Origin of the sequence: Martelella mediterranea (assembly GCF_004342225.1) — a bacterium.
In the GTDB taxonomy this organism is placed as follows: domain Bacteria; phylum Pseudomonadota; class Alphaproteobacteria; order Rhizobiales; family Rhizobiaceae; genus Martelella; species Martelella mediterranea_B.
The window spans coordinates 1-56950 of record NZ_SMAR01000006.1; the positions used below are offsets into that span (position 1 = coordinate 1).

General features: G+C 55.5%; 55 protein-coding genes and 1 pseudogene (1 of these 56 cut by a window edge). 23 read left to right on the forward strand and 33 right to left on the reverse strand.

What is annotated here, in order from left to right; genetic code table 11:
• The first annotated feature begins 406 nt into the window (after window positions 1-406).
• Complete coding sequence (locus EDC90_RS05620) at window positions 407-1399, forward strand: P1 family peptidase (protein WP_132309467.1); 993 nt, start codon at window positions 407-409, stop codon at window positions 1397-1399.
• A 97-nt stretch (window positions 1400-1496) separates the two neighbouring features.
• Here the strand turns inward: EDC90_RS05620 and EDC90_RS05625 are convergent, their stop codons facing one another.
• The 5 genes from EDC90_RS05625 to EDC90_RS05645 all read right to left on the reverse strand — a co-directional run bounded on the left by EDC90_RS05625 (window position 1497) and on the right by EDC90_RS05645 (window position 9119).
• On the reverse strand, window positions 1497-2894 hold the full coding sequence (locus tag EDC90_RS05625; protein ID WP_132309653.1) for an efflux transporter outer membrane subunit: 1398 nt from the start codon (window positions 2892-2894) through the stop codon (window positions 1497-1499).
• Between the two features lie 96 nt (window positions 2895-2990).
• Complete coding sequence (locus EDC90_RS05630) at window positions 2991-6125, reverse strand: efflux RND transporter permease subunit (protein ID WP_132309469.1); 3135 nt, start codon at window positions 6123-6125, stop codon at window positions 2991-2993.
• 47 nt (window positions 6126-6172) lie between these two features.
• Window positions 6173-7402 carry an efflux RND transporter periplasmic adaptor subunit gene (locus tag EDC90_RS05635; RefSeq protein WP_132309471.1) on the reverse strand — a complete coding sequence of 410 codons (1230 nt, stop codon included), beginning with the start codon at window positions 7400-7402 and terminating at the stop codon, window positions 6173-6175.
• A 149-nt stretch (window positions 7403-7551) separates the two neighbouring features.
• Window positions 7552-8154: a TetR/AcrR family transcriptional regulator gene (locus tag EDC90_RS21415; protein WP_132309473.1), complete on the reverse strand. Its 603-nt coding sequence runs from the start codon at window positions 8152-8154 to the stop codon at window positions 7552-7554.
• A complete protein-coding gene (locus tag EDC90_RS05645) occupies window positions 8154-9119 on the reverse strand; it encodes a phosphoribosylaminoimidazolesuccinocarboxamide synthase (protein WP_132309475.1) in 966 nt (321 codons plus the stop codon). The genes EDC90_RS21415 and EDC90_RS05645 overlap by 1 nt, the downstream gene beginning before the upstream one ends.
• A 166-nt stretch (window positions 9120-9285) precedes the next feature.
• Between EDC90_RS05645 and EDC90_RS05650 the strand changes: the two genes are divergently transcribed.
• Complete coding sequence (locus EDC90_RS05650) at window positions 9286-9936, forward strand: LysE family translocator (protein WP_132309477.1); 651 nt, start codon at window positions 9286-9288, stop codon at window positions 9934-9936.
• Window positions 9937-9939: 3 nt separating this feature from the next.
• Here the strand turns inward: EDC90_RS05650 and rlmN are convergent, their stop codons facing one another.
• From rlmN to EDC90_RS05670, 4 genes are all read right to left on the reverse strand, one after another.
• On the reverse strand, window positions 9940-11169 hold the full coding sequence (rlmN, locus tag EDC90_RS05655; RefSeq protein ID WP_132309479.1) for a 23S rRNA (adenine(2503)-C(2))-methyltransferase RlmN: 1230 nt from the start codon (window positions 11167-11169) through the stop codon (window positions 9940-9942).
• Between the two features lie 309 nt (window positions 11170-11478).
• Window positions 11479-11982, reverse strand: coding sequence for an invasion associated locus B family protein (locus EDC90_RS05660; RefSeq protein WP_132309481.1), 504 nt, complete (start codon window positions 11980-11982; stop codon window positions 11479-11481).
• Between the two features lie 249 nt (window positions 11983-12231).
• Window positions 12232-12609 (reverse strand): YkvA family protein, encoded by a 378-nt coding sequence (locus EDC90_RS05665; RefSeq protein WP_132309483.1) that lies wholly within the window; start codon window positions 12607-12609, stop codon window positions 12232-12234.
• Between the two features lie 44 nt (window positions 12610-12653).
• The gene (locus EDC90_RS05670) at window positions 12654-12959 is read right to left on the reverse strand and encodes a 4a-hydroxytetrahydrobiopterin dehydratase (protein WP_132309485.1); all 306 of its coding nucleotides are present in this window, start codon (window positions 12957-12959) and stop codon (window positions 12654-12656) included.
• A 162-nt stretch (window positions 12960-13121) separates the two neighbouring features.
• On the opposite strand from EDC90_RS05670, the gene EDC90_RS05675 reads away from it, so the two are divergent.
• Window positions 13122-13592 carry a low molecular weight protein-tyrosine-phosphatase gene (locus EDC90_RS05675; protein ID WP_132309487.1) on the forward strand — a complete coding sequence of 157 codons (471 nt, stop codon included), beginning with the start codon at window positions 13122-13124 and terminating at the stop codon, window positions 13590-13592.
• Here the strand turns inward: EDC90_RS05675 and thpR are convergent.
• The gene (gene thpR, locus EDC90_RS05680) at window positions 13544-14137 is read right to left on the reverse strand and encodes an RNA 2',3'-cyclic phosphodiesterase (protein WP_132309489.1); all 594 of its coding nucleotides are present in this window, start codon (window positions 14135-14137) and stop codon (window positions 13544-13546) included. The genes EDC90_RS05675 and thpR overlap by 49 nt on opposite strands.
• Before the next feature lie 74 nt (window positions 14138-14211).
• Window positions 14212-14850 (reverse strand): arylesterase, encoded by a 639-nt coding sequence (locus tag EDC90_RS05685; protein WP_132309491.1) that lies wholly within the window; start codon window positions 14848-14850, stop codon window positions 14212-14214.
• 95 nt (window positions 14851-14945) lie between these two features.
• On the opposite strand from EDC90_RS05685, the gene EDC90_RS05690 reads away from it, so the two are divergent.
• Window positions 14946-15650, forward strand: a complete 705-nt coding sequence (locus EDC90_RS05690; protein WP_132309493.1) for an ABC transporter ATP-binding protein — start codon at window positions 14946-14948, stop codon at window positions 15648-15650.
• The gene (locus EDC90_RS05695) at window positions 15647-18196 is read left to right on the forward strand and encodes an ABC transporter permease (protein ID WP_132309495.1); all 2550 of its coding nucleotides are present in this window, start codon (window positions 15647-15649) and stop codon (window positions 18194-18196) included. The genes EDC90_RS05690 and EDC90_RS05695 overlap by 4 nt, the downstream gene beginning before the upstream one ends.
• 28 nt (window positions 18197-18224) lie before the next feature.
• Here EDC90_RS05695 and EDC90_RS05700 read toward each other — a convergent pair whose 3' ends face one another.
• On the reverse strand, window positions 18225-18428 hold the full coding sequence (locus EDC90_RS05700) for a YqaE/Pmp3 family membrane protein (RefSeq protein ID WP_132309497.1): 204 nt from the start codon (window positions 18426-18428) through the stop codon (window positions 18225-18227).
• Window positions 18429-18711: 283 nt separating this feature from the next.
• Between EDC90_RS05700 and EDC90_RS05705 the strand changes: the two genes are divergently transcribed.
• Window positions 18712-19470 (forward strand): Bax inhibitor-1/YccA family protein, encoded by a 759-nt coding sequence (locus EDC90_RS05705; RefSeq protein ID WP_132309499.1) that lies wholly within the window; start codon window positions 18712-18714, stop codon window positions 19468-19470.
• Between the two features lie 85 nt (window positions 19471-19555).
• Window positions 19556-20095: a GNAT family N-acetyltransferase gene (locus EDC90_RS05710; protein ID WP_132309655.1), complete on the forward strand. Its 540-nt coding sequence runs from the start codon at window positions 19556-19558 to the stop codon at window positions 20093-20095.
• Between the two features lie 11 nt (window positions 20096-20106).
• On the opposite strand, the gene EDC90_RS05715 is transcribed toward EDC90_RS05710, so the two are convergent.
• A complete protein-coding gene (locus EDC90_RS05715; protein WP_132309501.1) occupies window positions 20107-20502 on the reverse strand; it encodes a DUF2794 domain-containing protein in 396 nt (131 codons plus the stop codon).
• Window positions 20503-20817: 315 nt separating this feature from the next.
• On the opposite strand from EDC90_RS05715, the gene EDC90_RS05720 reads away from it, so the two are divergent.
• Entirely contained in the window at window positions 20818-21978 is a 1161-nt protein-coding gene (locus EDC90_RS05720; protein ID WP_132309503.1) for a GNAT family N-acetyltransferase, read from the forward strand.
• Between the two features lie 95 nt (window positions 21979-22073).
• Here the strand turns inward: EDC90_RS05720 and EDC90_RS05725 are convergent, their stop codons facing one another.
• Window positions 22074-22655 (reverse strand): hypothetical protein, encoded by a 582-nt coding sequence (locus EDC90_RS05725; protein WP_132309505.1) that lies wholly within the window; start codon window positions 22653-22655, stop codon window positions 22074-22076.
• Between the two features lie 300 nt (window positions 22656-22955).
• Between EDC90_RS05725 and EDC90_RS05730 the strand changes: the two genes are divergently transcribed.
• A complete protein-coding gene (locus EDC90_RS05730; RefSeq protein ID WP_132309507.1) occupies window positions 22956-23507 on the forward strand; it encodes a DUF2975 domain-containing protein in 552 nt (183 codons plus the stop codon).
• A 37-nt stretch (window positions 23508-23544) separates the two neighbouring features.
• Here the strand turns inward: EDC90_RS05730 and EDC90_RS05735 are convergent, their stop codons facing one another.
• The 10 genes and pseudogenes from EDC90_RS05735 to EDC90_RS05780 all read right to left on the reverse strand — a co-directional run bounded on the left by EDC90_RS05735 (window position 23545) and on the right by EDC90_RS05780 (window position 34519).
• A complete protein-coding gene (locus EDC90_RS05735) occupies window positions 23545-24471 on the reverse strand; it encodes a carbohydrate kinase family protein (protein ID WP_132309509.1) in 927 nt (308 codons plus the stop codon).
• Between the two features lie 51 nt (window positions 24472-24522).
• Window positions 24523-25227, reverse strand: a complete 705-nt coding sequence (locus EDC90_RS05740) for an orotate phosphoribosyltransferase (protein WP_132309511.1) — start codon at window positions 25225-25227, stop codon at window positions 24523-24525.
• Window positions 25228-25439: 212 nt separating this feature from the next.
• The gene (phoB, locus tag EDC90_RS05745; RefSeq protein WP_132309513.1) at window positions 25440-26123 is read right to left on the reverse strand and encodes a phosphate regulon transcriptional regulator PhoB; all 684 of its coding nucleotides are present in this window, start codon (window positions 26121-26123) and stop codon (window positions 25440-25442) included.
• 33 nt (window positions 26124-26156) lie between these two features.
• Window positions 26157-26870, reverse strand: a complete 714-nt coding sequence (gene phoU, locus EDC90_RS05750) for a phosphate signaling complex protein PhoU (RefSeq protein WP_132309515.1) — start codon at window positions 26868-26870, stop codon at window positions 26157-26159.
• 30 nt (window positions 26871-26900) lie between these two features.
• Window positions 26901-27710 carry a phosphate ABC transporter ATP-binding protein PstB gene (pstB, locus tag EDC90_RS05755; protein ID WP_432419989.1) on the reverse strand — a complete coding sequence of 270 codons (810 nt, stop codon included), beginning with the start codon at window positions 27708-27710 and terminating at the stop codon, window positions 26901-26903.
• Between the two features lie 16 nt (window positions 27711-27726).
• Complete coding sequence (gene pstA / locus EDC90_RS05760) at window positions 27727-29058, reverse strand: phosphate ABC transporter permease PstA (RefSeq protein ID WP_132309519.1); 1332 nt, start codon at window positions 29056-29058, stop codon at window positions 27727-27729.
• Window positions 29055-30538, reverse strand: a pseudogene (gene pstC / locus EDC90_RS05765) (phosphate ABC transporter permease subunit PstC). The gene pstA and the pseudogene pstC overlap by 4 nt, the downstream one beginning before the upstream one ends.
• A gap of 55 nt (window positions 30539-30593) precedes the next feature.
• Window positions 30594-31709: a PstS family phosphate ABC transporter substrate-binding protein gene (locus tag EDC90_RS05770; RefSeq protein ID WP_432419990.1), complete on the reverse strand. Its 1116-nt coding sequence runs from the start codon at window positions 31707-31709 to the stop codon at window positions 30594-30596.
• Window positions 31710-31875: 166 nt separating this feature from the next.
• The gene (gene phoR / locus EDC90_RS05775) at window positions 31876-33123 is read right to left on the reverse strand and encodes a phosphate regulon sensor histidine kinase PhoR (RefSeq protein ID WP_432419991.1); all 1248 of its coding nucleotides are present in this window, start codon (window positions 33121-33123) and stop codon (window positions 31876-31878) included.
• Window positions 33124-33229: 106 nt separating this feature from the next.
• On the reverse strand, window positions 33230-34519 hold the full coding sequence (locus EDC90_RS05780; protein WP_132309523.1) for a hypothetical protein: 1290 nt from the start codon (window positions 34517-34519) through the stop codon (window positions 33230-33232).
• Window positions 34520-34731: 212 nt separating this feature from the next.
• Between EDC90_RS05780 and EDC90_RS05785 the strand changes: the two genes are divergently transcribed.
• Window positions 34732-35511 (forward strand): DeoR/GlpR family DNA-binding transcription regulator, encoded by a 780-nt coding sequence (locus EDC90_RS05785; RefSeq protein WP_245510954.1) that lies wholly within the window; start codon window positions 34732-34734, stop codon window positions 35509-35511.
• A 37-nt stretch (window positions 35512-35548) separates the two neighbouring features.
• Here the strand turns inward: EDC90_RS05785 and EDC90_RS05790 are convergent, their stop codons facing one another.
• The 7 genes from EDC90_RS05790 to EDC90_RS05820 all read right to left on the reverse strand — a co-directional run bounded on the left by EDC90_RS05790 (window position 35549) and on the right by EDC90_RS05820 (window position 42767).
• Window positions 35549-36400, reverse strand: coding sequence for a fumarylacetoacetate hydrolase family protein (locus EDC90_RS05790; protein ID WP_132309527.1), 852 nt, complete (start codon window positions 36398-36400; stop codon window positions 35549-35551).
• A 25-nt stretch (window positions 36401-36425) separates the two neighbouring features.
• On the reverse strand, window positions 36426-37703 hold the full coding sequence (locus tag EDC90_RS05795) for an L-fuconate dehydratase (RefSeq protein WP_132309529.1): 1278 nt from the start codon (window positions 37701-37703) through the stop codon (window positions 36426-36428).
• Window positions 37704-37720: 17 nt separating this feature from the next.
• Complete coding sequence (locus tag EDC90_RS05800) at window positions 37721-38452, reverse strand: SDR family oxidoreductase (protein ID WP_132309531.1); 732 nt, start codon at window positions 38450-38452, stop codon at window positions 37721-37723.
• A gap of 14 nt (window positions 38453-38466) precedes the next feature.
• Entirely contained in the window at window positions 38467-39570 is a 1104-nt protein-coding gene (locus EDC90_RS05805; RefSeq protein ID WP_132309533.1) for an ABC transporter ATP-binding protein, read from the reverse strand.
• Window positions 39571-39574: 4 nt separating this feature from the next.
• On the reverse strand, window positions 39575-40438 hold the full coding sequence (locus tag EDC90_RS05810; protein ID WP_132309535.1) for a carbohydrate ABC transporter permease: 864 nt from the start codon (window positions 40436-40438) through the stop codon (window positions 39575-39577).
• Window positions 40435-41337 (reverse strand): carbohydrate ABC transporter permease, encoded by a 903-nt coding sequence (locus tag EDC90_RS05815; protein WP_132309537.1) that lies wholly within the window; start codon window positions 41335-41337, stop codon window positions 40435-40437. Before EDC90_RS05815 ends, EDC90_RS05810 begins: the two co-directional genes overlap by 4 nt.
• A 101-nt stretch (window positions 41338-41438) precedes the next feature.
• On the reverse strand, window positions 41439-42767 hold the full coding sequence (locus tag EDC90_RS05820; protein WP_245510955.1) for an ABC transporter substrate-binding protein: 1329 nt from the start codon (window positions 42765-42767) through the stop codon (window positions 41439-41441).
• A gap of 206 nt (window positions 42768-42973) precedes the next feature.
• On the opposite strand from EDC90_RS05820, the gene EDC90_RS05825 reads away from it, so the two are divergent.
• The 3 genes from EDC90_RS05825 to EDC90_RS05835 all read left to right on the forward strand — a co-directional run bounded on the left by EDC90_RS05825 (window position 42974) and on the right by EDC90_RS05835 (window position 45048).
• Window positions 42974-43738: an IclR family transcriptional regulator gene (locus tag EDC90_RS05825; protein ID WP_132309539.1), complete on the forward strand. Its 765-nt coding sequence runs from the start codon at window positions 42974-42976 to the stop codon at window positions 43736-43738.
• A gap of 139 nt (window positions 43739-43877) precedes the next feature.
• Window positions 43878-44702: an amidohydrolase family protein gene (locus EDC90_RS05830; RefSeq protein ID WP_132309541.1), complete on the forward strand. Its 825-nt coding sequence runs from the start codon at window positions 43878-43880 to the stop codon at window positions 44700-44702.
• Window positions 44703-44718: 16 nt separating this feature from the next.
• Window positions 44719-45048 carry an L-rhamnose mutarotase gene (locus tag EDC90_RS05835; RefSeq protein WP_132309543.1) on the forward strand — a complete coding sequence of 110 codons (330 nt, stop codon included), beginning with the start codon at window positions 44719-44721 and terminating at the stop codon, window positions 45046-45048.
• A gap of 43 nt (window positions 45049-45091) precedes the next feature.
• On the opposite strand, the gene EDC90_RS05840 is transcribed toward EDC90_RS05835, so the two are convergent.
• Window positions 45092-46117, reverse strand: coding sequence for an NAD-dependent epimerase/dehydratase family protein (locus tag EDC90_RS05840; protein WP_132309545.1), 1026 nt, complete (start codon window positions 46115-46117; stop codon window positions 45092-45094).
• 75 nt (window positions 46118-46192) lie between these two features.
• Here EDC90_RS05840 and EDC90_RS05845 point away from each other — a divergent pair, with 75 nt between their 5' ends.
• The 8 genes from EDC90_RS05845 to xylA all read left to right on the forward strand — a co-directional run bounded on the left by EDC90_RS05845 (window position 46193) and on the right by xylA (window position 54732).
• Window positions 46193-46762 (forward strand): TetR/AcrR family transcriptional regulator, encoded by a 570-nt coding sequence (locus tag EDC90_RS05845; protein ID WP_132309547.1) that lies wholly within the window; start codon window positions 46193-46195, stop codon window positions 46760-46762.
• Window positions 46763-46914: 152 nt separating this feature from the next.
• Window positions 46915-47979 carry a Gfo/Idh/MocA family protein gene (locus EDC90_RS05850; protein ID WP_245510956.1) on the forward strand — a complete coding sequence of 355 codons (1065 nt, stop codon included), beginning with the start codon at window positions 46915-46917 and terminating at the stop codon, window positions 47977-47979.
• On the forward strand, window positions 47976-49139 hold the full coding sequence (locus EDC90_RS05855) for a CaiB/BaiF CoA transferase family protein (protein ID WP_132309549.1): 1164 nt from the start codon (window positions 47976-47978) through the stop codon (window positions 49137-49139). Before EDC90_RS05850 ends, EDC90_RS05855 begins: the two co-directional genes overlap by 4 nt.
• Window positions 49139-50266, forward strand: a complete 1128-nt coding sequence (locus tag EDC90_RS05860) for an ABC transporter substrate-binding protein (protein WP_245510957.1) — start codon at window positions 49139-49141, stop codon at window positions 50264-50266. Before EDC90_RS05855 ends, EDC90_RS05860 begins: the two co-directional genes overlap by 1 nt.
• Complete coding sequence (locus EDC90_RS05865) at window positions 50266-50712, forward strand: MaoC/PaaZ C-terminal domain-containing protein (RefSeq protein ID WP_132309551.1); 447 nt, start codon at window positions 50266-50268, stop codon at window positions 50710-50712. The genes EDC90_RS05860 and EDC90_RS05865 overlap by 1 nt, the downstream gene beginning before the upstream one ends.
• 148 nt (window positions 50713-50860) lie before the next feature.
• Window positions 50861-51889 carry a LacI family DNA-binding transcriptional regulator gene (locus tag EDC90_RS05870; RefSeq protein WP_132309665.1) on the forward strand — a complete coding sequence of 343 codons (1029 nt, stop codon included), beginning with the start codon at window positions 50861-50863 and terminating at the stop codon, window positions 51887-51889.
• A gap of 34 nt (window positions 51890-51923) precedes the next feature.
• The gene (gene xylB, locus EDC90_RS05875; protein ID WP_132309553.1) at window positions 51924-53381 is read left to right on the forward strand and encodes a xylulokinase; all 1458 of its coding nucleotides are present in this window, start codon (window positions 51924-51926) and stop codon (window positions 53379-53381) included.
• Window positions 53382-53421: 40 nt separating this feature from the next.
• The gene (gene xylA, locus EDC90_RS05880; RefSeq protein WP_132309555.1) at window positions 53422-54732 is read left to right on the forward strand and encodes a xylose isomerase; all 1311 of its coding nucleotides are present in this window, start codon (window positions 53422-53424) and stop codon (window positions 54730-54732) included.
• Here the strand turns inward: xylA and EDC90_RS05885 are convergent, their stop codons facing one another.
• Entirely contained in the window at window positions 54733-55038 is a 306-nt protein-coding gene (locus tag EDC90_RS05885; protein ID WP_132309557.1) for a hypothetical protein, read from the reverse strand.
• A gap of 268 nt (window positions 55039-55306) precedes the next feature.
• Between EDC90_RS05885 and EDC90_RS05890 the strand changes: the two genes are divergently transcribed.
• Complete coding sequence (locus EDC90_RS05890; protein ID WP_132309559.1) at window positions 55307-56845, forward strand: sugar ABC transporter ATP-binding protein; 1539 nt, start codon at window positions 55307-55309, stop codon at window positions 56843-56845.
• Window positions 56842-56950, forward strand: partial view of an ABC transporter permease gene (locus EDC90_RS05895; RefSeq protein WP_132309561.1) — the beginning only. It continues 893 nt past the right edge of the window; 109 of the gene's 1002 nt are visible here — the first part of the coding sequence; its start codon is at window positions 56842-56844; its stop codon lies beyond the right edge, outside the window. The genes EDC90_RS05890 and EDC90_RS05895 overlap by 4 nt, the downstream gene beginning before the upstream one ends.

Below are 56950 nucleotides of genomic sequence, written 5' to 3' on the forward strand. Positions count from 1 at the left end.
TCTCTTTTCCAGCGAACCCGAAAGTCCACCAAAAGACAAAGCCGCTCGCCACGTTTCTCTTTCTTCAATATGCAATTGTCCAAATAACCGACACTGAAGAAATCAGTGTCAAAAACCTATCCGCGTGCCAAACCTTTCAGTTAAACACGTCAATCAGCAGAGCTAACTGGCGGAAGCGGGTCAACATCTCTTCGTCGCGGAAGCGACCGTCGACCCCGTCGGTGATGCGCATATAGGGTTATCCGCCCTTCAGAGTCAACAAGGAAAATGCAAAAAATGTAGAAAATATGTAAGAGGCCTGCCGAAGCGCTTAAATCCCCGTGTTAATTCTGGCAAAAAAGCCAGAGCGTTCGCATTCCCGGCAACGCGCCTGAGAACCATATAACAATCATCCTCCAGGGCTTTTATGAAAAACCTCATCACCGATATTCATGGCATCGCCGTTGGCAACGCAACTGATTTGAAGCTGGGCTCCGGCGTTACAGCCATTGTCTTCGACAAACCGGCAATCGCTTCCGGCACAGCACTTGGTGGTGCGCCAGGTAGTCGAGAGCTTGCGCTTCTCGACCCGGCGAACACTGTCGAAACAGTCGACGCCTTTGTCCTGTCCGGTGGCTCGGCCTACGGTCTCGATGCGGCAGGTGGCGTTCAAGCCGGGCTCCGCGAAGACGGCCGCGGCCTTCCAGTCGGCGGGTTCCATGTTCCAATTGTTCCTCAAGCCATTTTGATGGACCTGACCAACGGCGCTGACAAGGACTGGCCCCAGCACAGCCCCTACCGTGACCTTGGCTATGAAGCCTATCGCAATGCATCTGCCTCAGAACTGCAACTTGGCACCAAGGGTGCGGGCACTGGCGCAACAACCGTCAACCTGAAAGGCGGGCTCGGCTCAGCCTCTGCCAGAACTGAAAGCGGCTTCCAGCTGGCAGCTCTTGTCGCCGTCAACGCCATGGGCAGTGTTACCATCGGACAAGGCCCTCATTTCTGGTCGGCGCCATTCGAAGAACAGGACGAATTCGGCGGGCGTGGCTGGCCACCTGCATTTCAACGCGAGGATCTGGCTCTTCGCATGAAAGGTGGCCCGACCACTGCGACCACGATCGGCATCATCGTCACCGACGCCACACTAACGAAAGCAAGAGCGCACCGGCTTTCGATTGCCGCGCATGACGGTTTCGCGCGTGCAATCTATCCGGCACACCTTCCCTTCGATGGTGATACCGTGTTTTCAGCAGCGACCTGCGAAAAAGCAGTGCCAGATGACTGGGCATTCGCCGAACTTTGCCTTCTGGCGACAACAACAATGGCGCGGGCCATTGCCCGGGGGGTCTATGAAGCCGATGCCCTCCCACATGAGGGCGCCCTGAAAAGCTGGAAAGATAAATTCGGCAGACCCTGAGCAAAGCCGCGCCCAATAAAACAGGAAAAGCCCGGACAACGACCCGGGCTTCTTCGATTCTGATGATCAGTTCGTCAGGCTTCGGCGACGACTTCAATCACTGAACTGCGTAGCCGCCGCCGATTGCGACGTTCAGGGCAACGAAATCACTCGCCTGATCAGCCACAGCATTGGCCAGGCTGGCTTCAGCATCTGAGACGCTACGCTGTGCATCCAACACATCGAGCAGCGAAATCGCGCCATCCTTGTAGCTGGCCGTGGAAAGCCGCAGTGCCTCCCGGTAGGAGGAGACCGAAGCACGCAGAGCTGCAACAGTCCTCCCATCACGGGTGGCAACGGCAAGCGCATTTTCCACCTCCTGAACGGCATTCAAGACGGTCTGCTTCCAGGTGAGATAAGCTTCACGTGCAACCGATTCGGATTTGGAAAGATTAGCCCGCAGTTCACCACCATCAAAAATCGGCAAATTGAGGCCAGGACCAAACGACCACGAGGTCATACCACCATTGGCAATTGAGGTAGCGGAATAACTGGCCTGAAGCGTACCGCTCAGTGTGATCGACGGATAAAGCTGCGCTTCCGCAACACCAATTCGCGCTGTAGCGGCAGCAAGCTGACGCTCAGCCTGACGGATATCCGGGCGATTGCGAATCAGATCAGCGGGCACGCCGCTCGACAGCTTCGCGTGCGTAACCGGAATGGGCTTCTTCTTGTTCATCTGATCAATCAGCGCCGGAGCCGGAAGCCCCATCAGCGTCGAAAGCGCATAAACCTGCTGACGATATTGCGCTTCCAGCGTCGGAATTGTCGACAGCTGCGCATTCACGAGACCTTCCGACTGAACGACATCAAGCCTCGAAGCCGCACCGGCATCAAGCTGGAACTGCGTCAAACGCAGGGTTTCACGACGGCTCTGCAGGTTCGAACGGGCAATCTGCAACCGCTCCTGATAGAGGCGCGCGCCAATATAAGCATCTGTAAGATTGGAAATCAGCGTGAGACGGGCAACATCGGCACTGGCATAAGCGGCATCGAGCTGCGCTTCCGATGCCTCGCCAGCACGTCGATAAAGGCCGAAGAGATCAAGATACCATGAAACCGGGATAGAACCGCTGACCGTGTTGCTGGTTTTGCGCTGTTGCGCAGATGCGCCATCACCGGCCGCACCAGCGCCAGTATCGGACCCCTGCAAGCTGACCGAAGGGAAAGCGCCAGCCGTATTGATGACAACATCGCTCTCAGCCTGATTGATCCGTTCGAGAGCCTGCAGAATACTCAGGTTCTGAGACAGGCCCTGCTCCACATAGGAGGTGAGAAGCGAGTCATTAAAGCTCTCCCACCACGCAACTTCTGTTACATTTCCGACGCTTTCATCGCTTCCTTCGGAAAACTTGCCCGGAAGATCTGTCTCCGGCGCGGTGTAATCCGGTCCTACGACGCAGCCGGACAACAGCAGCATCAGGAACGGAACGGCGGTAGCGCGGCGCAACAACATAGTAATTCCCTGTTTCATTGACTCACCAAAGAAGTAAGCCAGCCGTTATCCTTTTATGCGCCGGGCGAGGCCCGGCGCAATATCGTTAACATATTTTTAAATAGCCTGTTGCTCTTCTGCCTCGTCTTTCCCCTTCTTACCGATGCCCATCAGCCGGCACACAGCAACGAAGAAAGAAGGAACGAAGAAGATACCGAGCGTTGTGGCAGCAAGCATACCGAAGAACACCGCGATACCAATCGCGTTCTGCGCCGCTGACCCCGCGCCGGTTGCCAGAACCAGCGGCGTAACGCCGAGGATAAAGGCAAGCGAAGTCATAATAATCGGACGCAGACGCATTCTGGCAGCATGCACGGCAGCATCGAAGAGGTTGTCCCCCTTCTCACTCTGCTCCCGGGCAAACTCCACGATCAGAATCGCGTTCTTCGCTGCAAGGCCCATCGTCGTCAACAAGCCAACCTTGAAATAGACGTCATTGTCCTGACCAAGGAAGTGAGCCCCCATGACAGCACCGAGGATACCGACGGGAACAGCCAAAATGACTGAGAACGGAATGCTCCAGCTCTCATAAAGCGCGGCAAGGCACAGGAACACGAAGACGATCGACACAATGTACAGGTAAGTCGCTTCGTTACCGGAAATGACCTGCTGCAGCGACATGTCAGTCCAGGCAACGGAGAACCCACCGCCGGCCTGCGAAACAAGCGATTCCAGCTGGTTCATCGCCTCACCTGAGGCCATGCCGGGTTGCGTCTGCCCCTGAATGTCGACCGCAGGGTTGCCGTTAAAGTGGGCAAGAGAAGGCGCGCCAGACGTCCAGCTCAGATCGGTAAAGGCCGAGAAGGGCACCATATCGCCCTGATTATTCCGGGCATACCACCGATAAATATCCTGAGGCTGCATACGGTATGGCGCATCGCCCTGAACATAAACCTTCTTCACTTTGTCATTCAGCGTGAAGTTGTTGATGTTCGTGCCGGCATAGATCGTTGAGAGCATACCAGTGGCTTCAGCAATGCTGACCCCATAAGACCCGGCCTTCTGCTCATCAATATTGATCTTCATCTGCGTCTCGTTCGGCAGCGTATTGGTGCGAACCTGAGCGGCAATGCCACCGGTATTCATCTGCTGAATGATACGGTTGGTGGTTGCAAGCGTGGCTTCCTGACCCTGCCCGCCCGAATCAACGACATAACCCGTCCAGCCTGTCGACTGACCGAGACCAGGGATTGCAGGCGGTTGAACCACATAAACCTGCGCATCGCGAACATTCATATAGAAATAGCCATTGGCGCGCTGCGCGACGGCTGCCGCGGTTTCAGCCTCATTCGTACGATCTTCAAAAGGCTTAAGCTGAATAAACGCCATAGCATAGTTCTGCCCCTGGCCCGCAAACGAGAAGCCAAGCACAGTGAACACAGCATCGACAGCATCCGATTCCTGATCGCGGAAATACGCGGCAACCTGGTCGGTCACAGCCTGGGTGCGTTCGGTTGTGGCGCCGGTGGGCAGGTTAACGATGGTGAACAGAGATCCCTGATCTTCATCCGGAAGGAAGGAGTCAGGGAGCTGGACAAAGTAGTGGTAGACGGCGAACAGAAGAACGCCGAAGACAGCAAACACCGGCAACGGCCACTTCAGCAGGAAGCTGACAGTGCCTGTATAGGCATTTGTAACCCTCTCAAAACCACGGTTGAACACACCTGAAAGGCCGCGATCCTTCTTGGTCGGGTCGACAGGCTTCAGCATCGTTGCGCACAAAGCGGGCGTGAAGATCATTGCGACCAGTACGGATAGAACCATCGCGGCAACGATCGAAATCGAGAACTGACGATAGATGATACCTGTCGAACCACCGATGAAGGCCATCGGAATGAACACCGCCGTCAGCACCATCACGATACCGATCAGAGCGCCCTGGATTTCGCCCATAGACTTCTGGGTCGCCTCTTTCGGTGGAAGCCCCTCTTCGTGCATTATTCGTTCGACATTTTCGACCACGACGATCGCGTCATCCACAAGAAGGCCGATGGCCAGCACCATCGCGAACATGGTCAGCGTGTTGATCGAGAACCCTGCAAACGAAAGGACACCAAACGCCCCGAGAAGCACAACCGGAACCACGATCGTCGCAATCAGCGTTGCCCGGAGGTTCTGAAGGAAGACCAGAAGAACGACGAACACGAGCACTATGGCCTCGAAGAGCGTATGAACAACCTGCTCAATAGAAAGCTCAACAAACGGCGTCGTATCGTAAGGATAGATCACATCAACGCCCTGCGGCAAAGACGGCTTGATCGAATCCATAAAATCCGTCACGCGCTTCGAGGTATCAATGGCATTGGCACCATTGGCAAGCTCGACAGCAAAACCGGCGGCAGGAACGCCATTGTAATATGTATAAAACTGATAATAACGCTGGCCCAGCTCAACACGACCGACATCCGAAAGGGTCACATTCGCCCCGTTTTCGGTCGTCTTCAGAACGATGCCTTCAAACTCTGAGACGTTCTCCAGCTGAGCTGCAGAAACAGCGGTAATACTGAGCTGCTGCCCCTTCACCGATGGGTTATTACCAATATCACCGACAGCAACCTGCTGGTTCTGCGCCTGAATAGCATTCGCGACATCAGAGACCGTCATGTTGTACTGATTGAGCTTGTAGGGATCGAGCCAGATACGCATCGCATAAGGCGTATAGAACCCCTGCACACTGCCGACACCGTCAAGACGCGCGATACCGTCGTTGATGCTACTGTCGATAATATTGCCGAGGTCGGCAGCAGAATATGTTCCGCTGCTATCCGTCAGCGCCACAACCATAAGGAAGCTCGAGGATGAACGATCAACGGTGATACCAAGATTTCGAACGATATCAGGCAGCTGAGGTTGCACAAGCTGAAGCTTATTCTGCACCTCGACCTGGGCAATTTCAGGATCGATTTCCGGGCCGAAAATCACAGAAATCTGCATCAATCCCGGGCTCGAGGTTGAGGTCAGATAAAGCATGTCATCAAAGCCGGTAAGACCTTCTTCGATCACATTGGTCACTGTTGTTTCGACAGTTCTGGCACTGGCGCCAGGATAAGTGGCCGTCAAGGAAATGGTCGTAGGCGCGATCTGCGGATATTGTGAGATCGGGAGCTGCGAAATTCCAAGCCCGCCGATGAGCATGATCACAATCGCGATCACCCATGCGAACACTGGTCTGTTAATAAAGAAATTAGCCATTAAGAATACCTCGAGCGTGTGGTCTTGCTGCCTGAACTCCCATACGCTCAGCCATTTCCGTCAGAAGAACCAGACGCGCCCGAAGAGCCGCCCCCTGAACCGTTGCCAGACGACTTGTCATCAACGACAACACCATTTTCATTAACCTTAGCAGGCACCGGCGTGACGGTATCGACACCGCCAACAAGCCGCTGGAAACCGTCAACGATCAGACGATCACCATCAGAAATCCCGCTTTGAACAACCCAAGAGTTGTCAGAAACCATCGCATTGTCAAAAACGCGGGTTTCAACCTTGTTGTCGGAAGTAACAAACCGTGCAGTTACCCGACCATCCGGCTCGATATCTGCAGCAAGCTGCGGAATGAGATAACCCTGCTCTTCCGCAACCGTAATCGTTGCACGAACGAACATACCGGGAAGAAGCGTATTGTCGGGATTATCGAAGATAGCACGCAGATTGACCGTACCAGTCGATGCATCGACAGTGCGCGACGACACGTCGATATGACCAGGCACGGAATACTGGGAACCATCATCAAGCTCCAGCGTCACCTTAACCTTGGAAAGGTCTGTCTCACTTTTGAAGTCAGAATACTTACCGGAGGCCGAGAGGACCTGCCCGGCTGACTCATACATGTCGACATAAATCGGGTCGAGCTGGTTCAAAGTCACAAGCGAGTTTGTCGACGTCGGCGATGCGAGGTTACCGATGGAAACGTTGGAAACACCAAGAACACCACCGAAAGGCGCGGTAATCTGTGTGTGGTCAAGATTGATCTGAGCTGTCTTGACAGCCGCTTTGGCCGATTCAACATCGGCAAGGGCCTGCTCATACTGAGTCTGCGCATCGGTCAGCTGGATCTCAGTGGCACCCTTGTTCACGATGCGCTTATAACGCTCATAATTCGCCTCTGCACCCGGAACGGTCGCGTTGGCCTTAGCGAGACTAGCCTTAGCCTGTGCCAGAGATGCTTCGTATGCATCGGCCTCAATCTGATAAAGAAGATCGCCCTTCTCCACTAAGGCGCCATCTTTAAATGCTTTGTCAGTGATAATCCCACTGACCTGCGGGCGGATCTCGGCATAACGATAGGAAACAGCACGCGCAGGAAGAGTGGTCGTGATCGGAACCGTCTGCTCATTCATCGTGACCACCCCGACCTGGGGGGGCGGCGTTTGCGCGCCTGCCTGTTGGTTTTTACCTTCATCGCTGCACGCGCCAAGCGCAAATGCAACTACTGTGAAAGCGGCAATCGGAAGCTTGCGCGACAGCATGGGCACCTATCCAAAATATAAAAAATAAAACTCGGTCGATTCCTTAACACAATCTTACCTCGTCAGGAACACTGTATCTGACGAGGTAAGACATATGCGCGAGAAAGTCCGCGAAGCTGACTTGTTAGAGTGACGTATCGAAGAAAACGTCACTTTGCAACGCGGTATTTCAATCCACCGTCGACAATTTTCAACATAAGTTGCGTTTTATCAGGTACTGTTGCGAGATCGGCACAGCTCAGCATCTTTGGATTCAGCACACTGCCGAGCATATCCAATGCAAGCGCGGCGTCTGCTGCCGGGTCCTCGCTGCGATAGGTGCCAGCCTCCACCGCTTCGCTGATCAGCTTTGCCACATGCGTCTCCAGAAGCCGGCGATAAATACGCCCCTCTTTTCGCGGATCCTCGAAAACAAGTGGTATCATTTCAAACAGATACCGGTTTTCCGTCATGTCCCGAAGGTGCTCATGACTCAGGCGCGAAAGGAACGCCATCAGACGCTCATCCGGCGGACCGCTGACACCATCATCACGGCAGCGGGCAGCGAGATTTCGGGCATGGCGAAACGCTGTCGCCCGTCCGAGTGCAAGTTTGTTTTTAAAATGCTTGAAAATATTAGCCGGCGACATTTCAAGTTCGCTGGCAATATCGGCGATGGATACCCCCGTGAAACCACGTTCGCGAAACAGGCGCTCCGCAACATTGAGGATATCTTCCCGCGTTTCCTCCGCTTTGCGTCTTGGTCTGCGCATTACCTCCTGCCCCAGCTCCCCTCTGGATAATAGGCCACGAGATTATCCCTGACCCGCTCCTTCACCGTTGCGCCGGAAATATCAGGCTCAAAGCGGCGCCCGGTTATCATTTCAAAAGCCTGCGCATAAACATCTGATGCAGCCTCAATCACTTCGGCAGGAATTTCCGGGATCGGGTCCTTATACGGATCGCAGCGCGCACCGACCCAGGAACGGATAAAATCCTTATCGAAGCTCTCAGGCCGTGCACCATCTGCAAATGCCTGATCATAGCTCTCCGCGATCCAGTAACGCGAAGAATCCGGCGTATGGATTTCATCGGCTACAAGAATATTACCGTCGGAATCGGTTCCGAATTCATACTTTGTATCGGCCAGAATCAGTCCCCGGCGCGCTGCCAGAGCCTGCCCGCGTTCGAAAAGCTTTAAAGCTACGGAGGATACAGTCTCCCACTGAGCTTCAGTCAAAAGCCCGCGCTCAAGAATTTCAGCCGGCGTCAGAGGTTCATCGTGTCCACCATCAAAGGCCTTGCTTGTCGGCGTGATAACCGGCTCAGGCAGCTTTTCATTATCGCGCATGCCGTCCGGAAACTTAATGCCGTACATGTCCCGCTCGCCACGTTTATAGCGAGTCAGAATGGATGTGTCGGTCGAGCCGGCCAGATACCCTCGAACGATGATCTCGACCGGCAGAATATCGAGCCTTCGCCCGACAACGACATTCGGATCAGGATATGCGACGACATGATTGGCGCAGATGTCTGCGGTTTCCTCAAACCAGAAGCGAGCGACCTGAGTCAGGATGGCGCCTTTGTGCGGAATTGAAGCCAGAACACGATCAAAGGCACTGATCCGGTCAGTCGTAATGATGAGGCGTCGTCCATCCGGCAGGTCATAATTTTCCCGGACCTTGCCGCGATAATAATTCGGCAGTTCGGGAAAATGGGCTTCATCCAGAATGCGCAAGGTCGATCCCTTTCAAAATTCAGGCCGGACAAACAGAGATTTGAACTCTTCTACCGACTTCATTACAGATTGTTAACGTGATCGGCAATCGCTACAGACAAGTTGTTCTGGTGCCGTTCACAGTGCATTTTCTGTCCGTCGCATATCTTCAGCCTGAGGCTCAATCATGGACTTTATTCCGACACTGCCTGTTCTCCTCACCTTTTCAGCCGCCACACTGCTTCTGGCGCTCACGCCCGGCCCCGATATGACGCTTTCGATCAACAAGGCACTGCGTCACGGCAAAGGCGCAGGCCTGATGGTTCTGGCAGGGACCAATCTCGGGCTGTGCGTCCACACGCTTCTGGTTGCCTTCGGCGTATCTGCGCTGATCATTGCATCGCCAGCAGCCTTCTTTATTCTGAAAACGGGTGGCGCGGCCTATCTGTTCTGGCTGGCGGTGATGGCCATTCGCAAGGGTAATAATTTTGTGCTGGAGGCTGAGGCAACACCACAAAGGCAAAAGGGCCAGCTGCGCGCGGCGATGGCGAGCGGCTTCTGGGTCAATATCCTCAACCCCAAAATCATCATATTTTTCATGACATTTCTGCCGCAATTCGTTGAGGCCAGCGACCCGAATGTCACCGGAAAGCTGATCTTTCTCGGCTTCACCTTCATCGCTGTCGCTTTGCTCCCAACGATTGCGATTGTGCTCGCAGCCCATCAGCTTTCAGGCTGGCTGATGGCCCACAAGAAAACACTCCGGCTGATCGATTATCTGTTTGCCAGCGTCTTCTCGCTGTTCGCCGTCAAAATCCTGCTGACACAGGGACGGTAGGGCCTATTCCGCTCTGCCCCCGATCGACATCGCCTCATAGGCCATGCGTTCAGTTTTGCGCATACGCTCGGATTCGGATTTGAGCTGACCGCAGGCCGCCAGGATATCACGACCGCGTGGCGTGCGGATCGGCGAAGCGTAACCGGCCTGATTGATGAAATCGGCAAAACGCTCAATCGTCTCCCAGTCAGAACACTGGTAGTTCGATCCCGGCCATGGATTGAACGGGATAAGATTGATCTTTGCCGGGATACCCTTGAGAAGTTTCACCAGATCTCGGGCGTCTTCAAGGCTGTCATTCACATCCTTCAGCATCACATATTCAAAGGTAATGCGCCGGGCATTGGAAAGCCCCGGATAATCGCGACAGGCCTGAATCAGTTGTTCAAGGGGATATTTCTTATTGATCGGCACCAGAATGTTACGCAGATCATCCCTTACGGCATGGAGCGAGATTGCCAGCATACAGCCGATCTCCTCGCCGGTGCGATACATTTCCGGTACGACACCTGAAGTCGAAAGCGTGATGCGCCGCTTGGACATGGATAATCCATCCTCAGCCGAGGCAATCAGCAGCGCTTTCTTCACCTGCTCGAAATTATAAAGCGGCTCACCCATGCCCATCATCACGATGTTGGTGACCTTGCGATCAGATTCAGGGATGAAAGCACCGTTTGGCGCATCCCGGTTGGGGAAATCGCCCAGTGCATCGCGGGCCACCAGCAACTGACCAAGGATTTCTTCCGGGCGCAGATTGCGCACCAGACGCTGCGTTCCGGTATGACAGAATGAACATGTCAGCGTGCAGCCAACCTGGCTGGAAATGCACAGCGTGCCGCGATCTTCCTCAGGGATATAAACCGTCTCGATTTCGACCGGCTTTCCCGCGCCATGGGCAGGAAAACGGATCAGCCATTTGCGGGTGCCATCTGATGACATCTGCTCGGTAACGATTTCCGGGCGCTCAACGGAAAATGCCACATCCATTTTGACGCGCAGATCCTTGGCGATATTGGTCATATCGGCGAATTCTGAAACGCCACGCACATAAAGCCAGTTCCATATCTGGTTGACGCGCATTTTCAGCTGCCGCTCAGGCACACCGATATCGTACAGCGCCTCAGCCATTTCCGGCTTGGAAAGCCCGATCAGGGACGGCTTCGGCACCCGGACGGCAGCATTCGCGCCACGGCGGGCTTCAATATCGATAGTTGCGGTTCCCGAAACGGACATCGGTCGGCTCCAAACGAAACAGGCGGCCGCAGTGTCTGGCGTTCTTTACAAGCAAAGAAACCGGCAGAAGCGCGTCCGCAAAACGGAAAAAAGAAGTCTCACAAAGGCAAACCTTCAGATTCGCCACCCATCGCCTGCGACCAGAGACAGTCATACCGGCAGGCATTTTCGAAAGCCAATAGCACGGATTTCAGGTTTCGTCACCCGGATTGAGCGTTTCCGCAGGCGGCCTGCCCAAAAAGGACCATACAAAACAAAAAGACCCGGTCATACGACCGGGCCGTCAAATGAACGATTGACTGAAAGACTTTACTTGCAGGCGCTGATCTTGTTCAGCGCTGCCGTAATCCCGATCAGCGAATAGGTGTGAACGGTATTTGTGCCACGGGCAGACGTCGCCCGGACTTCCATGGTCCGGCCAGCCTTCAATGCATTAACAAGCGTTGGCTCCTGAGCGGCATTTTCAAGCCAGGCGCCTTTGCCCTTGTGGTACATCGGGAAGCTTTTGCCATCCACGACGACGTTGACATTCGATCCGTCACGCAGGCTGTAACCGAACATGGCCTGCGGCTCGAGCGAAACATTCTGGCCCGGATACTTGGTGACAACAAAATAGTTATCGCCATGATCGACGTTTGCCGGCTCTTTTTTGGCCGGTACGGAGAGTACGTAGCAAACCTTACCATCACTCGAATCATAGGAATACGCGACCCAGGCATCGAATTTCTGAATGGGCGTGGGTGTCTGTGCGGAAGCGATCGAAGCGCCCGCGAACAGGAGCGCCAATACGAGAACGATTCTTTTTGCCAACATGTGATCCTGCCGTTTTATCTCTGCCTGCCGCCAGTCCGGTTTCATGTCGAACACACCGGACTGTTAGCTGATGATTTGCCCAAAGTGATACGCATTCGAGGTTACCAAAGAGTCAACGAACAGGGTTTGCCGGCCTTCCTTTTCGAAAGTGGCCCCGCACTTTTTGATAACCGAGTGCTTCCAGCGGTGTTTAGGCGGTCAAAGACGGCAAGAATGGGGCATCCTCACCATCAAATATGACTAATATTATCACTCATTGCTGAACGTTTCGAGTGCATGATCGGCCTTCTGATAGTGCGTATCCTGCATATTCCGGCGAATCATGGTCATCGCTGTCATCAGCACCGCCAGATCATCCGAAAAACCGACAATCGCAAAAAAGTCCGGTATGATGTCAGCAGGCATGATGAAATAAGCCAGTGCGGCAAACAGGATAGCTCTTGCGCCCAGCGGGGTGTCTTTATCAGTGGCACAATAAAAGGCCGCGACCGCATCGCGTGCAAACGGAATATGCGCTGCGGTCTTTTTCAGCTTGCCCCAGAAACCCGCGCGCACGGCCTTCTCATTTTGCTCACGCGTCTTTTCATCGCCTGGTTCAAGGATTTCACCATATCTGATTTCGTCCATAAAAGGCTCCTTCGCCCACTGATATAAGGCGTCATCATGCCTGTTCAAACGTCAAACCGGGCAGCAGCGGCATTCATCATTCGTGCCATCTCAAGATCGAGCCGGGTGATACCGCCCGCGGAATGGGTCGACAGGAGAACGTGGACCTTGTTGTATACATTGCTCCATTCAGGGTGATGGTCAGCCTTTTCCGCAGCCAATGCACACTCACTCATGAAGGCGAATGCCTCCCGGAAATTGCGAAACCTGAAGTCACGGGTGATGGCGGCGTGATCATCGGACAACGCCCAGCCGGTAAGATCACGCACAGCATCTTCAATGGCAGCCTGATCCAGTCGTTCATTCGTCATCTCAACATCTCCCCTTTCTCGGATACGTCCTCTTTTTAAGAAAGCGCACGAATTGCGAAATGGTTTCAAATCGCGTTAAGACTTCAACAAGGCACGATAAAAAGCATTGTTCAGCCCGCCATCATATCCAAACGCATTATTCAGGACAAAATTGCAAAGATCATGACTATCGGCAAAAGCGCATCAATCCTGTTCGTCTGCACCGGAAACATCTGCCGTTCACCTCTGGCTGAAGGCATATTTCGCCATCTTGTCACGGAAGCCGGGCGTGATGCCGATGTCCTGATCGACTCGGCCGGAACCGGCGGCTGGCATGAGGGAGAGCTGCCTGACCCGCGCTCGCGGGCGATTGCGAAAACACACGGCATTGACATTTCAGGTCAGCGCGCGCGGCAGATCAGGCCAGACGACTTTAACCGTTTTTCACTGATCCTGGCTATGGATCGTGGCAATCTGGCATCCCTGAGACGCAGCGCAGGCAGCACAAGCTCAGCCGAGATCGCACTCTTCAATCAGTACACACTTGGCCAGAATAAGGATGTTCCGGACCCCTATTACGGCGGCGAAGACGGTTTTCTCAACGTTTACAACATGCTCTTGGCAGGTTGCCAGTCATTGCTGTCAAAATCATAAGCCTCAGCCGGATCAAAGAGGTCGAACGCCTCCTCAATCTGATAGGGCCCGCCACCGACAGAATCTCGCGAAGACATCAACACAAAGCGAGATGCGGTGAAAGGCAATGTCTGGAAGTTACCGCGCGCAGCGAGATAGTCGACCACATCGGGAACTTTCGAGCCGCGGAGCCTTGCCAGCGTAACATGCGGCGAAAACTTGCGCGGGTCAGCCCCAAGACCGATACGCTGACAGATTCTTTCGATTTCCCCCTGCAAGGCATAGAGCTCCGGCGTGGGCGAAACGCCAGCCCAGATCGCATGCGGCTTCTTGTTGCCGAAGGCGCCGGTTCCTGAAAGGTGGAGCTGAAAAGCAGAGCGATCAATCCGATCAAGCCAGTGAACGACTTCATCTGCTGTGCGGAAGTCAACATCGCCGATGAACCGCAGAGTAATGTGGTAATTCTCCACATCAATCCAGCGGGCCCCGGGAAGGCCGCCGCGCAGAAGCGAGAGGCTCAAAGCCTGTTCGCGCGGAATTTCGAGGGCGGTGAACAATCTCGGCATGGCGAGCTCCCCGAATCTGCATCTGACACCATCAGCGAATCATTTAACTCCATCAGACGCAAGGCCTATTTTTATTATCCCCTGATTGTTTTTATGAACGCTTCAACCGCAGGCAGTGTATTTTCAACCATGACCTCCACGCCGTCGGCGTTAGGATGCATACCGTCGGAAAGCTGAAGATCCGGATGCGTCGTGACGCCGTTCAGAAAAAACGGATAAAGCGGCAGACTGTAGCGACTTGCCAGATCATCATAGACCGGATTGAACTCGGCGGCATAATCCTCGCCCATGTTCGGCGGCGCCATCATGCCCATCAGCATCACCGGAATATCGCGCTCCTGAAGACGGGAGATGATCGCGGCAAGATTATCTTCAACTTTCTGCGGTGCGATGCCACGCAGGGCGTCGTTTGCACCAAGCTCAAGGATGACACCATCGGCGCCATCGGGAACGGACCAGTCGACCCGCGCCAGCCCGCCGCTGGTCGTATCACCGGAAACACCGGCATTGATCACAGAGATTTGATAGCCCTTTGCTTCTAAAGCGGCCTGAAGCCTTGTCGGATAGTCTTCCCCCGAACCCAGTTGATATCCCGCAACAAGACTGTCTCCAAGCACCACGATTTCAAGCGGCTCCGCCTCTTCAGCTAAGACTGCACTGCTAAAAGCAGCCGTTGCAGCAAAAACAATCGGGGCTATCGCTTTCAATCGCATGATCGGGCTCCTAAATCTTTTTGGTCCACTGGTGGCGGGACTGCGTAAACCTTTATGTGTTCATTGAGACAGCATTTTCAAAGCGAGACAACAATTTGGCCGATACTCTCATCAAAATTGAAGACGCGGAACTGACGCTTGGCAACGGTTCAGCTGCAGTGCATGTCCTTAAAGGAATGTCACTGGATATCGCCCGTGGTGCGTCCGTCGGCATTCTCGGACCATCGGGTTCGGGAAAGTCAACGCTTCTGATGGTCATTGCCGGTCTTGAAAGGCTCGACAACGGTGAAATCACAATTGGTCAAACAGCACTTTCTCCGCTTTCCGAAGATGCGCTGGCGGCATTTCGCGGCGAAAACATCGGCATTGTTTTTCAGTCATTTCACTTGATCGCGAACATGACCGCTCTGGAAAATGCTGCCATTCCACTGGAACTTGCAGGCAGGAGCGACGCTTTCGAGCGGGCGCGCGAAGCCCTCAAAAGCGTTGGCCTGGGGCACCGGCTGACGCACTATCCCGGCCAGCTTTCCGGTGGCGAACAACAACGCGTTGCCATTGCCCGCGCCCTTGCGCCTGAACCTTCCGTTCTGATCGCAGACGAGCCGACCGGCAATCTGGATGGTGAGACGGGAAAACAGATCGCCGAACTTTTATTCGAACGGCAGCGCGTGAGCGGCACAACGCTGGTGCTCGTGACGCATGACCCTGCACTTGCGGCGCGTTGCGACCGGCAGGTGCATGTGCGTTCCGGCGAAATTTTATCCCCTGAAGCCAGCAAAGCGGAACTTTCCGGCTCATGAACCCCAACCGTATCCGCCCCTTACTCGCTCTGAGGCTGGCGCTGCGCGAAATGCGCGGTGGCCTTTCCGGTTTCTATATTTTCCTGTCTTGCATCGCCCTCGGTGTTGCCGCAATCGCCGCCGTCAACTCGGTCTCGCAGGCTGTCAATCAGGGTATTGAAGAACGCGGCCGTGAAATTCTGGCCGGCGACATCCGCTTCGAGCGCGACAACGAGCCCATCGACGGGGATGCGCTGTCTTATGTTGAAGATCTCGGAGATGTATCGCAATCGGTGACGTTGCGCTCGATGACACGGTTGCCTGATGGCTCCGATCAGTCGCTTGCCGAAGTGAAGGCCGTCGACGGCCTTTATCCACTTTATGGCGCGGTTGTTGCAGACCCGGCCCAGCCGGTCTCTCAGGCACTTGCAGAAGACGACGGCCGGTTCGGTGTTCTGGTCGCCCCGCTTCTGGCCGACCGTCTCGGCCTTGCCACAGGCGATACACTGCTTCTTGGCAATACGAGCCTCAGGGTATCGGGCACATTGGTGGAAGAGCCGGATGCCCTTTCGGAAGGTTTTGCCTTCGCGCCGCGCATTCTGATCAGCAGGCAGGCACTGGACGCATCCGGGCTGATCCGGCTGGGTAGTCTGATTGATTATTCATACCGCGTTCGTCTTTCAGATACGTCCGCTCCGCCGGAAACAGTCAAGGAACAGGCAGAGGATAAATTTCCCAATATTGGCTGGTCCGTCCGCACCTCGGATCGCGCAGCACCATCCTTAAGCGAAAATGTCGACCGGCTATCGGAATTCCTGACACTGGTCGGTCTGGCAACGCTGATTACAGGCGGAGTCGGCATTGCCAATGCGGTCAGCGCCTATCTGGAAAGCCGGCGCCGTGCGATTGCCGCGTTCAAATGCCTTGGTGCACCCGCCAATATGGTGGTGCTGATCTATCTCATTCAGATCATGCTCGTTGCGCTGATCGGCATAGCCGCCGGCATGGTCTTTGGTGCAGTCATTCCATTGGTCGCCCTGCCCCTTCTGTCTTCACTCCTTGAAATCAGCTTCCCTCTTTCTGTCTATCCGCTGGCACTGGCCCTTGCGGCATTGTTTGGTTTGCTGACAGCCGGGGCCTTTGCCATTCTTCCGCTTTCTGCCGCACGGCATGTTCCGGCAACCGCCCTGCTGCGTGAACATGGCTATGACGAGGGAAACCGGCCAGGCTGGCCTTATCTTCTGGCCGCAGGCCTGATCCTGGCAGCACTTTCAGCACTGGCAATCTTCACGACGGAAGAACGCTTCGTTGCCGCCGTATTCCTTGGCGCAACAGCCGTTGCGTTTCTGGTGCTGCGCATGGTTGCGTTCGCCATAAAGGCGCTGGCCCGCAAGGCGCCTCACACCAAAGCACCATCGCTTCGCCTTGCCATCGGCAACATTCACCGCCCCGGTTCGCTTACCGGATCAGTTGTTCTGTCACTGGGCCTTGGCCTGACACTGCTCGTTGCCTTGGCGCTGATTGACGGCAATCTCAACCGCGAGCTTTCCAGCACGTTGCCCGAGCGCGCCCCCAATTTCTTCTTCGTCGATATTCAGAACAATGAAGCCGACGGCTTCAAAGACCTGATCAGCAAAGAAGCGCCGGACGGCGACCTGACGCTTGTGCCAATGCTGCGCGGGAGGATTGTATCCTTGAACGATACGCCTGCCAGCGAATGGGAGCCACCCACCGAAGAGGCCAACTGGGTGCTGCGCGGTGACCGCGGCGTGACCTATAATGCTGCACTTCCGGAAAACGCCACGCTTTCTGAGGGCAAGTGGTGGCCGGACGACTACAGCGGCAAACCGCTCGTCTCTTTTGCAGCACAAGAGGGGCGCGAACTGGGCCTTGAACTCGGCGACACGGTCACCGTGAACGTGCTTGGCCGTGATATCACCGCGACGATTGCCAATTTCCGGACAGTTGAATGGGAATCGCTCTCGATCAACTTCGTCATGGTGTTTTCGCCGAACACATTTGCCGGCGCACCACATGCGTGGCTGGCAACCCTGACGGATGAGACCGCCGATACTGCGAAGAACGCTGAAATTTTAGGCGCGGTGACCCGTACCTTCCCGACCGTCACCACAATCGAGGTCAAGGCTGCCCTCGAAATTGCCAGCGATCTCGTCGGCCAACTTGCCACGGCTATTCGCGCAGCCGCTGCAATTGCGCTGATCGCCTCTGTCCTTGTTCTTTCAGGCGCACTTGCGGCCGGCAATCGCCGTCGCGGTCATGATGCCGTGATCATGAAAACGCTGGGCGCGACCCGGCCTGCGCTCATCCGCGCCTTTGTCTATGAATATCTTCTGCTGGGCGCAATGACAGGCATCTTCGCACTGGTCGCAGGTTCTGCGGCTGCGTGGTATGCCCTAACGCAGATTATGATGCTGCCATTCAGTCTTCTGCCAACTGTTGCGCTTGCCACGATTGCAGGTGCAGTGGCTGTGACCGTGGCAATCGGCCTTTTCGGGACGTGGCACCTTCTTGGCCAGAAGCCCGCGCTTTATCTGCGCGAGCTTTGAGAGGTTTTGGCTTCACAAAGACCGTGTTCTACTTGTTCCGGCGAAGTTCGTCTAAAAGCTCTTCGTTGCGACGATCGGCAAAGAAGTTCTGGACCGAAAACACGGCCCAGATCGCCGCAACCGGCCAGCCTATCAGCGTGATCTGCAGGATCAGGCAGATGATGCCCGAAATCGGTTTGCCGATTGTGAAGAAAGAAAGCCAGGGCAAAACGACGGCAATGAAGTAGCGCATGTGAATGTCCTTCGCTAAAAAGAGCAGAGCTGACAGGCTTTGCCAGCCTTGAAGGACTGGTAAATGGTGACCGCAATACGGCTTTTGCAGGTGCAACGCAGCAAAACTTACGAAAAATTGAGCTTTTCCAACCCGTTTTACGCCTGAATCGGCTTGTAACAGATGCCATGAACGATCATATTATCTCCAGGCTTGCTGGGCCCCGCAGCGGCGCCTGGGTGCTTTCATTCAAAGGTAGTACCCGACACCGTGATTCACAAAGGGGCTTTAAAAGAGGAAATTGATGGCTGATCTTCGTAACTACCAGACCCGCGCGCAGACGGGAGCGCACGCGAGTGCCGAAATCGATCAGGGCCTGCGCGCCTACATGCTCAAGATCTACAACCTGATGGCGCTTGGCCTGGTGATTACAGGCATTGCCGCCTACGGTATTTTCATGATGTCCGTGTCGCAGACCGGGGCTGATGGCCAGGTCGCGCTCACCCAGTTCGGTCAGGTAATGTATGCCTCACCGCTGAAATGGGTTGTCATGTTTGCACCGCTGATCGCGTTTTTCTTCCTCGCGTTCCGCGTAAACAAGATGAGCGTCGCCGGCGCGCAGATGGCGTTCTGGGTGTATGCCGCCCTGACAGGCATCTCGCTTTCAACGATCTTCCTGGTTTATACCGGACAAAGCATCGTACAGACCTTCTTCATCACCGCGGCTTCCTTCGGCGCTCTTTCACTCTACGGTTACACGACCAAGCGTGATCTTTCGGCGATGGGTTCGTTCATGATTGTCGGCCTTTTTGGCATTCTGATCGCCATGGTGGTCAACATCTTCCTGCAGTCGAGCGCTCTGAGCTTCGCTGTTTCGGTTCTTGGTGTTCTGATCTTTGCCGGTTTGACCGCATGGGATACGCAGAAGCTGAAAGAAATGTACTATGACGGTGACAGCGATGTTGTCGCCGGCCGCAAGGCTGTCATGGGTGCACTGACGCTCTACCTCGACTTCATCAACATGTTCCTGTTCCTTCTTCGCCTTCTGGGCAACCGGAACTAAGACTGTTGACAAACTGATACGGGAAAGGCGGCGTGAAGCCGCCTTTTTCATGCCCGCCTTTCTTCCGGAAACACCATTGCCCGCCATGTCCATTGAAATCCGCACAGCCCAACCAGGCGATATCGCAGCCATTACCGGCATTTATGCCGAGAGCGTTTTAAACGGTTTTGCAAGCTACGAAATTGAGCCGCCGACCGACACCGAAATGCAGAACCGCATGGCGACGGTCCTTAATGGCGGCTATCCGTATTTTACGGCGATCGATGCCAGCGGAAATGTTGCTGGCTATGCCTATGCCAGCGCATTTCGCACCCGGCCCGCTTATCGATGGCTGGTAGAAAATTCTGTTTATCTCGCCCCACAGGCACGTGGAAAAGGCGTTGGCAAAGCGCTCCTTACAAACCTGATCGACGCCTGCGAGAAACGTGGATTTCGTCAGATGGTCGCCGTTATCGGCGGCGCCAGCCCGGCCTCTGTCGCGCTTCACCGCGCTTGCGGTTTTTCAGATGCGGGACGGTTGTCCGGAACAGGTTTCAAAAACGGGCGCTGGCTGGACACGGTGTTCATGCAGCGCGCACTTGGAGATGGCAATATGTCCGCGCCCGGCCCGATCGCCTTGCCATGACGGCAGGCGGTCTATTTTTCGACCAGCTTCAGCTTCTTATCAAACACTTTCAGAACCTGCTTGAGATCGTGTCCGCGCTTGAGCACCATTCCGGCATTGTTCGTCACTGAAAAGGCCCCCTGCCGGGCAGCCAGCTTGGGATTTTTTTCGATCCGGTAGAGCGGCATTTCACCTGCTCGCTTGAACACCGAAAAAACGGCACGGTCCTTCATATGGTCCAGTGCGTAATCCCGCCATTCACCGTCGCCGACCATACGACCGTAAAGCCAAAGGATCGTATCAAGCTCGCGGCGATGAAACGTCACGGGCAAAGGCTCTGGCTTTTTACTGGGACGGTACTGCGAAAGATCGACAACCTTGCCGCTGCCTTTAACTGAGCTTGTCTGGGATTCCGGCTTCTGCGCCATGCGATCTCCTGTTTCGCCACAAACAAGGGTCTGGCGTCCAGCGGCGTCTGGGCCTGCCGAATGGCCATGTGACATTCATAAGACAGTCTGCCCGGTTGAAAGAGAAATGCAAGAGTGGTTTTCCACATCGCATTGCCTCCGGGCTGCAGCGAACAAACCCTTTGTTAACCTTGGCCGCCTAGTCTTCATGGACAAAGTTTCATTAAAGTCCAGTAGCGCGTCGATGACTTTCAAGCCCAGACAAATGCCAGCGTCCGGCCCTTCGGCTCTGCCGGAAAGCCATCAGCCCTTTCACGGCAAAAGGGTGGCAGCACGATGAGCATCATCCGGAAGGATCTCGGTCCCCGCACGCCTGCACGGCTGAAGTCCAAGTTATCTGTCGTCCGCCCCGGTCGCGCCGTTCCCGATGTTCGGCTCGAACTGAAAACCGGCGGAGAATTTTCGCTTTATTCAACCCCGCCAGAGGAACTTGAACGCGCATTTGACCGTCTGGTTTTCCGCTCCAGCGAGACCAATGTTTTCCAGGCTGCCCCGTTTCTGCTGACGGCCCTGAAGAACGGCCTTCACGGCCTTCGGCTGGCGTTAATCCACGAAGGCGCGCAGGGTATGGAACAGGACGATCTTGCCGCTTTGATGGCATTTCGTGTGGAAGATGGCGGGCGCTGGATCACCGCGCACGGCTTTGGCGATGGGACAGCTGCCTATAATGCACCGCTCATTTCCCGCCACCGTCCAATGGCCACCATTGACCAGCTTTTCGAAGCCCTGGCCAACAATCTGACCAATCTGCCGGGCATTGCAGTTCTGCCGGACCTTCTGGCTGATGGCGCGATCATGCGGCTTGGACGCGCAGTGGCTGCAGCAAGGGGGCTGGCTTTTAGGGTGACGGGCGCTACGCGCAGACGCGCCCTGACGGCAAGGGTCGACCCGTCTTCGCGGCTCGCCGGATCTGAACGCGCGGCCTGGCAAGACAAGCTGGAAAAATGGCAGGCTCTGCAGCAAAAGGGGCATGTCACATATCGGGTCGCAAGGAACAGCGATGAGATCGAGCCTGTCCTCGAAGCGCTTCCGATGCTTGCACGGGATACCGCCGGGCCGGCACCAAACGCGTTTCTGACAGCGGCCTGCCGTGCGCTTGCCAAACGCGACTGGATCCGCCTGCACGCGCTCTACCTCGACGAGATTCTGATTGCCGTTGCCGTACAGCCGGTTGTTGCAGGCGAAGCCTGGATCGCAGACACGATCGTGCACACTGATCTGGCCGATATGGCCGTGGATGAACAACTCATCGTCCGTCTGACTGAGTGGAACCTCCGTGACACAAACATCCGTGTGACACGCTGTGCGCCCGGCGTCGGCCCGTTTCTTGCCGAACGGTTCTGGTCAGACGATGAAGGCCGGGCAACCCTTATGGTTGCTTTAAAACCCGGGCATGAGCGCTCACTTGATGCTGCAGCAAAGGCTCTGGAAGTCTGAGTTTTCACCCCAGGCGTTTCTTCCGGAAGGCAGCTGCCAGCACAGCGGCATGATCTGGCTTCATCGGCAACAGAGTGTTTGCATGAATAACGGGATCAGGAGCAGGGTTTAAGCCGTGACTCTTCCGGCCGGTTCAGCAAGGCAAATATGTCGATATCGGATAGCAGAGGATGAAAACCTTCTTCGCCGCCAGCTTCAATCAACACATCGAGCGGAACGCCGGGGGCATAGACCGGGCCATCCCAGCAGGCTTTATCAAGATCGACAGAAAAGCCCGGTTTTGCCTTGCCGCGCTCGCGTGCTGCAGCCATCTCCTGCTGCTGGTCGCGCAACGCAAGCGCATCGGAGGGTGCAAGACGATAAAGATGCAGCACCTGACCGGGCTTGCGGAACTTTGCAATCGCCGCCTTAGCTTCGGAAGGATCAACACTTACAAGCGTGTAGTCATGCGAGATCTCATTGCTTCCGCCGTTTTGGTACACCGTGAGATCAAGGTCACCTTCTTCCAGCCTGAAGGCTTCCGGGGCCAGAACCGCGATACGGATTGCAGCCGGATTGGCAGCGATCGGTGTCGGGATCGACGGTTTACTCCCGGGCAGAAAGGAAAAGGATGAGCAGGCCGAAAGCATGAGCAATCCGAAGACAGCCGAAAGCCTGACAAGGGGCGAAAAAGACATGGCAAAACCAAAAACAGGAATCGAAACGTAAGTTAAATACTAAACCGCAGTGCTTAAAGCCCGGTAAATGATGACTGTGCAGTCCGTTTCTCAAAACAGGGCATCGCGACAGAACAGACAAAGCCGAATATTTAAGGGATCCTGATCAGGCCATATCAGCATTTTTATTTTCTATGTCTAAATTAAGCAACAAACAAACAACGGTCAGGATAAACAACAAAACCAGCTAGCAAAATATTTATTGATCCTAAGCAATAAAAATATTAATTGACGCAAAAACGTTTCATCAAGGTTTCATTGATGCGCTCAGAAAGCCGGAAACATAACATCAGAACATATCAGTGCTGGAAGCGCGCTATTCGCGTCTGCCAGTTTGCTTTGATTGGCGCCCTGCTCTATCAGGCATGGGAGTCGGTCGCCAATCCATCAGTCTTTGCTGCCGATATCAGCGCCGATATGGGTTTTTCGACAACCATCGCCCTTGACCCGGTGACCAGCACGATATTGATCGTCATTATGGCGTTGGTTTCAGCACTGAGCCTGCTTGGGCTTCAGTGTGTCTGGTGCTTTTTCGAACAGGTCGAAAGCGAGCGTTCAATTTCGCCGGAAACAGCATCCTATCTGCGACAATCCGGCGTTTATGCGGTGGCAAGCTGCACCTTAGGCATTCTGGCCCAGCAAGGTTCAACATTCTTTGCGACTCTTAAAAACCCTGGGGCGGGACACATTTCCTATTTCGACATCAGCAGCTTGCTGCTCGTTTTACTGCCCGCCGCCGGTCTGCTGTTCGTCATTGGGCACATCCTGACGATTGCCTCAGGTTTCAGACAGAACAATCAGGGCACAGCGTGACTGCCGGTGTTTTCTGGCCCCGAAGGCAGATTATGCCCTAAAGCCCGATCTCGTGTGCATAGGGCGGATTGGCCCCGGCGCGCGAAACCGTAACAGCGGCAGCCTTCGCACCCAGCGCCAGCGCGTTCGAGATGGCCTCCGGTGGCAGGTTTTTCACCTTCTCCTTGGTTAGCAGCCCGGCCATATGGAGTGAAGCCAGAATACCGGCATCAAAGGTGTCGCCCGCGCCGACAGTATCGACCACATCAACCTTTTCGCTCGGCACCTCGACCTTTTGCGTCGCAGTATAACCGATCGCGCCATGCGCCCCGCAGGTAATCACAACGAGACTTGCGCCCTGATCGATCCAGTATTTCGCCCGCTCATCCATCGACCCTTCCAGCTCGAACCATTCCAGATCCTCGTCGGAAAACTTTACGATATCGGACTTCGCCGCCATGCGTTCGATGCGGGCGCGGTGCTTTGCCTTGTCCTTGATAAAGGTCGGGCGAATATTCGGGTCAAGCGAAATAACCCGGCGGTCGGCCTCGCGCATCAGGAAGGCTTCATAGGTTGACCCGCAGGGTTCCGGTATGAGGCTGATGGCCCCGAAATGCATTGCATCGCAATCATCACCAACCTTCGGCAGATCGTCTTCTGTTATCATGCGCCCGGCCGTGTTTTCATCGTAAAACGCGTAACTCGCCGATCCATTGACCAGCTTCACAAAGGCCAGTGTCGTCGGGCGGTCGGAGATCGCGGCATAGGTGTGATCGACGTTGGAATCGTCGAGCTTTTCACGAATAATGTCACCCATCAGATCCGACGAAATACCGGAGAAGAAACCTGTTTTGCAGCCCAGTCGGGAAAGCGCGACCGCGGTGTTGCAGACGGCCCCGCCTGCATATGGCGCAAAGGCCGCCTCGCCTGTCCTGGCCTCACGCGGCAGCATGTCAATCAACGCTTCTCCGCAGCATAAAATCATGTCTCTCTCCCAGATGATCTGATCAATTCTCTCAGCGATTTTAAGCCCGCATCAAAAGCCTTCAACAATCAGCTTGTCGAGGCCACCATGGGCACGCGACCAATCCATCGGATGGTCCAGAAATGCCGCAACGGCTTCAAGCGTTTTCGCATCGAACAGCTTCTTTTCTTTTGCGACAGCCAGAACGTTCTTCCATGTCGCAAGATAGTGCAGATCGACACGTCCGCCCTTGAAGCGCCCCTTAGCTTCGCTGAAAATATCGTAGTAAAACAACGCCAGACCGTGTTCGACAGTGCCGCCCGCATTGCGAATGGCATTGATAAAGGTGAACATTGATCCGCCTGCTGTCGTCAGGTCTTCGACGACGAGCACGCGGGCACCATGCGGCATATGCCCTTCAATCTGGGCATTCCGGCCATGCCCCTTCGGTTTTTTGCGCACATAAATCATCGGCAGATCCAGCCGGTCGGCCAGAAATGCGGCAAAAGGAATCCCGGCGGTTTCGCCACCGGCCACGCAATCAAACTTTTCGAAGCCAGCCTCCCGCATCACGGTTGCGGCGGCAAAGTCCATGAGTGTTGAACGAATGCGCGGATAAGAAATCAGCTTACGGCAATCGATGTAGACAGGACTGACCAGACCGGAGGCCAGTTTATAAGGCTCTTCCGGTGAGAAATGAACCGCTTCGATTTCCCAAAGCATACGTGCCATGAGGTCGGCCACAACCGCCGGATCGGCAAAACTCGCCTGCGCCATTTCATTCCTTTCCTACTGCCGTCGCACGTCCGGCGACTGACCCGAACATGCGAAAAAACACGGCGATTGCAAGGCTTGAAGGTCGAAAGACCTTTGCCTTGAACCGATAAAATCGTCAATCGCGGAAAATAGCGTTTTCGCAGCCGACCGCAATGATATTCATTAAATCGTTTATATCATTACGGCCAGAAAGCAGGAATGCCTGTCATCATTCACACTTCCATAGCATAACCGGCGCCGCGCACAGTGCGGATCACGTCCTGCATCTGCGAGAAATTCAGCGCTTTTCTCAAACGTCCGACATGCACATCGACGGTCCGCTCATCCACATAGATGTCATGACCCCAGACCCCGTCGAGAAGCTGTGCGCGGGAGAACACCCGCCCCGGTGAGCTCATCAAAAACTCCAGCAGCCGGAATTCCGTCGGTCCAAGCCGGACTTCCCGGTTCTTGCGATGAACGCGGTGGGTTTCACGGTCCAGCTCGATATCGCCGCATTTAAGAACAGTCGACAAGACCTCCGGACGCGCTCGACGCAGGATAGCCTTAACCCTTGCCATCAGTTCCGGCGTCGAAAAAGGCTTGGTGACGTAGTCATCTGCACCGATGGCCAGTCCCCGAACACGCTCGCTTTCTTCACCGCGTGCTGTCAGCATGATAATGGGCAGACGTTCGGTTTCGGGCCGCATTCTCAAACGGCGGCAAAGTTCAATGCCGGAGACGCCGGGCAGCATCCAGTCGAGCAACAGAAGATCCGGCACCCATTCCTGAAGACGGATTTCCGCTTCATCACCGCGCAGGATTGTTTCGACTTCATACCCCTCGGCTTCGAGATTGTAGCGAAGAAGAACGCTCAAAGCCTCTTCATCTTCAACAACAGCAATCTTTGGGACCATTGGACTTCAAACTCCCTTTCAAAAGCAAAGGCATCAAATGTCGTTCGAGCCGACAGATGTGGATGTATCGTGCTTGGGCCGCTCACCTTCAGGCTGCGTGCCGGTTGCGATGTAGTAGATCATTTCAGCGATATTGGTTGCATGATCGCCGATGCGCTCAATATTCTTGGCGCAGAACAGAAGATGCGTGCACGTGGTGATATTGCGCGGGTCTTCCATCATGTAGGTCAAAAGCTCCCGGAAAAGCGACGTATAGATCGAGTCGATTTCATCGTCGCGTTCGCGGATGGAATTGGCCTTGTCTGCCTGCCGCGAGGTGTAGACATCCAGCACCTCCTTCAGCTGCATCAGCGCCAGTTCAGAAAGATGCTCAATGCCATGCGCCAGTTTGCGCGGAACGCCGGTGCCCTGAACCGAAATCACCCGCTTGGCGGTATTCTTGGCAAGGTCGCCGACCCGCTCAAGATCAGAAGCGATCCGAATCGCGCCCATGATTTCGCGCAGGTCCGTGGCCACCGGCTGACGTCGTGCGATGGTCACAACAGCCTTGTCGCCGATTTCACGCTCGGCCTCGTCCAGAATGAGATCGTCAGAAATCACCTTCTGGGCCAGCCCCATGTCGGTGTTGACCAGCGCTCTGAGAGAATCGCCAACCATTTCCTCTGCCAGTCCGCCCATTTCGGAAATCCGGCGCTGCAGATATTTCAGTTCTTCATCATATGCCGTCAGAATGTGTGAGGGCGCCATTTTGCTTTATCCTTCGTCCGTCCGCTGCGATCAGCCAAGCCGGCCCATGATATAATCCTGGGTGCGCTCATCAGAGGGATTGGTGAAAATCGTGTCCGTATCGTTTTCCTCGACCATACGGCCCAGATGGAACATGGCCGTGCGCTCGGAAACGCGAGCGGCCTGCTGCATAGAGTGCGTCACGATCACGATCGTATAGTCTTGCCTCAGCTCACTGATCAGCTCCTCCACGCGGGCCGTGGCAATCGGATCAAGCGCTGAACAGGGTTCATCCATCAGGATCACTTCCGGATTCACAGCGATCGCCCGCGCTATGCACAAACGCTGCTGCTGGCCATCGGAAAGGCTCGTGCCAGGCTCGTGAAGCCGGTCTCTGACTTCGTTGAACAGGCCTGCCTTTTGCAAGCTGGTCTCCACCAGTTCGTCAAATTCGTGACGATGCTGCGCCAGTCCGTGAATGCGGGCGCCATAGGCAACATTTTCATAAATCGTCTTGGGAAACGGATTGGGTTTCTGAAACACCATGCCGACACGCGAACGCAACTCAACGACATCGACGTCAGAACCATAGATGTCGTTCCCGTCCAGCGTCAGGCGCCCGCTCACCCGGCAGTTTCCCAACGTATCATTCATCCGGTTCAGCGCCCTCAGAAACGTCGATTTTCCGCAACCGGAAGGGCCAATCAATGCTGTCACCGCCCGTTCACGGATCTTGATGCTGACATCGAACAGAACGCGCTTCTGACCGTAGTATACGGAGACATCCGTGCCGACTATTTTGTAGATTGTCTCACTCATTTTATCGTCCAGCACCTTTTTCGCGTCGGGATCGCTCATCATGTTCACGGCCAACCCCTCACCACTTCTTCTCGAAACGCCGCCTGAGAACGACTGCAATTACATTCATGCTCAACAGAAACACCAAAAGCACCATGATGGCGGCAGATGTTCTGGCAATGAAGCCCTGCTGCACCTCGCCTGCCCACATATAAATCTGAACAGGCAAGGCCGTTGCCGCATCCAGCGGGCTTTCCGGATAATCTGCAACGAAGGCCACCATTCCGATCAAAAGCAGAGGCGCGGTTTCCCCGAGTGCGCGGGCCATACCCAGTATGGCGCCGGTCACAATGCCCGGAGTCGCCAGCGGCAGCACATGGTGGAAAACAGCCTGCATGCGTGACGCGCCGACTGAAAGCGCCGCCTCACGCACGGAAAACGGTACAGCGTCCAGCGCGGAGCGGGTCGCAATGATAATTGTTGGCAGCGTCAGAAGCGTCAGCACAAGCCCGCCAACAAGCACCGACGAGCGGGGAACCCCTGCATAGCCAATGAAAAAGGCAAGACCGAGCAACCCGAAAACAATCGACGGAACAGCCGCAAGGTTATTGATGTTGACTTCAATCAGATCCGTGAAGCGGTTCCTCGGCGCAAATTCCTCCAGATAGATTGCAGACGCAACGCCGATCGGCAGCGCCAGCACCAGAACGATCACAAGCATGTAGAATGAACCGGCCAATGCGACACCGATACCAGCGGCCTCGGGACGGGATGAGGCACCATTGACCAGGAAGCCGATATTGAAGGACTGGTTGACTGAGCCCTGTGCGATCAACTCTGAAAGCCATACTTCCTGCGTTTGATTCAGTCCGTGGCCGGAACCGAGCCGTTCCTCTTTGCCAGCTGATTTGAAGGCTGCATCAGCCGGAGCAGAAGCCAGAAAAGTGACGGAAAGCGTTTTGCCGATCACAGAAGGATCTTCCTGCACGACCTCACGCAGCCTGATCCCCGCATTCAGCGAGATCAGGCGCATGGCATGACGCATTGTCGTCTGGTTGGCCGGATCAAGGCCGAGTGCCTCTGCAACAGCATTGGCCAGAATGCTGTTATAGTTTGACCGCAGCAGTGCCTCGGGATCGTCTGTGCGCCTGTCTTGCGGATCAATAATCGCTTCGGTGAAGGTCACCGGCAAAGTGATGGTGGTTTGCTGAAACGCAGAATAGCCGTTTGAAACGATAGAGACGAACAATACCGCAAGGAAAAACAGGCCAAGAGCGATGGCCATCAGGCCATAGGTCCGGAAGCGCAGCTCTGCTGCAAGACGCTGTTTCAGGCGCTTTTTTCGTTTTTCTGCCGTTGCTTTATGCTCGTTTTGCCTCTGAGGCACTGGAGCCTGCGTGACATCGGTCATGCGTAAAGCTCCTTGTAACCACGGACGATGTAAAGCGCATAGATATTCAGAACCAGTGTGATGACGAAAAGCGTCAGACCAAGCGCGAAGGCCACGAGTGTCTGTGGCGTATCAAAAGCGGGGCTGCCGATCAGCTGGTTGACGATCTGAACCGTCACCGTCGTCATGGGTTCAAAAGGATTATAGTGGATCTGCGCCGCGAGACCGGCAGCCAGCACCACAATCACAGTTTCACCGATTGCCCGCGAGGCCGTGAGCAGCAGAGCACCGGCAATGCCCGGCTTGGCTGCTGGCAACAGCACATGGCGAATGGTTTCAGACTGCGTTGCCCCGAGGCTTAAAGACCCTTCCTTCAGAGAAGCAGGCACAGCCTTGATAATATCGTCAGCAAGCGATGAGATATAAGGGATCAGCATTGCACCGATTACCAGTCCAGCCGTCAGAACAGACTGCGCGGCAACAAGCCCGGCATTATCACCGGTTACAATACCATTGATAACGCCGGAAAGATCACGCAGGAAAGGCCCGACAATCACTAGAGCGAAGACGCCGTAAACGATGGCGGGAATGCCGGCGAGCACCTCCAGCGCTGGCTTTGCAATGGCCCTGAACCGTGCCCCGGCATATTCTGCCAGATAAATCGCTGCGAAAAGGCCGACTGGAACCGCGAACACGAGCGCCACCGCGGCAATATAGAGCGTTCCGACAAGGAGCGGAATCAGGCCGAACAGACCCGCAACGCCGGCCTCCCCTGCCGATGAGAACCCCGGATCCCAGATCGCCCCAAAGAAAAAGGCTTTTGGTGAAACCAGCGAGAAGAACCTTAAGGATTCAACAATCAAAGACAGCACAATGCCCAGTGTCGTCAGTACCGCGACCGACGATGCAGCAATCAGAAACAGGTAAACGACACGTTCAACCCTGCGGCGCGCCCTGAACTCCGGACGGATATTTCGAAGCGACAGGACAAAACCGCCGAGTGCCGTGGCGGCGACCACAACTGCCATAGAGACATTGCTGATCGTCCGCAGCTTATTCAGGTGTTTGGCGGCTAAGATCACCTCTTTCCGGGGGACCTGGGCAAGCTGAACGCCCACTTGGGCAAATGACGTGCGTAACTGCTCTCCATCGCCAGCAGATGTGTCGGCTTTCTCTGCCTCGACCAAACGCAGACCGCGCGCAACAGAAAGTACAGAATTATAGCTCAGGCTCGTAGCGGCGGGAGGCTGATTATCCAATGCACCTGAAAACCCTTCCCGCACCTGAACCCCCATCACAATCGGGCTGAGAACGAGCCAGACGATCATCACCGCAAGAGCAGGCACGACGGTGTAAAACGCCACAAAACTTGCGTAGTGAATGGGCCTTGACTTAAGCCGTGCGGCGCGGTGCCGGACAACGCTATGACGCGTGTACGCGCGGCCAGAAAGCCGACGACACCGAAAAGAGCCAACAAAACTACAATCAAAGCGACAAACATATGTCCATCCGATAGACGGTCTCAGCCAAAACGATGCTGAACCCGCTTGTTATTTTCATTCGTTTTTTCCGGGCGCGGCCTGCGGGCGCCCGTCAGTATCCTGATATGTCATTCCCGCATCTTCGGCTGCCAGCGCCGCGCGAATATCCCGACGCTCTCTCGCAGAAACAGGAACAAGCCCATATTCAGTCAGCGGCGAGTAAGCCCCCACCATGTCTTCGGAAAAGAAGAAATCAACATATTCCCGAAGGCCCGGAATGACATTGAGGTGCGCCTGTTTCACATAGAAAAACAGAGGACGCGACACCGGATAGGCGCCCGAAGCCACTGTTGCCGCAGATGGCTCGACACCATCGATAGCGGCGACATTCAGCTGGCGCACATTATTTTCATAAAAGGACAGACCGAAAACACCCAACGCGCCCGGGTTCGACTGAATGCGCTGCAGTGTTTCGGTATAATCGCCAGCGATGCCGATCGCCCGGCCATCCCGGCGCACTTCGACACAACGATCTTCGGCCTCTTCTGCGTCGAGCTTCTCGGCCCATGCTGCCAGCGTTCCGCTCTTCATGCACCCAACCGACATGATGCGGTCTTCCAGCACCTCCCGTGTGCCATGCTTCTCACCGGGTATAAATGCATCAATGCGGATATCCGGAAGCGACGGATCGATCTCGGACCAGCGCTGATACGGATTGGCTACGAGCTCACCATCGACCAGCAGTTCTTTGGCAAGCGCCTGGTAGAGCTGTTCGATCGTAAGATCAAAACCGGCAGTTTCCGCACTGGTCGCGAACACGATACCATCGTATCCGAAATTGAACTCCTCGATACCTGTGACGCCATTTTCAGCGCAAAAGCTGGCTTCCCCGGAACGGATCGGTCTGGAGGAATTGGCGATATCAATCGTATCAGGTCCAACACCCTTGCAGAATTCCTTCAGCCCCGCAGAAGAACCACCGGATTCGATCAGCGGCGTTTTGAACTGCGGATAAACTTTTCCAAACGTCTCACCAACAATGCGCGCATAAGGCAGCACTGTGGAAGACCCGACAATCCTGACCTGATCACGCGCATCGGCAGCGCTGGCGGTGATGCACAGCGCAAAAAGCGAAATCCTGATCAATGTCGAGAGCGTCATTGCGCTTGTCCCTTGGCGGGTTTTGTTGATTGGAGCGCGGTCTGAATGTCTGGCGCAGCTAAGAACACGCTAAACCAGATAGCTATCGCGTGCAGGTCCTTCTTTTATGACACTTTTGCAAAGTATTTATGAAGGATCACCGCTTTGTTTTCTTTATTGTTTTCTTTATTGTTTTCAGGTACGGCGTGAAATGCACCTAAAAGCGTACGATAAAGGTCGTACCCATTCCGACTTCAGAGCGGACAATCAGTCTGGCGCGATGCCTTGTCAAAATGTGTTTGACGATCGCCAGGCCAAGACCAGTGCCTTTCTTGGAACGACTGTCGGCCACAGAAACACGATAAAAACGCTCCGTCAGGCGCGGCACATGCTCAGCCGGGATACCTGGACCATAATCGATGACAGACACTTCGGCACCACGCGGTGAAAGGTGCTTGAGATGAACATCGATTTTCTCGCCATCGGAACCGTATTTGCAGGCATTCTCCATGAGGTTTTCAAAGACCTCTACGAGTTCATCCTTATCGCCCTGCACGTAAACAGGCTCATCAGGCATGTGCAGCGAAATACCGACACCAAGTTCGTTTGCCAGCGGCAGGAGAGAGTCACGCACATGCTCAATCAGCGGCGCCAGTTCAATGGTCTGGTCAGGCGGCAGATGAGCCCTCACCTCCAGACGTGACAGCGACATAAGATCATCAACCAGACGGCTCATGCGCGTGGCCTGATCCAGCATAATCGGCAAAAACCGCTCCTGCGCTTTTGCATCACCCTTTGCCGGTCCCTGCAGTGTTTCAATATAACCGCGCAGAGAAGCAAGCGGCGTGCGCAGCTCGTGGCTCGCATTGGCGACAAAGTCGGACCGCATCCGATCGATGCGACGGGATTCAGAAACATCCCGGAACATCAGCAGGAAAGTCGGTCGCCCGCCCGCTTCAGCCGTTGCAGCAACAGGCGCAGAGCGCACCAGATAAACCCGCTCGGAGGGCAGACGCTCGGAATATTCGATCTGATTGGAGCGTCCGCTCGACAGCGTATCGCGCACGATATCGAGAACACCCGGCGCACGCATGCGCGCAGAAATATGTGCTCCGATCGGAAACGTTCCAAAGGTATCGCCGGCAGAACGGTTCTGAAACAGAACGGACCCGTCAACATTCAGCACGTAGATCGCCAGATCGATCTCGTCGAGGAACCGTGGCATGTCGCCAAAATCAAGAGGCGCATCATGCTCATGCCTATCGGCAACCGGCGTTTCACGCTCCTCGTTTTTCAGCTTCACCTGATAAAGTGCAGCAGCAACCACCGCCAGCCAGCCGATCAGAACATGCGGAATATCCAGAGCACTCGTGCCCCAGGCAACCAGTGCCACCAGAGACGCAGCCACCAGCACAGCGCGCGCTGAAGTCGCACGCACTGTCAGATTACGGACCGCATGGTTCAGCCGGTTCAATTGCCACTCCAGATCATCTGCAGAAATCCATCTTAACAGACGGTCGCTACACGTGTTTTATGACAGTAATATTCCTGCGGCCGAAATCAGTGCGGTTTTACTGAACATTCTCCGCTTCATCCACAGACCTCGCGCGGATTGCGAAAATATCCAGCGGAATACCGGTCCCGTTCACATCACTCGAAATCATCAGCTGAGACGGAAGGGCGCCGCCATTCGGCCTTAGCTGGATCACCAGATTATCGCGATGCGCCGGAGCGGAGTATCGGTGGCGCTGACATCCCTGTATCGTCCCATCATAACAGGCGATAGCTGCCTGATGGTCACCACCCTCAGGCGCCACAACGGTCGCCTCGACCAGTACCGGCCCGTCTTCCAGCATATTCGTCACAGCAGGGGGAATGCGAAACCGAACAGAACCGGAATCGCCTGCGGCATTGGCCACAATGCGCAGTGCCGGTTCGCCATCCACTGTCACCTCCTCTGCCGAAGCAGATGCACCTGTCGCAACACCGCTCGCCTGTCCCGGCAGATAGACCGGTGTCCAGGTGGAAGCGCCTTCAAAATCCTCAGCCTCAATCCGCGGCGGTGGGTTGGGAACAGCCGTATCGCGCGACTGCGGGTTCATCGTAAAGCCGGACTGCATGATCCACCAGGCGCCCGCAGCGACAAAAGCGATGACGACGAGCAGCATGAAACCGGTCGCGAAAATACCGCGCTTTTTCTTGCGATAAGGTGGTTTACCGGTATCCCGTTTCGGGCTTCTATGTTCTTTCTGACCGACCTTGGCCTTTGATGCCGCCGCCTTCTTTGGTGCACGCTTTCGCCTTGCCGGCCTGCGCCGGTCGTCATCCACCGAAATATCGCCCATGCCGCCGAGTGCGCCAGCATCAAGGTGACCTGTTTCCGGCTCGGGTGTAAAATCGTCTCGTGTGAAGTCAGCGTCGGTCCGGCCGCGGCCATCATCAAACGCAGGACCATCCGGAAAAACCGTCGGATCCGAGGCGTTTTCAAACGGCATCTCGACGGACGGTTCTGCATGCATGGGCGGGTCCATTTGCAGAAAAGGCTCTTCCGGGACGTCCGATGAGATTTGTTCACCAGCTTCCGGCGTGCGGCCAACGGCGAAAGGATCATCAAACAGCGGCGGGGCGTTTCGCCCCCTCACCGAGCGCGCCCTTTCAGCTTCTTCACGTTCAATTTGCGTGATCGCATCATCAAGCTGTCGCCGCTGACGTGCGGCAACCTTGGGATCGGACACCTGCTGCTTCGACAAACCGCGCTCCAGCGCATCGCGCGCAGACTGGTAAATTCGCGCCCGCACATTCGCATCTTCACGTTCGGCGTTGTCGAGTGCCTTTCTGATGGCTTCTTCCAGTCCGCTCACGTTTCCTATCCCGTTTTATTCAGAACCTGCTGCATTGAACGCACAGCCTGATCGCTATTGACAGGGTTTCGCACAATGTATCAAGGCAAAATACATGTCTACTGTTCCATAGACTCATCGACATTCAGATGACAACGATCGGTCTGGCGTTGCAATCCGTCCCGAAAAATGCCTTTGTTATCAGGCAACAAGCGCATGAGAGGAGCCGATCATTGTCGCAGACATTCCGCCTCGACGATCTGATGCGGATCGCCCGCGAAGAAGGCCGGATTGTGGCTGAGGAGGCTGCTGCCCGCATGGGGGTTACGGTGCAGACGATCCGCCGTGACCTTCTGAAGCTGTCTGATGCCGGAAAACTGACTCGCGTACATGGAGGCGCGGTGCTGCCATCTGGCACCGCCAATATCGGCTATGATGATCGCCGCAGCCTGCATTCTGATGAAAAAGCAAACATCGCCGCAGCCTGTGCCGCCGCGATTCCGGACAATGCCGCCATTTTCATGAATATCGGCACGACGACCGAGGCCGTTGCCCGTGCGCTGCTCGGCCACAGCAAGCTGCTCGTTGTCACCAACAACATCAATGTCGCCAATATCCTCGTGGCCAATCCGGACTGCGAGATCGTGCTGGCTGGCGGTTTGCTGCGGCGTACCGATGGCGGACTTGTTGGCACACTGGCCAACCGGATTGTCGAGCAGTTCAAGTTTGATCTGGCTGTGATCGGCTGTTCCGCCATCGATGACGACGGCGACCTTCTGGACTTTGATATCATGGAGGTCGGCGTCAGCCAGACCGCAATTGCCCGCTCGCGCAAGACATTTCTCGTCGCCGATCATTCAAAGTTTTCACGGACGGCCCCTGCCCGCATTGCCTCACTGGCTGACATCAACACCTTTTTCACCGACAGATCACTGACGCCGGAATTATCAGCCAGTTGCAAGCGATGGAACACAGAAATCGCCGTTTCTAGAACGGAAAAACCCGCCGGTTGAGGCGGGTTTTGCATCAGGAATTCCAGCACAAAGCGCCTCAGGCATTCCAGGCAATCGTCTTCTGTGTCTGCTCGCCGAGACCCTCAATGCCAAGCTTCATAGTCTGGCCTTCTTTCAGATAGACGGGCTCCGGCTTCTGGCCCATACCAACACCGGGCGGCGTGCCGGTGGTGATGATGTCACCCGGCTGCAGGCTCATGAACTGGCTCAGATGGCTGACAAGCGTCGCCACACCAAACACCATCGTGCTGGTCGAACCATCCTGATAGCGATGACCGTCCACCTCCAGCCACATCGGCAGGTTCTGCGGATCGTCCACCTCGTCGCGGGTGACGAGATAGGGACCAATCGGGCCGAATGTATCGGCGCTCTTGCCCTTCACCCACTGACCGGAGCGTTCAATCTGAAATTCACGCTCGGAGAGATCGTTGATGACGCAGTAACCGGCGACATGATCCATCGCATCGTCCTCATCGACGTATCGGGCTTCCTTGCCAATGACGACGCCAAGCTCGACTTCCCAGTCGGTCTTCTTCGAATTCTTCGGAATGCGGACATCATCATTCGGCCCGATGATGGCGCTGGTCGCCTTCATAAAGATGATCGGCTCTTTCGGCAGTTCCGCACCCGTTTCAGCAGCATGATCGGCATAATTCAGACCAATGCAGATGAATTTCCCGACATCGCCAACGCAAGGCCCGATACGGCTCGATTGCGGCAGAACCGGCAGGCTGTCGATCCCGGCAGCGGCAATGCGGGCGAGGCCTTCATCGGTCAGCGTCTCGCCAGCGATATCAACCGCAACCGAGGAAATGTCGCGATATGTGCCGTCAGTGTGAAGAATGGCCGGACGTTCGGCGCCGGATGCGCCAAGCCGAAGCAGTTTCATGGTATGTCTCCCTGTTCGTGGCGTTTCAGGACGCCGGGTGCGCGTAGTTATGAAGCGTTTCAGACTTCATCTCAATGGAAAAGCCCGCACGTTTCGGCGGCATATAAGCCGCGTTTTTGATTGTGCATGGATCAATGAAATGCTCATGCAGATGATCGACATACTCAATCACGCGGCCTTCCTTCGTGCCTGAGACGACCAGATAATCGATCATCGACAAGTGCTGAACATACTCGCAAAGCCCGACACCGCCAGCATGAGGCCAGACGGGAAGGCCGAACTTTGCCGCCATCAGCAACACGGAAAGAACTTCATTCAGGCCACCGATGCGGCAGGCATCGATCTGCACGATATCAATCGCACCGCCAGCAATAAACTGCTTGAACAATATCCGGTTTTGACACATCTCGCCGGTCGCGATTTTCACCGGCTCCACGGCTTCGCGTATCTTCCGGTGTCCGGCAACATCGTCGGGGCTCGTCGGCTCCTCAATGAAATACGGGCGGAATGGGGCAAGCGCGTTCACCCATTCAATCGCCTGATCGACCTCCCAGACCTGATTGGCATCGATCATCAGTGTGCGGTCTTCGCCGATGACCTCACGGACGATCTTCAGCCGCGCGATATCTTCTTCCAGGTCCTGACCAACTTTCATCTTGATGAAGGAAAAGCCTGAATCAACGGCTTCTTGCGCAAGGCGACGCAATTTGTCGTGACTGTAGCCGAGCCAGCCAGCCGATGTTGTGTAGCAGGGATAGCCGTTTGTCTTCAGCTCTTCGAGACGTTCCGCCTTTCCGGCCTCCGCCTTGCGGAAGATCGCAAGCGCCTCATCCGGCGTAATCGCATCGGTGAGATAGCGAAAATCGACGATGGACACGAGCTGCTCCGGCGTCATGTCGGCGATCAGCTGCCAGACCGGCTTGTCTGCCGCTTTACCGAGAAGATCCCAAACGGCATTGACCACCGCGCCTGTTGCAAGATGCATCGCCCCCTTGTCCGGGCCGATCCAGCGCAACTGGCTGTCACCGGTCACATGCCGCCAGAAACGCGCAGGATCTTCGCTGATCCATCCGAGAGAAAGCCCTTGCACACGATTTTCAAGCGCTGAAATCGCCGCACAGACCACCTCATTCCCGCGCCCGATGGTGAAGGTCAGCCCGTGGCCCTCCAGATCGCAATCCGTCTTGAGCACGACATAGGCAGCCGAGTAATCGGGGTCGGGGTTCATTGCATCCGAGCCGTCCAGCTTATCAGAGGTTGGAAAGCGCAGATCATGAACCGAAAGACCGGTAATGCTTGTCATTCTTTCATGCCCTCCGCTCAGCAGGCCCATGCGCCATCAATGATATGCGCCTGCCCGGTGGTGTAGGTCGCACCGGCCAGATAGACGGCGAGTTCAGCAATTTCTTCCGGTGTACCAATGCGGCCTATCGGCTGGCGGGCAATGAAATCCGTGCGTGCCTTTTCATAGTCGCCGGTCGCCTTCAGCCGCTCCTGCAGCGAAGGGCTGTCGACGGTTCCCGGCGCAATGGCATTGCAGCGAATTCCTTTGGTCACATAATCAGCGGCAATCGCCTTGGTCATGCCGATGACAGCAGCCTTTGTGGTGGAATAGGCAAACCGGTTCGGCACGCCCTTGATGGACGAAGCGACCGAAGACATGTTGATGATGGAGCCATCGCCGCGCTCGATCATGCCGGGCAGGAAGGCGCGGATCATCCGAACCATGGCCTTTACATTGAGATCGAAGGCGAAATCGAGATCGCCCTCCTTCATCTCCAGCACGGAGCCACCATGAACGACACCGGCACAGTTAAACAGGATATCGACACCGCCGGTCTCAGCGGCCAGTGCTGCAATGGCATTTTCATTCAGCACGTCAAGAACGCGGGTTTCGATGCCTGCAATACCATCAAGCTCTGAAAGCTTATCGGCGTTGATATCAGTGGCGATCACCTTTGCACCCGCTTTGACAAAGGCAAGTGCGGAGGCCGCACCGATGCCTTGCGCAGCGGCGGTGATCAGGCAGGTTTTTCCGGTCAGATCTGTCATATTCATTTCCTTTCTCACGCGCGCAGGCTTTTGCCGCTTTCGCCGTCAAAGACGTGCAGGCGTTCAACATCGAGCGTGAAGGTCAGCGCTTCACCATCTTTCAATGGCCGCGGATCAAGCATCTTTGCCTGCACTTCCTTGCCGCCGATTTGGGTATAGATGATGGTTTCCGTGCCGAGTGGCTCAGAAATTTCCACTGGCAGGTCAAGTTCAACCGAGCGGTCTTCCGGATGCAGCGAATGCCCCTTCGGTGCGAAGGCATCCGGGCGGAACCCGATCACAACCTTCTGACCGGCCCTGACTTTCGGCGCGATGTCCTCAGGAAGCGGCACGGCAACACCGCCACCGACGCGCGCCACGACATCCCCGTTTTCCTGTTCGATCATCCCTTCAAGCTGGTTCATCGGCGGCGAGCCGATAAAACCGGCAACAAAGGTGTTCACGGGATTTTCAAACACATCTGTCGGCGTACCGACCTGTTCGACATGTCCGTCACGCATGATCACAATCCGGTCGGCCAGCGTCATCGCTTCCACCTGATCGTGCGTTACATAGATGACGGTGGTTTTGACGCGCTGATGCAGTTTCTTGATCTCAACGCGCATCTGGCCTCTGAGCTTCGCATCAAGGTTTGAAAGCGGCTCATCGAACAGAAACACATCCGGGTGGCGCACGATGGCCCGCCCCATAGCCACACGCTGACGCTGGCCACCGGAAAGGTTCGCCGGAAGCCGGTCCATGAACTTCTCAAGACCGAGAATGGCGGACGCTTCATCAACACGCGGGGTGATCTCTTCCGGCGACATGCCCGCGATCTTGAGACCGAAGCCGAGATTTTCGCGCACGGTCATGTGCGGATAGAGCGCATAGGACTGAAAAACCATGGAGATGTTACGCGAACGCGGTGGCAAAGCGTTGACGACGCGGTCGCCGATCCGCAGCTCACCGTCAGAGATTTCCTCCAGTCCGGCGATCATTCTGAGGGTCGTTGACTTGCCGCAGCCTGACGGGCCGACAAGAACCACGAACTCGTTGTGTTTGACTTCAAGATCAATGCCATGGACGACTTCCAGCGAACCATAACGCTTGACGATTTTGGAAAGGTGCACTTCGGCCACGGGATTATCCTTTCACACCACCGAACGTCAGTCCGGCAATCAGATGCTTTTGTACAATGAAGGTGAGAATGAGCGCGGGGATGATGATCAGCACCGCCATGGCGCTCATACCGGTCCAGTCCACAGTGAACTGGGCGGTAAAATCCATCAGCCCGACCGGCATGGTTTTCGATGCGGTGGTACGGGTCAGCTGGCTGGCAAGCGCAAACTCGTTCCATGCTGTCAGAAAGGCAAAGATGCCAGCAGACGCAAGGCCGGAACGGGCGAGAGGGAACTCGACCTTCCAGAACGCCTGCCAGCGGGTGCAGCCGTCAATCTGCGCGGCTTCCGAAAGATCCGCCGGAATTTGGCGGAAAAAACCATCCGTCAGCCAGATCGTAAAGGGGATGTTGATCGCCATATAAACGAGGATCAGACCAAACTTCGTATCGATCAGGCCGATACGGCTCCACAGGATGAACAGCGGCAGCGACAGGGCAACGCCGGGCACCGTGCGCGATAGCATGAACGACAAGAACAGCGCGCCCTTGCCTTTAAAACGGTAACGGGCGAAGGCATAGCCGCCCATCATGCCGATGAAGATCGCGACGAAAGTCGACGTCAGCGAGATCACCAGCGAGTTGATGAAATAATTGGCGACCGGCAGGCCCTGCTGACGCTCCGGCAAAAGGCCAAAGATGCCGAGGAAGTTGTTCAGTGTCCACTGCTCGGGAATCCAGATCGGCGGACGGGCCATTACCTCGACATTCGGGCGGAATGCGGTCATCACCACCCATGCACCAGGCACGACGAGGATGGCCATGGCGATGAACAGTGTGATCCACAAAAGCCAGCGCTGCCAGGGTTTTTCGATGGTTCTCGCGCTCATTGTGCACCTCCCATGAACAGCCGCGATTTGGCAAGGTTGCGATAGAAGATGATGGTGAAGGCAATCGAGAGCAGGATCGAGATATAGCCCATGGCATTGGCCATACCCATTTGCGAATTCTGGTAGCCGGTGCGTGTCATCAGCGTCCAGATCAGCTCTGTGCGGCCTGCCGGCCCGCCATTGGTCATGATCTTCACCATGTCGTAAGCACGCGCAACATCGAGCGAACGGATCGTCATTGCGATCCAGATGAACGGCATAAGAAACGGCAGCGTGATATGGCGGAACACCTGAATGGCGTTGCAGCCATCCACACGGGCCGCCTCGATCGGATCTTTCGGCATTGCCAGAAGCCCAGCCATCAGAAGGATCGCGAAGATTGAGGTCGACATCCACATTTCCGCGACAATGATGGAGAAGTTCGCCAGCCAGCCATTGACCAGCCACGGGATCGGTTTGTCGATCAGGTTCAGCGCGAACAGAGCATTGTTCACCAGGCCGACGGAATCGTTGAACAGATATTTGAACTGAAAGCCGACGAGAATAGGCGAGAACATCATCGGGAACATCATGATGGTTCTGAGCGTGCGCTGCCCCCACGTGATCCGGTTGACCAGCAACGCCAGCCCCAGCCCCATGACCATTTCAAGATTTAGCGTGATGGTGATGAAAACCACGGTGCGGCCAAACGCCCACCAGAAATCATCGTCTCCCATCAGCCGCTGATAGTTTCGAAGTCCGACGAAATTGAACAGCGTGTGCGGGCGCACGAGATTGTAGCTGGTGAAACTCGTCCAGAATGAAACCACGAGCGGCACAAGAACAACCGCCAGAATGACGACGATTGCAGGCAGCAGCAATAGATACGGCGTCGCCCTTGGCGACCTGAAGAATTTCATGTCACGCCTATCTGTATTGACAAAAATGATTGGGTATCCGGCCTTGGAGCCGTTAAGGGCCACCGGCGCCAGGGCCGGTGACCAAAGTTGAGGTATGAGGCTTAGTAGTAGCCAGCATCCTGCATGATGTAGGTCGCTTCCTGCGCTGCATCGTCAAGCGCTTCCTGCGGGGTTTTCTCGCCCACAATCGCCGCCTGAAGCTCAGGCCACAGCACGTTGGATACCTGAATCCACTCCGCGATCAGTGGCGGCGTGCGGGCATCGGCCAGCGATTCCTGCCAGACCTGGAACATCTCGGCGAGGTTTTCCTTACCGTTTTCATTGAACCAGGTGATAACCTCGTCGTAGGTCGCCGTACGGGTCGGCAGGTTGCCGGCCTTGGCTTCCATCAGCTCGCTTTCATCATTGGTCATGAAGACGGCAAAGGAAACGCCTGCGTCCTTGTTGTCGCAATCTTCTGTGACTGAGAAAGAGTGCGAGCCGGACCAGCCACCACGCTTGCCGGAAGAACCGACAGGGGCAACCGCATAACCGAGATCGTCAGAGATCTTTGACGCTTCCGGATCCGCAAAGAAAGCGGCAAAGCCCGGCCAGTCGAGATCAATTGCCAGCTGGCCGGCGGCCATGGCCTGACCGATATCATCCCATGTGTAGTTGACAGTACCGGCAGGAACTGCACCGGCATTATAGACATCAACAAACCACTGCAGCGCTTCGACCCCGGCTTCGGAATTGAAGATGGGTTTCAGGTCTTCATCGAAAATATCACCACCATTGGCGCGCAGAATTTCCATGAAGCGACCGGACATTCCCTCGTCCTTGCCGGCAAAGGCTGTGCCGTAAAGGTTCGGCGGATCTGCAAAGAAGATCACCTGATCACGGAACTCATCATAGGTTTTCGGCGGCTGAAGCTCGGTGCCATATTTTTCTTTCCAGGCCGCCTGATTGGCCGGATCCGCATAAAGGCTCTTGCGATAATAAAGGTTTGAAACATCTGTTACGCGCGGAAGCTGAACCAGCCGTCCGTCAACCTTGGACGATTCCAGCGTGCCGGGCACATATTTATCAAGCTCGGACTGCGGAACATGCTCCGAAAGGTCGATGTAAAGGCTGCCATATTGCGGCGCAAAGCTGGTATGGTTGGAACCGACACACCAGGAAACCGGACCGGCTGCGATATCCTGCTTGATTTCACGGTCGAGATCGAAATGGTTTTTCGAAGACACGATTTCGACCTTCGCACCCGTCATCTCCTCCCATTCCGGGATTCGGGTGTAAAGCTTCTCATACTGGGTACCACCGATCAGTTTGACCTTCAGTGTGTAGTCCGGAAAGCTGCCGTAATCGAATTCCTGAGCGTTGGCTGTCACAGCCAGCCCGCCAACCGCGCAGCAGGCGACCAGCAGTGTCCTTAACGGTTTCAATGCCATGTTTTCCTCCTCGATCCTTTTCAAACGCCAAGTCAGAAAAGACTTGATCCTCCATATTTGAAAAGAGTATTTGTATATAAGCATGATAATTGACAATCCGTCAACGCCCGGCCACGATATTTAAACTTGGCGCGTTCGGGACATGCCACAACAAAAGGCCGCAACCATGCATACAGACCGGTTCAAAAGCAGGCAGGAGACAGCAGATGACCAATGATGATGCCGATCGTTATCGCGCCCCTGCACTGGATAAGGGCCTCGACATCTTCGAGCTCCTGGCTGCGACCGAGGGCTCACTCAGTCAGGCTGAAATCGCCAAGGCGCTGTCTCGCACGCCAAACGAGATTTACCGGATGTTAGACCGGCTGGTACGACGCGACTATATCCGCCGCACCCGCGAGGACCGCTACGAAATCACACTGAAGATGTTTGAGCTGGTTCATGCTCGTCCGCCATTGCGGCGGCTTGTCAACCAATCGATCCCGCATCTGCAGCAGGTTGCCCACGATTCGGGCCAGTCCTGTCATCTTGTCGTGTTTGACCGTTCCGCCGCTGTCGTCGTCGCACAGGTCGATGCACCGAGTTACTGGAGCCTGGCAGTGCGTGTCGGCACCCGCCTTGGCCTGACAACAACAGGGTCCGGCCTTGTCTTTCTGGCATTCTCGTCGCCGGAGAACCGCGCCTTGATGCTGAAAGGTGCAGGCGAAACCCTGACAGAGGATGTGGAGGCACGTCTGCCGCGCATACGTGAAGACGGCTACGCCGTGACGGCCAGCGAACAGATAGCGGGTGTCACCAATCTGACAGCACCGGTGATGGGGCCGCTGGGTTCGGTGATGGCTGTCATCACCTGCCCCTACACGGCCCGCCTTGATCGCCCGGTTGAAAGCGATCAGCAAAACGCACTCACACTCGTCCGCGCAGCAGCAAGCCACCTTTCGCAGGACCGCTCCGGCAACGACAGCGACTAAGCGCTTTTACAGCATCGGCCCGAAAATCGAAATCGATTTTCGGAAAGCACGATTCGTAGATTCAATAGGTTAGGGCGTCCTTTGTGCATCCGAATGGATGCACGGCGCTCTAAATTAAAACGCATGAGAGGGAGGAACCATGCGCATCATCGATACCCACCTGCACCTTGTTTACAAGGATCGCTTTTCCTATCCATGGCTTGAAGGCGTGCCAGCGCTGAATAAGCAGACGACAGCTGAAGACTATTTTAAAAAGGCTGAAGCCCTCGGTATTGAGGCCGCTCTTCACATGGAAGTTGATGTGGCCGATAAAGATATCGAGGCGGAGAGCAATTTTATCTCCGGCGCACATGAAAAGATCATAGGCGCCATTGCGGCATGCCGCCCGGAAGAAAAGAATTTCCCGGCATTTCTGGAGAGGATGACAGCCAATCCCGGCATCAAAGGTTTTCGCCGTGTCCTGCACACCATGCCGGATGACCTTTCACAAGCCCCCGTCTTTGCCGAAAATATCAGCCGACTTGCCGATCACAACCTCACCTTCGATCTGTGTGTGCTGGCGCGCCAGCTACCGCTGGCAATGGATCTGGCGAAGAAGTGCCCGAACGTCCGGTTTGTCCTCGATCATTGCGGTGTGCCCGACATTGAAAATAACGGACTTGATCCGTGGCGCAGCGCCATCAGCGAAATCGCACGTCTGCCAAATGTCGCCGCAAAAATCTCCGGCGTCATCGCATATGGAGGTGCAAACTGGAGCGTAGAAACACTGCGACCCTATATCGAACACGTCATCGATGCCTTCTCGTTTGACCGCGTCGTCTGGGGCTCGGATTTTCCGGTCTGCACACTGACAGCCAGCCTTGAAGACTGGGTGAATGCTTCCCGCGAGATCACCGGCACCGCCAGCCTGCAAGAGCAGGAAAAACTCTTCAGCGGCAATGCCAGCCGTATTTATGGACTTTGAAAACCGGGAGAAGAAAATGCAACGAATTGGAATGGTGATCCAGCTCAACGCCGAAAAAGTCGCTGAATACAAACAGCTTCACGCCAATGCCTGGCCGGAAGTGCTGGACATGATCAAACAGTGCAATATCCAAAACTATACGATTTTTCTGCGTGAACCGGAAAACCTGTTGTTTTCCTATTACGAATATACCGGCGACGATTACGAAGCCGATATGGCAAAGATGGCAGCAGACCCGAAAACACAGGAATGGTGGGCGGTCTGCGAACCCTGCCAGAAACCGCTCGACACCGCCAAAGACGGAGACTGGTGGACCAAGATGGAAGACGTTTTCCATCTGGCGTGAGGCCTTTCCGCCTGTTTTCCGCTTGCCGGGAAACAAGGATCGCCTAGACCAGTCCGCGGGAAATGAGGCTTCTGGTCATATCACCGATCGTTTCCCCCGCGGCTCTTGGCGCGCACCCGAGCAGGTTTGCCGCACGGCTGGCATCCAGCGCGGGCGCATAGCCAAGCTCGTTGAGATTGGAACGGATATCACCATCAAAAAGCGCAATCAGACGCACCAAAAAATCAGGGGCCTGGCGCGACGGCAACTTCTTGGCATACGCAGGCGCGGCCTCTGTCATGATGGCTGATATTTCCTTCAGCGAGGCTGTGGAGAAGGCAGCCGGATGGCGCTTGTTGACGGCCTCCGGTGCGCTCAACGCTGCAACATGAATACGCGCGAGATCACGAACATCAACCAAATGCATGTGCAACCGCGGCACCATCGGCAGATCACCGCGCAACAATCGCTGAAATACAGCGCCAGATGTCCCCGGATCATCATCCAGCAACGGGCCAATTATGAAACCGGGATTTATGACGGCAAGGTCCAGACCTGTCTCTCCGGCCATTTCCCAGGCCCGTCGTTCAGCCAGATTTTTCGATAGCGCATAAGCCGAAAGCCGCCCTTCATCAGGGTCCGGCCAGTCATCCGGACCAAGCCTTGCAGGTCGGCCCGGTCCCCGCCCCTGAACGATGGCCACCGTGGATGAGGTCAAAACCACCCGCTCAACGCCCGCTTTTACTGCGGCGTTCAATGCCCGCTCCGTTCCAGCTACAGCCGGTTTGACCAGAACATCAGGATCTTTCGGCATTGAGGTCACGAACGGCGACGCCACATGCATGACATAACGCACGCCTTCTGCGGCTTGATCCCAGCCCTGATCCTTCAGCAGATCAAGCGTGACAAACTCCAACTGCGAGGTATCAGCGCCAGCGGCTTCCAAAGATTGCCTGACCCCTTGTATACGCTCGCCGTCTGCCCCCGGATTGCGCAGACTTCCGCGCACATGGTAACCGGAGTTCAGAAGTTCGATCGCGATGTGCCCACCGAGAAAGCCTGTGACGCCGGTCAGAAGTACTGTATCCATCAATTCAACCTCACATTTTTATACGAAACGAACGATATTCGTTCAGTATGAACATTTTTTCGGAGCCTTCAAGGTATGACGCAACCACCAATGAGAAAAAAACAGGATCGTGCGCAGCGGATCACCGCCGCAGCCAAGACGCAGTTTCTGGAATTCGGCCTGCGATCAACCACGATGGAAGCGATCGCCCGACGTGCTGGCGTCGCAAAGGCCACACTCTACACCTATTTTCCTGATAAAGACGCTGTATTCCGTGCCGTTCTCATGTCCGTGGCATCACGCCTGAAGATCGCAGCTGAAACGGCCTTCACGGCAAATGGCTCTGCCAGTGACCGGATCGCTGCTGCTTTGTCTGCAAAGTATTTCGAGCTTGATGCCGTGCTTGAAGCCTCTCCGCATCGGGCGGAGCTGACACACCAGGCCGTTATCCTCACGGGTTCGGAAATTACTCTTCTCAGTAATGAACTTCAGGAACGCGCAACCGCTCTTTTGATTGAAGAGGGCTGGTCACGCGCTAAAGCCTCAGAGCGCACTGCCCTTCTGTTTGCCTGTATCGGCGGCCTTTACAAGATACCGGCGGGACGGGAAAGGCGGGAGGAACAGATCACATTTCTGACGGAACGCCTCCTCGACGAGAGCTGCTAAATTCCGCAGATGAGACAGGGTCTATTGGACTGGTTGCACTATGAAAAATGAACCCGGTTGTTTTCGGCTCTTGCAATACCTCCAAATTTGAATAATCTATTTACATAAGAATGACAGCAGGGCTGAAAGCCCGAACCTGAAGGAGGAGCAGGTTGTCAGTTTCACTTATCGCACCCGCTCAAAGCTGGGCTGCGGCCACGACGCCGCGCCCGATCGTCATCATTGGTGCAGGCTCCATTGTAGGCGATGCCCATATGCCTGCCTATCGCATGGCCGGTTTACCGGTTGTCGGTGTTTTCGACATTGACGGCGAACGTGCGGCCAAACTCGCCAGCGACTGGGATATGCCCGCTTTTGGCAGCCTTGAAGACGCAATCGCAACGCCCGATGCTGTTTTCGATCTGGCCCTGCCACCTGCAGCCCATGTTTCTGTATTGAAACAACTGCCCGAGGGCGCACCCGTTCTCCTGCAAAAGCCGATGGGACGCGACCTTGCAGAGGCGACGCGTATTCTGGAGGTTTGCCGTGATCGTCATCTGACTGCGGCGGTGAACTTTCAGCTCCGCTTCGCACCGATGATGCTGGCCGCGCACGATCTTTATAAAAGTGGGCGGCTGGGAGAGCTGGTCGATGTCGAAATGCACGCCAACATGATGACGCCGTGGCATCTCTGGCCGTTCCTGAAGGGGATGGAGCGGGTCGAGATCCTTCTGCATTCGATCCACTATCTTGATCTGTTCCGCCACTTTCTCGGTAATCCGAAAGGCATTCACGCGAAAACGCTGGGCCATCCGCAAACCACGGTTTCCCAATCCCGCACCTCCGCAATCCTCGACTATGACGCGCCGGTGCGCGCGATCATGTCGGTTAATCACAATCACGATTTCGGACCGAAATTTCAGGATTGCGGGTTCCGCTTCGAAGGCACTGAAGGCGTCTTGATGACGACGCTGGGTGTCAATCTCGATTATCCGAAAGGTGTTCCCGATGAGCTCTGGTTTTCGGCCAAAGGCGGTGCGTGGGAGCAAATCACTCTATCCGGCACGTGGTTTCCGCACGCCTTTATCGGCACGATGAGCAACCTGCAGCGCTACACCGCTGGTGAGGACAAGACGCTTCTGACCTCGGTCGAGGATGCCTGGCACACGATGGCGCTGGTTGAGGCCGCCTATGAGTCCAGTGCAGCACCGGCCACGGCCATAAAGGATAAACCATGACAAACGAAAAAGACGACCTGCCGCTTTCCGGTGTGCTGGTGCTGGATATGTGCCAGTTTCTGTCCGGTCCGTACTGTTCACTGAGGCTTCAGGATCTGGGCGCGCGGGTGATCAAGATCGAACGCCCCGGCCTTGGTGACCTGTCGCGCCGCCTCTACCTGTCGGACACGGAAATCGGCGGCGATTCCACCATCTTTCATGCGATCAATCGCTCGAAAGAAAGTCTCGCCATCGATATGAAAAGCGCCGACGACCTGGCCGCGCTGAAAAAGCTGATCGCAAAAGCCGATGTTGTGCTGCAAAACTTCCGTCCCGGCGTGATCAAACGTCTTGGTCTCGATTACGAAACTGTCAGAGCCCTTAACCCCGGCCTCGTTTATGGTTCCATCACGGGCTATGGCGATGAAGGCCCATGGGTGATGCGACCGGGACAGGATCTTCTGGCGCAGGCGCGTTCCGGCGTGATGTGGCTTAATGGCGATGAGGATCAGGGGCCGGTCCCCTTCGGGCTTGCGATTGCCGATATGCTGGCTGGCGCAGCCCTTGCGCAAGGTGTGCTGGCGGCGCTGGTGAAGCAGGGCCGCACCGGCAAGGGTGCGCACATCGAAACCAGTTTGATGGAAGCGCTGATCGATCTTCAGTTCGAAGTGCTGACAACGCATCTGAATGATGGCCGCAGACCACCGAAACGCTCGACCTATCGTTCGGCCCACGCCTATCTGTCGGCACCTTATGGCGTCTACGAAACGGCCGACGGCTGGCTGGCACTGGCGATGATGCCGATTGATCAGCTGGCCGATGTGCTCGGAATCGAAGCGCTGGCACCTTATCGCGGCAAGACGGAAACCTGGTTCACCAGCCGCGATGGCATCAAAAAAATCATTGCGGAAACACTGAAAGAGCACACCACAGACCACTGGCTTTCAATCCTGGAACCGGCCGACATCTGGTGCTCGAAAGTGCTCGACTGGCCGGAACTGCTGGACCATGCGGGTTTTAAAGTCCTCGACATGCTGCAGACAGTCACCCGCGACGACTGCGTTGAAATCCAGACCACGCGTTCACCGCTCAGAATCAACGGAATGCGGGTCAGAACCGACCGCGCTGCGCCGAAGATCGGTGAGCAGAGCGCATCCATCAGAGCGGAGTTTAATCTTTGATGACCAGACTGAAAGGCATGACCTGGAACCATCCGCGCGGCTTTGATCCCATGATCGCAACATCAAAGGTTTGGACGGAAAAGACCGGTGTTACCATCGACTGGGACAAGCGCAGTCTTCAGGATTTCGAGAGCTTTCCTGTTGAAGAACTGGCTCGGCAATACGACCTGATCGTGATCGACCATCCGCATGTCGGACAGATTACGGCAGAACAATGCCTCACCCCGCTGGACATTGAAGGCTGTCAGAAAGAGCGCGAAGCCCTTAGAGCCGGTTCGGTCGGGCAGTCTTATGACAGCTATTTTTATAAAGGCCACCAGTGGGGTTTTCCCATTGATGCGGCAACACAGGTCATGGCCTACCGGCCGGATCGACTGGATAAGCCGCCACAAGACTGGGAAAGCCTGATGGACCTGGCAAAAGATGGCCGTACGCTCCTGCCGCTTCGTCCGCCGCACAGTCTGATGACCTTCTTTACGCTGTCCGCCAACATCGGTGCGCCCTGCCACAACGACCAGCCTGACGGGTTCATCGATATGCAATCCGGCGCGTACGTCTTCGAACACTTCTGCGAATTGGCAAGGCTGGTGCCGGAGGACAATTTCAACCACGACCCGATTGCCATTTACGAAACGCTGGCTGGTGATGAAACAGAAGCCAGCGTGGTTCCATTCGCTTACGGCTATGTCAGTTATGCCATGGAAGGTTTCAGGGCGAACCGGCTGGTGTTTTCCGATATTCCTGCCCTTGGCCAAGATGGCCCTGCAGGTTCCGCCCTTGGTGGCACCGGCATCGCTGTTTCTGCCTTTTCCAAAGCCCGCGAGGCTGCCATCGATTATGCCTATTGGGTAGCAAGCGGCGATGTGCAGAAAACCCTGTTTGCACAAGCAGGCGGCCAGCCGGGCCATGCTGACGGCTGGGAAGACGATGCCGTGAACGCAGCAACCGACGATTTTTACCGCAACACCCGCCAGTCGCATGAGCGCGCTTATGTGCGGCCCCGCCATCGTGGCTATATGGCCTTTCAAAAGAAGGCTTCAGAAGCCCTCAATGAAAGCGTCCGACAGAACCGGAAAGCCACCGATGTGATCGCCACGCTGAATGCACTTTATAAGGAGAGTTTCTGATGGAGCGACCGCGCCACTTTGAAGACATTACGATCGGCGAGGAGCGTGTCACCTATGGCCGCACCATTACAGAAGCCGACTTCGTCGTTCATGCAGGCCATACCGGTGACTTTTTCCCGCACCACATGGATGCCGAGCACATGAAAGATACGCCGTTTGGTCAGCGCATCGCCCATGGCACAATGACATTTGCGATTGGCATCGGCCTGTCTGCCAGCGAAATCAACCCGCATTCATTCACCTATGGCTATGAACGGCTGCGTTTTCCAAAGCCGGTTTTTATCGGTGATACCATCCACACAGTGCTTACAATCGCTTCCAAGGAAGATGACCCCAAACGTCCCGGTCATGGTCGCATCATCGAGCAGGTGCGGGTGATTAACCAACGCGGGGACGTGGTTCTGGCCTGCGACCACGTTTATCTCGTGGCGCGAAAAGCTGTCTAGCGCCCAAAATCCAGCATTTCTCAGTGCGGACTTGAAAATCGGCAATGGTTTTGCCGATTTTTGATTTACGTACATCATTTTTGCCGCTATAGATTTCTGCCAGAAACCAGACAGCACATTGATGCGCTTCTTTGATGAGCAGGAAGATATGCGACCAACCGTCCACGACATAGCAGCCGAAGCAGGTGTGAGCCTGGCGACGGTCGACCGTGTCCTGAACGCCCGCCCCGGTGTGCGTGCCAAAACCCGTGAAAAGGTCGAAAAAGCAGTCACCAAACTTGGTTATGTTCGTGATGTCGCCGCTGCAAATCTGGCGAAGGGCCGTATCTATCCTTTCACCTTTATTCTTCCCCAGAATGATAACGCCTTCATGCGCGGTCTGCATGATGCCGTTGAGCAGGCTGTAGAACGCGGACCGATTGAGCGCACGCAAATCGACATCGTTGACGTTCCTGCCTTTGATGCGGAAGCACTGGCCGCTGCCATCGATGCCGCTCGCGCCAAAGCACCGGCAGGCATTGCTCTTGTTGCCATCGAATCTGCGCCGGTGATTGCCGCCGTTGCCCGGCTTAAACAGGCAGGCATTCCTGTTGTCACGCTTGTTTCCGACCTTCAGGATGGTGAGCGCGACCACTATGCCGGTGTCGACAACCGGGCCGCCGGCCGAACTGCTGCAACGCTGCTTGGCCGTTTTCTTGGCGAGCGTCGTGGAACGGTAGGCGTTCTGGCCGGTTCACTTTCGGTGCGCGACCACCAGAACCGTTTTGAGGGTTTTTCCGAAGTCATGTCGGAGCGCTTCGCGCATCTTGACGTTCTCGCGCCAATGGAAGGGCGGGACGATGCAGCACTTGCACAAAAACTGGTTGAAGACGCACTGACCAGTCATCCGGATATGATCGGACTATACAGTCTTGGCGCAGGTAACCGCGGCCTGCTGAAAGCCCTTGATCCGGCTCACGATAGCGGCCGCGAAATCGTCACTGTCGCGCATGAGCTTTCCGAACATGCCCGCGCAGCGCTGGAGCACGGAACCTTTGACGCCGTGCTGAATCAGGATGCCGGGCATGAGGTCCGAAGCGCCATCCGCGTTCTGAAAGCCAAGGCAGACGGCCTGCCTGTCATCGACAGTCAGGAACGCATCCGTATCGACATTTTTATAAAAGACAACCTGCCGTAATCAGCAGAAAATATAATTTTCAGGGAGGATATGCATGTATCTCGGACTTGATCTTGGAACCTCGGGCCTCAAGGCCATGCTGATCGACGAGAGCCAGAAGGTGATCGCAAGTGCCGATGCGCCGCTCACCGTCTCGCGCCTTCATCACGGCTGGTCTGAGCAAAACCCGGCGGACTGGCTTTCCGCCTGCCAGGTTGCTGTCGGCCGCCTGAAAGAGCGTCATCCTTCAGAGCTTGCGGCCGTCAAGGGCATCGGCCTTTCCGGCCATATGCACGGCGCGACACTGGTTGGTGCATCAGGTGATGTGTTGCGTCCTTGCATTTTGTGGAACGACACGCGCTCATATGTTGAAGCCGCACAGCTTGATGACGATCCACGGTTCCGCGCCATCACCGGCAACATTGTATTTCCCGGGTTCACCGCACCGAAACTGGTCTGGGTGAGAAATAACGAGCCAGACACCTTTGCGAAGGTCAGCAAGGTGCTCCTGCCGAAAGATTATCTACGCTACTGGCTGACCGGGGAATATATCTCCGAAATGTCGGATTCGGCGGGCACGTCCTGGCTGGATACAGAAAAGCGCGACTGGTCTGACGAACTGCTTTCGGCCACAGAGCTGAAACGCGAACAGATGCCGGACCTCGTTGAAGGCTCACAAGCTGGCGGCGTTCTGAAACAGGCGCTTGCCTCCGAATGGGGGATGACCGGGCCGGTCGTCGTCGCCGGTGGTGCCGGTGACAATGCGGCTTCAGCTTGCGGCATGGGCACCGTTGCCAATGGCTCTGCTTTCGTTTCGCTGGGCACATCCGGCGTCGTTTTCGCAGCCAATGACCGCTACCTGCCGAAACCGGAATCAGCCGTTCACGCCTTCTGCCACGCCCTGCCCGCCACCTGGCATCAGATGGGCGTGATCCTTTCGGCCACCGATGCACTCAACTGGTATGCAAAGGTCACAGACAAGACACCGGCAGAGCTGACAGCAGAAGTCGGCGACACACTGCAGGCCCCGAGCGAAGTGACCTTCCTGCCTTATCTTTCCGGCGAACGAACACCGCATAACGATGCCGCCATCCGTGGCGCATTCATCGGCCTTGCCCATGAAAGCGACCGCGCCGCCATGACGCAGGCGGTCATGGAAGGTGTCACCTTTGCACTGCGTGACAGCATGGAAGCTCTAAAGGCAGCAGGTACCAACCTTGAACGCATCACGGCAATCGGCGGTGGTTCACGGTCACGCTACTGGTTGAAGGCCATAGCCACCGCGCTCAATCTGCCGGTCGATATTCCAGCCGACGGCGATTTCGGCGCCGCTTTCGGCGCGGCTCGTCTGGGGCTTCTGGCTGCAACCGGCGGCGACCCACTTGCCGTTTGCACACCACCTGAAACCGCGGAAACCGTAGAACCTGAAACGGCGCTCTCAGATGCTTTCGAGACCGCCTACCAACGTTACCGGGCGCTTTACCCGGCCATCAAACCACTTTCCGGCAACTGAAAATCTTCCCCGGAAACATTAACTCAAAGGGAGTGAACATATGAGCACCGGCTTTTTCGGCGATATTGCCAAAATCCAGTACGAAGGCCCGAACAGCGACAATCCGCTGGCTTTCAAACATTATAACCCCGACGAAGTCGTCATGGGCAAGCCGCTGAAAGAGCATCTGCGCTTTGCCATCGCCTACTGGCACAGCCTCGCCTGGGAAGGCGGAGACCCCTTTGGCGGACGCACTTTTGACCGCCCGTGGTATGACGGCGGCATGGAAAAGGCGAAGTTGAAAGCCGATGTTGCTTTTGAACTGTTCACGCTTCTCGGCGCGCCTTTCTATTGCTTCCACGATGTGGATGTGCGCCCGGAAGGCGACAGCTTCTCTGAGAACACGAAGAATCTGAACGAAATCGTCGATTATTTCGCAGGAAAACAGGAAGAAACCGGGATGCAGCTCCTCTGGGGCACAGCAAACCTGTTCACCAACCGCCGCTTCATGTCAGGTGCGGCGACCAACCCCGATCCGGACGTGTTCGCTTTCTCGGCTGCAACCATCAAGACCTGCATGGACGCAACTCACAAACTCGGTGGCCAGAACTATGTTCTGTGGGGCGGTCGCGAAGGTTATGAAACCCTGCTCAACACAGACATGGGCAAGGAACTCGATCAGATGGCGCGAATGCTGCACATGGTTGTCGAGTACAAGCACAAGATCGGCTTCAAGGGCCAGATCCTGGTGGAACCGAAGCCGCAGGAACCGACCAAGCACCAGTATGATTACGACGTCGCGACCGTTTACGGCTTCCTCCAGAAGCACGGGCTGGAAAAGGAAGTGAAGGTCAATATCGAGCAGGGTCACGCAATCCTGGCTGGTCACACCTTCGAGCATGAGCTGGCACTGGCCCGCGAACTCGGCGTTCTCGGCTCCATCGACATGAACCGCAACGACTATCAGTCAGGCTGGGATACCGATCAGTTCCCGAACAATGTTCCGGAAATGGCACTGGCTTACTATCAGGTTCTGCTGGCAGGTGGCTTCACCGGTGGTGGCACCAACTTCGATGCCAAGCTGCGGCGCCAGTCGATTGACCCTGCTGACCTGCTTCACGGTCATATCGGCGGCATGGATTGCTGCGCCCGTGGCCTGAAGGCGGCAGCCAAAATGGTCGAGGACGGCGCTCTGCAGAAACCGCTCGATGAACGCTATGCAGGCTGGGAAGACGCAACGGCGAAGAAGATGCTTTCCGGAGAAATGTCGCTGGAAGACATTGCAGCCATGGTTGAAAAAGAAAACATCAACCCGGCTCCGAAATCGGGCCGCCAGGAATATCTGGAAAACATCGTCAACAAATACGTCTGATCAAAGACCGTTGGCGAAAGCAAAAACAGAAAAGCCGGGGCGCGCAAGCACCCCGGCTTTTTTACGGGTAGGACGATATGACGGATGATGTTGCGGCTTGACGGACCGCTGGACAGATGAAATTGGGTTGATCGGCACCGCAATTTCAAAAAGTGTCTCTATTCTGTTTTCAGGATCTAGCAACCGAGACTTTGAGGATTGTGAACTGATTTTAGCCCCAAGAATAAGATAGCCTGCGGCCGCAGCCATCTTAAACGTGTCAAGCTCAGAATGACTTCCCCCCTTGAGCGAAAACAGGAAACTCATTTGATTTCTGGTTTACGTACATCATCTTTATAGGTAACGTGGCTCTCACATGTTCAGGCATTCTTTTTGGGTAGGAGCAAATTGAATGTTTGCAGAGGTCGTGGTTTGAGAATCCACGCTGGGGGAATGTTCCGGGACTGCACGCTCAAATGATCGGTGTTTTTGGCTGATCCGGATTTTATCTGGACTTTGGTTTGATTGAACATCTTCCGAGCGTATTGCAGGCCCAGCTCAGGGAATGAAAACATGCACTTGGGGAGGAGCATGTATGGAAAACGGGCACACAGATATGCCTGCGATTCTCGAAACCGAGGGACTTTCGAAGTCTTTCGGACCGATTGAAGTTCTCCATGATATCGATATTGCAGTGCGGCCTGGAGAAATCCATGCCGTCATCGGTGAAAATGGTGCGGGCAAATCAACCCTGATGCGCCTGATCGCCGGAAACCTGGCGCCAAGCCGGGGCATTTTGCGCGTCGATGACAAGCCCGTTTCCTTTGCCAACCCGACAGAAGCAGAAGCAGCGGGGATTGTACTCGTACATCAGGAAATTCTGCTGGCGCCGGACCTGACCGTTGCCCAGAATATTTTCCTCGGCCGTGAAATCCGCAGCGGGTTTGCAGTCAACGACAAGGCGATGAATGAAGCCGCCCACAAGGCCGTGCTGGAACTGGGCGCTGATATTTCACCGGAAACACAGGTCAGCCAGCTTTCAATTGCAAAACGGCAGCTGGTGCAGATTGCCCGCGTTTTGCTGACCCCGCATCGCGTCGTCATCTTCGATGAACCGACCGCCTCGCTGACACCTGTTGAGACCGAAGCGCTGCTGAATGTTATACGAGACATCAAAGCACGCGGCGTTGCAGTTCTTTTCATTTCCCATCGGCTGCCGGAAGTGAAGGCCATTGCCGACCGGGTGACTGTTTTGCGTGACGGCACAAAGGTGGAAAGCCACCCTGCTGAAGCACTTCAGCCCGCTGATATGGCCCGCCTCATGGTGGGCCGAGACGTATCAAAGCTTTATCCGGACCGGATTTACACCAGCACTGATGAACCTGTCTTATCCGTTGAGAATTTCCGTGTTCCCGACTACGTCAAAACCGCTTCGTTTTCGCTTCGCAAAGGCGAAATTCTGGGCTTTGCGGGCCTTGTCGGGGCTGGTCGTACTGAGCTGATGGAAGGCATTCTTGGCCTCCGCCCCGGCCGGGGCAATGTCAGACTTCATGGTCAGAAGGTACATTTTTCAGCGCCGGTTGCAGCTCTTAAGGCAGGCATTGTCTATCTCAGCGAAGACAGAAAGGGCAAAGGCCTGCTCCTGAATAAAGACCTCGGCACCAATCTGACGCTGGCGGCACTGGATCGGTTTATCCGTCATTTCCAAATCGATAGAAAAGCTGAAAACGGCGCGCTTGATAACGCAATCCGGGATTTTGATATCCGTACGGGTTCCAGCACGCTGGATGCCGGAGAACTTTCCGGTGGCAATCAGCAGAAGCTTTTGCTGGCGAAAATGATGCTGCTCGAACCCCAGATCATCATCATTGACGAGCCCACACGCGGCATCGATATCGGCAACAAGGAACAAATCTATAAGTTCATCGCCGAACTGGCCGATACGGGTCACTCTATTATCGTGATTTCATCAGAGATGCCGGAATTGATCGGTCTTTGTGACCGGATCGTCGTGATGCAGTCCGGTCTTGTTGCGGGAGAAGTCTCCAGTGAACGCATGAATGAACACGAAATCGTCGTGCTGGCCACCGGGGTTTCGACGCATGGAGGAATGGAAATGGCAGGGGTTGAATGAGCGAAGAAACGCAAAAAGGAACAAGTGGGTCAGGCGTCTTGAAATTGATCGATATCCGGATGCTGGCACCTTTCATCGCCCTGGCATTGCTTCTGGTTGTCGGCA

What these genes read in the sequence shown, in the direction of transcription:
- EDC90_RS05620 (WP_132309467.1), top strand. Translation starts at nt 407, where the DNA reads ATGAAAAACCTCATCACCGATATTCATGGCATCGCCGTTGGCAACGCA.
- EDC90_RS05625 (WP_132309653.1), bottom strand. Translation starts at nt 2,894, where the DNA reads ATGTTGTTGCGCCGCGCTACCGCCGTTCCGTTCCTGATGCTGCTGTTG.
- EDC90_RS05630 (WP_132309469.1), bottom strand. Translation starts at nt 6,125, where the DNA reads ATGGCTAATTTCTTTATTAACAGACCAGTGTTCGCATGGGTGATCGCG.
- EDC90_RS05635 (WP_132309471.1), bottom strand. Translation starts at nt 7,402, where the DNA reads ATGCTGTCGCGCAAGCTTCCGATTGCCGCTTTCACAGTAGTTGCATTT.
- EDC90_RS21415 (WP_132309473.1), bottom strand. Translation starts at nt 8,154, where the DNA reads ATGCGCAGACCAAGACGCAAAGCGGAGGAAACGCGGGAAGATATCCTC.
- EDC90_RS05650 (WP_132309477.1), top strand. Translation starts at nt 9,286, where the DNA reads ATGGACTTTATTCCGACACTGCCTGTTCTCCTCACCTTTTCAGCCGCC.
- rlmN (WP_132309479.1), bottom strand. Translation starts at nt 11,169, where the DNA reads ATGTCCGTTTCGGGAACCGCAACTATCGATATTGAAGCCCGCCGTGGC.
- EDC90_RS05660 (WP_132309481.1), bottom strand. Translation starts at nt 11,982, where the DNA reads ATGTTGGCAAAAAGAATCGTTCTCGTATTGGCGCTCCTGTTCGCGGGC.
- EDC90_RS05665 (WP_132309483.1), bottom strand. Translation starts at nt 12,609, where the DNA reads ATGGACGAAATCAGATATGGTGAAATCCTTGAACCAGGCGATGAAAAG.
- EDC90_RS05670 (WP_132309485.1), bottom strand. Translation starts at nt 12,959, where the DNA reads ATGACGAATGAACGACTGGATCAGGCTGCCATTGAAGATGCTGTGCGT.
- EDC90_RS05675 (WP_132309487.1), top strand. Translation starts at nt 13,122, where the DNA reads ATGACTATCGGCAAAAGCGCATCAATCCTGTTCGTCTGCACCGGAAAC.
- thpR (WP_132309489.1), bottom strand. Translation starts at nt 14,137, where the DNA reads ATGCCGAGATTGTTCACCGCCCTCGAAATTCCGCGCGAACAGGCTTTG.
- EDC90_RS05685 (WP_132309491.1), bottom strand. Translation starts at nt 14,850, where the DNA reads ATGCGATTGAAAGCGATAGCCCCGATTGTTTTTGCTGCAACGGCTGCT.
- EDC90_RS05695 (WP_132309495.1), top strand. Translation starts at nt 15,647, where the DNA reads ATGAACCCCAACCGTATCCGCCCCTTACTCGCTCTGAGGCTGGCGCTG.
- EDC90_RS05700 (WP_132309497.1), bottom strand. Translation starts at nt 18,428, where the DNA reads ATGCGCTACTTCATTGCCGTCGTTTTGCCCTGGCTTTCTTTCTTCACA.
- EDC90_RS05705 (WP_132309499.1), top strand. Translation starts at nt 18,712, where the DNA reads ATGGCTGATCTTCGTAACTACCAGACCCGCGCGCAGACGGGAGCGCAC.
- EDC90_RS05710 (WP_132309655.1), top strand. Translation starts at nt 19,556, where the DNA reads ATGTCCATTGAAATCCGCACAGCCCAACCAGGCGATATCGCAGCCATT.
- EDC90_RS05715 (WP_132309501.1), bottom strand. Translation starts at nt 20,502, where the DNA reads ATGGCGCAGAAGCCGGAATCCCAGACAAGCTCAGTTAAAGGCAGCGGC.
- EDC90_RS05720 (WP_132309503.1), top strand. Translation starts at nt 20,818, where the DNA reads ATGAGCATCATCCGGAAGGATCTCGGTCCCCGCACGCCTGCACGGCTG.
- EDC90_RS05725 (WP_132309505.1), bottom strand. Translation starts at nt 22,655, where the DNA reads ATGTCTTTTTCGCCCCTTGTCAGGCTTTCGGCTGTCTTCGGATTGCTC.
- EDC90_RS05730 (WP_132309507.1), top strand. Translation starts at nt 22,956, where the DNA reads ATGCGCTCAGAAAGCCGGAAACATAACATCAGAACATATCAGTGCTGG.
- EDC90_RS05735 (WP_132309509.1), bottom strand. Translation starts at nt 24,471, where the DNA reads ATGATTTTATGCTGCGGAGAAGCGTTGATTGACATGCTGCCGCGTGAG.
- EDC90_RS05740 (WP_132309511.1), bottom strand. Translation starts at nt 25,227, where the DNA reads ATGGCGCAGGCGAGTTTTGCCGATCCGGCGGTTGTGGCCGACCTCATG.
- phoB (WP_132309513.1), bottom strand. Translation starts at nt 26,123, where the DNA reads ATGGTCCCAAAGATTGCTGTTGTTGAAGATGAAGAGGCTTTGAGCGTT.
- phoU (WP_132309515.1), bottom strand. Translation starts at nt 26,870, where the DNA reads ATGGCGCCCTCACACATTCTGACGGCATATGATGAAGAACTGAAATAT.
- pstB (WP_432419989.1), bottom strand. Translation starts at nt 27,710, where the DNA reads ATGATGAGCGATCCCGACGCGAAAAAGGTGCTGGACGATAAAATGAGT.
- pstA (WP_132309519.1), bottom strand. Translation starts at nt 29,058, where the DNA reads ATGACCGATGTCACGCAGGCTCCAGTGCCTCAGAGGCAAAACGAGCAT.
- EDC90_RS05790 (WP_132309527.1), bottom strand. Translation starts at nt 36,400, where the DNA reads ATGAAACTGCTTCGGCTTGGCGCATCCGGCGCCGAACGTCCGGCCATT.
- EDC90_RS05795 (WP_132309529.1), bottom strand. Translation starts at nt 37,703, where the DNA reads ATGACAAGCATTACCGGTCTTTCGGTTCATGATCTGCGCTTTCCAACC.
- EDC90_RS05800 (WP_132309531.1), bottom strand. Translation starts at nt 38,452, where the DNA reads ATGACAGATCTGACCGGAAAAACCTGCCTGATCACCGCCGCTGCGCAA.
- EDC90_RS05810 (WP_132309535.1), bottom strand. Translation starts at nt 40,438, where the DNA reads ATGAGCGCGAGAACCATCGAAAAACCCTGGCAGCGCTGGCTTTTGTGG.
- EDC90_RS05815 (WP_132309537.1), bottom strand. Translation starts at nt 41,337, where the DNA reads ATGAAATTCTTCAGGTCGCCAAGGGCGACGCCGTATCTATTGCTGCTG.
- EDC90_RS05820 (WP_245510955.1), bottom strand. Translation starts at nt 42,767, where the DNA reads ATGGCATTGAAACCGTTAAGGACACTGCTGGTCGCCTGCTGCGCGGTT.
- EDC90_RS05825 (WP_132309539.1), top strand. Translation starts at nt 42,974, where the DNA reads ATGACCAATGATGATGCCGATCGTTATCGCGCCCCTGCACTGGATAAG.
- EDC90_RS05830 (WP_132309541.1), top strand. Translation starts at nt 43,878, where the DNA reads ATGCGCATCATCGATACCCACCTGCACCTTGTTTACAAGGATCGCTTT.
- EDC90_RS05835 (WP_132309543.1), top strand. Translation starts at nt 44,719, where the DNA reads ATGCAACGAATTGGAATGGTGATCCAGCTCAACGCCGAAAAAGTCGCT.
- EDC90_RS05840 (WP_132309545.1), bottom strand. Translation starts at nt 46,117, where the DNA reads ATGGATACAGTACTTCTGACCGGCGTCACAGGCTTTCTCGGTGGGCAC.
- EDC90_RS05845 (WP_132309547.1), top strand. Translation starts at nt 46,193, where the DNA reads ATGACGCAACCACCAATGAGAAAAAAACAGGATCGTGCGCAGCGGATC.
- EDC90_RS05855 (WP_132309549.1), top strand. Translation starts at nt 47,976, where the DNA reads ATGACAAACGAAAAAGACGACCTGCCGCTTTCCGGTGTGCTGGTGCTG.
- EDC90_RS05860 (WP_245510957.1), top strand. Translation starts at nt 49,139, where the DNA reads ATGACCAGACTGAAAGGCATGACCTGGAACCATCCGCGCGGCTTTGAT.
- EDC90_RS05865 (WP_132309551.1), top strand. Translation starts at nt 50,266, where the DNA reads ATGGAGCGACCGCGCCACTTTGAAGACATTACGATCGGCGAGGAGCGT.
- EDC90_RS05870 (WP_132309665.1), top strand. Translation starts at nt 50,861, where the DNA reads ATGCGACCAACCGTCCACGACATAGCAGCCGAAGCAGGTGTGAGCCTG.
- xylB (WP_132309553.1), top strand. Translation starts at nt 51,924, where the DNA reads ATGTATCTCGGACTTGATCTTGGAACCTCGGGCCTCAAGGCCATGCTG.
- xylA (WP_132309555.1), top strand. Translation starts at nt 53,422, where the DNA reads ATGAGCACCGGCTTTTTCGGCGATATTGCCAAAATCCAGTACGAAGGC.
- EDC90_RS05885 (WP_132309557.1), bottom strand. Translation starts at nt 55,038, where the DNA reads ATGAGTTTCCTGTTTTCGCTCAAGGGGGGAAGTCATTCTGAGCTTGAC.
- EDC90_RS05890 (WP_132309559.1), top strand. Translation starts at nt 55,307, where the DNA reads ATGGAAAACGGGCACACAGATATGCCTGCGATTCTCGAAACCGAGGGA.